This is a genomic window from Herbaspirillum aquaticum (genome assembly GCF_002213425.1).
Taxonomy (GTDB): domain Bacteria; phylum Pseudomonadota; class Gammaproteobacteria; order Burkholderiales; family Burkholderiaceae_D; genus Herbaspirillum; species Herbaspirillum aquaticum.
This window is the reverse complement of record NZ_NJGV01000006.1, coordinates 225,581-283,251: the sequence shown is the minus strand read 5'-3', so window position 1 is coordinate 283,251 and position 57,671 is coordinate 225,581. Positions and strand designations below refer to the sequence as shown.

The 57,671-nt window shown below is 63.9% G+C and carries 49 protein-coding genes (2 of these 49 running past the window's edge); 12 read left to right on the top strand and 37 right to left on the bottom strand.

Translation table 11 applies throughout. From position 1 onward, the window contains the following. Window positions 1-164, top strand: partial view of a DUF1415 domain-containing protein gene (locus CEJ45_RS08810; protein WP_088754774.1) — the 3' portion only. Its footprint begins 436 nt before the window's first position; 164 of the gene's 600 nt are visible here — the last part of the coding sequence; the start codon falls outside the window, past its left edge; its stop codon occupies window positions 162-164. A gap of 335 nt (window positions 165-499) precedes the next feature. After that, window positions 500-850 carry a hypothetical protein gene (locus CEJ45_RS08805; RefSeq protein ID WP_088754773.1) on the top strand — a complete coding sequence of 117 codons (351 nt, stop codon included), beginning with the start codon at window positions 500-502 and terminating at the stop codon, window positions 848-850. Window positions 851-1,030: 180 nt separating this feature from the next. Here the strand turns inward: CEJ45_RS08805 and cysM are convergent, their stop codons facing one another. Then, complete coding sequence (cysM, locus tag CEJ45_RS08800; RefSeq protein WP_088754772.1) at window positions 1,031-1,933, bottom strand: cysteine synthase CysM; 903 nt, start codon at window positions 1,931-1,933, stop codon at window positions 1,031-1,033. A gap of 253 nt (window positions 1,934-2,186) precedes the next feature. Between cysM and CEJ45_RS08795 the strand changes: the two genes are divergently transcribed. Beyond that, window positions 2,187-3,839, top strand: a complete 1,653-nt coding sequence (locus tag CEJ45_RS08795) for an isovaleryl-CoA dehydrogenase (protein WP_088754771.1) — start codon at window positions 2,187-2,189, stop codon at window positions 3,837-3,839. 23 nt (window positions 3,840-3,862) lie between these two features. Here the strand turns inward: CEJ45_RS08795 and CEJ45_RS08790 are convergent, their stop codons facing one another. Further along, entirely contained in the window at window positions 3,863-5,719 is a 1,857-nt protein-coding gene (locus CEJ45_RS08790) for a hypothetical protein (protein ID WP_088754770.1), read from the bottom strand. A gap of 108 nt (window positions 5,720-5,827) precedes the next feature. After that, window positions 5,828-6,412, bottom strand: a complete 585-nt coding sequence (locus CEJ45_RS08785) for a carboxymuconolactone decarboxylase family protein (RefSeq protein ID WP_088754769.1) — start codon at window positions 6,410-6,412, stop codon at window positions 5,828-5,830. Window positions 6,413-6,557: 145 nt separating this feature from the next. Between CEJ45_RS08785 and CEJ45_RS08780 the strand changes: the two genes are divergently transcribed. After that, window positions 6,558-6,932 carry a hypothetical protein gene (locus tag CEJ45_RS08780; protein ID WP_229296979.1) on the top strand — a complete coding sequence of 125 codons (375 nt, stop codon included), beginning with the start codon at window positions 6,558-6,560 and terminating at the stop codon, window positions 6,930-6,932. Here CEJ45_RS08780 and CEJ45_RS08775 read toward each other — a convergent pair. After that, entirely contained in the window at window positions 6,926-7,750 is an 825-nt protein-coding gene (locus tag CEJ45_RS08775; protein ID WP_088754768.1) for an AraC family transcriptional regulator, read from the bottom strand. The genes CEJ45_RS08780 and CEJ45_RS08775 overlap by 7 nt on opposite strands. A gap of 87 nt (window positions 7,751-7,837) precedes the next feature. Between CEJ45_RS08775 and CEJ45_RS08770 the strand changes: the two genes are divergently transcribed. Beyond that, complete coding sequence (locus tag CEJ45_RS08770; protein ID WP_088754767.1) at window positions 7,838-9,079, top strand: MFS transporter; 1,242 nt, start codon at window positions 7,838-7,840, stop codon at window positions 9,077-9,079. Window positions 9,080-9,192: 113 nt separating this feature from the next. On the opposite strand, the gene CEJ45_RS08765 is transcribed toward CEJ45_RS08770, so the two are convergent. The 11 genes from CEJ45_RS08765 to CEJ45_RS08715 form a co-directional block, all read right to left on the bottom strand. Further along, complete coding sequence (locus CEJ45_RS08765) at window positions 9,193-9,927, bottom strand: PEP-CTERM sorting domain-containing protein (RefSeq protein ID WP_088754766.1); 735 nt, start codon at window positions 9,925-9,927, stop codon at window positions 9,193-9,195. Between the two features lie 125 nt (window positions 9,928-10,052). Beyond that, entirely contained in the window at window positions 10,053-11,873 is a 1,821-nt protein-coding gene (locus tag CEJ45_RS08760; protein WP_088754765.1) for a methyl-accepting chemotaxis protein, read from the bottom strand. 534 nt (window positions 11,874-12,407) lie between these two features. Continuing rightward, window positions 12,408-14,381, bottom strand: coding sequence for an AMP-binding protein (locus tag CEJ45_RS08755; protein ID WP_088754764.1), 1,974 nt, complete (start codon window positions 14,379-14,381; stop codon window positions 12,408-12,410). 15 nt (window positions 14,382-14,396) lie between these two features. Beyond that, complete coding sequence (locus CEJ45_RS08750) at window positions 14,397-15,680, bottom strand: MSMEG_0569 family flavin-dependent oxidoreductase (protein ID WP_088754763.1); 1,284 nt, start codon at window positions 15,678-15,680, stop codon at window positions 14,397-14,399. 49 nt (window positions 15,681-15,729) lie between these two features. Further along, window positions 15,730-16,017: an MSMEG_0570 family nitrogen starvation response protein gene (locus CEJ45_RS08745; protein WP_088754762.1), complete on the bottom strand. Its 288-nt coding sequence runs from the start codon at window positions 16,015-16,017 to the stop codon at window positions 15,730-15,732. Further along, window positions 16,010-17,206, bottom strand: a complete 1,197-nt coding sequence (locus CEJ45_RS08740) for an MSMEG_0565 family glycosyltransferase (protein WP_206601740.1) — start codon at window positions 17,204-17,206, stop codon at window positions 16,010-16,012. The genes CEJ45_RS08745 and CEJ45_RS08740 overlap by 8 nt, the downstream gene beginning before the upstream one ends. Next, window positions 17,207-18,208 (bottom strand): sll0787 family AIR synthase-like protein, encoded by a 1,002-nt coding sequence (locus tag CEJ45_RS08735; RefSeq protein WP_088754761.1) that lies wholly within the window; start codon window positions 18,206-18,208, stop codon window positions 17,207-17,209. Continuing rightward, window positions 18,205-18,768, bottom strand: a complete 564-nt coding sequence (locus CEJ45_RS08730; protein ID WP_088754760.1) for an MSMEG_0567/Sll0786 family nitrogen starvation N-acetyltransferase — start codon at window positions 18,766-18,768, stop codon at window positions 18,205-18,207. The genes CEJ45_RS08735 and CEJ45_RS08730 overlap by 4 nt, the downstream gene beginning before the upstream one ends. Window position 18,769: 1 nt before the next feature. Continuing rightward, on the bottom strand, window positions 18,770-19,852 hold the full coding sequence (locus tag CEJ45_RS08725) for an MSMEG_0568 family radical SAM protein (protein ID WP_088754759.1): 1,083 nt from the start codon (window positions 19,850-19,852) through the stop codon (window positions 18,770-18,772). Continuing rightward, window positions 19,809-20,891, bottom strand: coding sequence for a Nit6803 family nitrilase (locus CEJ45_RS08720; RefSeq protein WP_088754758.1), 1,083 nt, complete (start codon window positions 20,889-20,891; stop codon window positions 19,809-19,811). The genes CEJ45_RS08725 and CEJ45_RS08720 overlap by 44 nt, the downstream gene beginning before the upstream one ends. A 16-nt stretch (window positions 20,892-20,907) precedes the next feature. Further along, window positions 20,908-21,390 carry an MSMEG_0572/Sll0783 family nitrogen starvation response protein gene (locus CEJ45_RS08715; protein ID WP_088754757.1) on the bottom strand — a complete coding sequence of 161 codons (483 nt, stop codon included), beginning with the start codon at window positions 21,388-21,390 and terminating at the stop codon, window positions 20,908-20,910. A 443-nt stretch (window positions 21,391-21,833) separates the two neighbouring features. On the opposite strand from CEJ45_RS08715, the gene CEJ45_RS08710 reads away from it, so the two are divergent. Together CEJ45_RS08710 and CEJ45_RS08705 are read left to right on the top strand one after the other, a co-directional pair. Further along, a complete protein-coding gene (locus CEJ45_RS08710; protein ID WP_241517311.1) occupies window positions 21,834-23,228 on the top strand; it encodes an aminotransferase-like domain-containing protein in 1,395 nt (464 codons plus the stop codon). A gap of 200 nt (window positions 23,229-23,428) precedes the next feature. Continuing rightward, entirely contained in the window at window positions 23,429-24,649 is a 1,221-nt protein-coding gene (locus CEJ45_RS08705; RefSeq protein ID WP_088754755.1) for a cyclic di-GMP phosphodiesterase, read from the top strand. 40 nt (window positions 24,650-24,689) lie between these two features. Here CEJ45_RS08705 and glpK read toward each other — a convergent pair whose 3' ends face one another. From glpK to glpD, 8 genes are all read right to left on the bottom strand, one after another. After that, window positions 24,690-26,171, bottom strand: a complete 1,482-nt coding sequence (gene glpK / locus CEJ45_RS08700; protein WP_088754754.1) for a glycerol kinase GlpK — start codon at window positions 26,169-26,171, stop codon at window positions 24,690-24,692. Window positions 26,172-26,382: 211 nt separating this feature from the next. Then, a complete protein-coding gene (locus CEJ45_RS08695; protein WP_088754753.1) occupies window positions 26,383-28,131 on the bottom strand; it encodes an ABC transporter substrate-binding protein in 1,749 nt (582 codons plus the stop codon). Window positions 28,132-28,248: 117 nt separating this feature from the next. Then, on the bottom strand, window positions 28,249-28,533 hold the full coding sequence (locus tag CEJ45_RS08690; protein ID WP_088754797.1) for a DUF2160 domain-containing protein: 285 nt from the start codon (window positions 28,531-28,533) through the stop codon (window positions 28,249-28,251). 2 nt (window positions 28,534-28,535) lie between these two features. Further along, window positions 28,536-29,354, bottom strand: coding sequence for a carbohydrate ABC transporter permease (locus tag CEJ45_RS08685; RefSeq protein WP_088754752.1), 819 nt, complete (start codon window positions 29,352-29,354; stop codon window positions 28,536-28,538). Further along, window positions 29,347-30,237, bottom strand: a complete 891-nt coding sequence (locus tag CEJ45_RS08680; protein ID WP_039790028.1) for a carbohydrate ABC transporter permease — start codon at window positions 30,235-30,237, stop codon at window positions 29,347-29,349. Before CEJ45_RS08680 ends, CEJ45_RS08685 begins: the two co-directional genes overlap by 8 nt. 3 nt (window positions 30,238-30,240) lie before the next feature. Further along, window positions 30,241-31,329, bottom strand: a complete 1,089-nt coding sequence (locus CEJ45_RS08675) for an ABC transporter ATP-binding protein (RefSeq protein WP_088754751.1) — start codon at window positions 31,327-31,329, stop codon at window positions 30,241-30,243. Between the two features lies 1 nt (window position 31,330). After that, the gene (locus tag CEJ45_RS08670; protein ID WP_088754750.1) at window positions 31,331-32,431 is read right to left on the bottom strand and encodes an ABC transporter ATP-binding protein; all 1,101 of its coding nucleotides are present in this window, start codon (window positions 32,429-32,431) and stop codon (window positions 31,331-31,333) included. 50 nt (window positions 32,432-32,481) lie between these two features. Then, window positions 32,482-34,014: a glycerol-3-phosphate dehydrogenase gene (gene glpD / locus CEJ45_RS08665; RefSeq protein WP_088754749.1), complete on the bottom strand. Its 1,533-nt coding sequence runs from the start codon at window positions 34,012-34,014 to the stop codon at window positions 32,482-32,484. Between the two features lie 400 nt (window positions 34,015-34,414). Between glpD and CEJ45_RS08660 the strand changes: the two genes are divergently transcribed. Together CEJ45_RS08660 and adhP are read left to right on the top strand one after the other, a co-directional pair. Continuing rightward, the gene (locus tag CEJ45_RS08660) at window positions 34,415-35,173 is read left to right on the top strand and encodes a DeoR/GlpR family DNA-binding transcription regulator (protein WP_034331224.1); all 759 of its coding nucleotides are present in this window, start codon (window positions 34,415-34,417) and stop codon (window positions 35,171-35,173) included. 216 nt (window positions 35,174-35,389) lie between these two features. Further along, on the top strand, window positions 35,390-36,415 hold the full coding sequence (gene adhP, locus CEJ45_RS08655; RefSeq protein ID WP_088754748.1) for an alcohol dehydrogenase AdhP: 1,026 nt from the start codon (window positions 35,390-35,392) through the stop codon (window positions 36,413-36,415). Between the two features lie 87 nt (window positions 36,416-36,502). On the opposite strand, the gene CEJ45_RS08650 is transcribed toward adhP, so the two are convergent. From CEJ45_RS08650 to CEJ45_RS08640, 3 genes are all read right to left on the bottom strand, one after another. Then, window positions 36,503-36,751, bottom strand: a complete 249-nt coding sequence (locus tag CEJ45_RS08650) for a HigA family addiction module antitoxin (RefSeq protein WP_338152857.1) — start codon at window positions 36,749-36,751, stop codon at window positions 36,503-36,505. A gap of 72 nt (window positions 36,752-36,823) precedes the next feature. Continuing rightward, window positions 36,824-37,105: a type II toxin-antitoxin system RelE/ParE family toxin gene (locus tag CEJ45_RS08645; RefSeq protein ID WP_187697646.1), complete on the bottom strand. Its 282-nt coding sequence runs from the start codon at window positions 37,103-37,105 to the stop codon at window positions 36,824-36,826. A 93-nt stretch (window positions 37,106-37,198) separates the two neighbouring features. After that, window positions 37,199-38,704, bottom strand: coding sequence for a DASS family sodium-coupled anion symporter (locus tag CEJ45_RS08640; RefSeq protein ID WP_088754745.1), 1,506 nt, complete (start codon window positions 38,702-38,704; stop codon window positions 37,199-37,201). A 29-nt stretch (window positions 38,705-38,733) separates the two neighbouring features. On the opposite strand from CEJ45_RS08640, the gene CEJ45_RS24520 reads away from it, so the two are divergent. Continuing rightward, a complete protein-coding gene (locus tag CEJ45_RS24520) occupies window positions 38,734-39,054 on the top strand; it encodes a hypothetical protein (RefSeq protein WP_141106981.1) in 321 nt (106 codons plus the stop codon). After that, window positions 39,051-41,201, top strand: coding sequence for a TonB-dependent siderophore receptor (locus CEJ45_RS08635; protein ID WP_088754744.1), 2,151 nt, complete (start codon window positions 39,051-39,053; stop codon window positions 41,199-41,201). Before CEJ45_RS24520 ends, CEJ45_RS08635 begins: the two co-directional genes overlap by 4 nt. Window positions 41,202-41,233: 32 nt before the next feature. Here CEJ45_RS08635 and CEJ45_RS08630 read toward each other — a convergent pair whose 3' ends face one another. The 11 genes from CEJ45_RS08630 to CEJ45_RS08580 all read right to left on the bottom strand — a co-directional run bounded on the left by CEJ45_RS08630 (window position 41,234) and on the right by CEJ45_RS08580 (window position 56,663). Further along, a complete protein-coding gene (locus tag CEJ45_RS08630; RefSeq protein WP_206601739.1) occupies window positions 41,234-43,528 on the bottom strand; it encodes a heavy metal translocating P-type ATPase in 2,295 nt (764 codons plus the stop codon). 449 nt (window positions 43,529-43,977) lie between these two features. Further along, window positions 43,978-44,445 (bottom strand): DUF2846 domain-containing protein, encoded by a 468-nt coding sequence (locus CEJ45_RS08625; protein ID WP_088754743.1) that lies wholly within the window; start codon window positions 44,443-44,445, stop codon window positions 43,978-43,980. A gap of 247 nt (window positions 44,446-44,692) precedes the next feature. Then, window positions 44,693-45,907 (bottom strand): aminotransferase-like domain-containing protein, encoded by a 1,215-nt coding sequence (locus CEJ45_RS08620; protein ID WP_088754742.1) that lies wholly within the window; start codon window positions 45,905-45,907, stop codon window positions 44,693-44,695. A 13-nt stretch (window positions 45,908-45,920) separates the two neighbouring features. Further along, window positions 45,921-46,958, bottom strand: a complete 1,038-nt coding sequence (locus CEJ45_RS08615; RefSeq protein WP_370516360.1) for an ABC transporter substrate-binding protein — start codon at window positions 46,956-46,958, stop codon at window positions 45,921-45,923. A gap of 153 nt (window positions 46,959-47,111) precedes the next feature. Continuing rightward, window positions 47,112-48,626 (bottom strand): L-piperidine-6-carboxylate dehydrogenase, encoded by a 1,515-nt coding sequence (amaB, locus tag CEJ45_RS08610; RefSeq protein ID WP_088754741.1) that lies wholly within the window; start codon window positions 48,624-48,626, stop codon window positions 47,112-47,114. Between the two features lie 359 nt (window positions 48,627-48,985). After that, window positions 48,986-49,870: a transcriptional regulator GcvA gene (gene gcvA / locus CEJ45_RS08605; RefSeq protein ID WP_088754740.1), complete on the bottom strand. Its 885-nt coding sequence runs from the start codon at window positions 49,868-49,870 to the stop codon at window positions 48,986-48,988. A 101-nt stretch (window positions 49,871-49,971) separates the two neighbouring features. Further along, window positions 49,972-51,378, bottom strand: coding sequence for an FAD-binding oxidoreductase (locus CEJ45_RS08600; RefSeq protein ID WP_088754739.1), 1,407 nt, complete (start codon window positions 51,376-51,378; stop codon window positions 49,972-49,974). Then, window positions 51,368-52,441, bottom strand: a complete 1,074-nt coding sequence (locus CEJ45_RS08595; protein WP_088754738.1) for a DUF1338 domain-containing protein — start codon at window positions 52,439-52,441, stop codon at window positions 51,368-51,370. Before CEJ45_RS08595 ends, CEJ45_RS08600 begins: the two co-directional genes overlap by 11 nt. Before the next feature lie 443 nt (window positions 52,442-52,884). Next, a complete protein-coding gene (locus tag CEJ45_RS08590; RefSeq protein ID WP_241517309.1) occupies window positions 52,885-53,823 on the bottom strand; it encodes a LysR family transcriptional regulator in 939 nt (312 codons plus the stop codon). Between the two features lie 531 nt (window positions 53,824-54,354). Then, entirely contained in the window at window positions 54,355-55,077 is a 723-nt protein-coding gene (locus CEJ45_RS08585; RefSeq protein WP_088754737.1) for an alpha/beta fold hydrolase, read from the bottom strand. Window positions 55,078-55,334: 257 nt separating this feature from the next. Further along, on the bottom strand, window positions 55,335-56,663 hold the full coding sequence (locus tag CEJ45_RS08580) for an aspartate aminotransferase family protein (RefSeq protein ID WP_088754736.1): 1,329 nt from the start codon (window positions 56,661-56,663) through the stop codon (window positions 55,335-55,337). 224 nt (window positions 56,664-56,887) lie between these two features. On the opposite strand from CEJ45_RS08580, the gene CEJ45_RS08575 reads away from it, so the two are divergent. Next, window positions 56,888-57,671, top strand: the 5' portion of a protein-coding gene (locus CEJ45_RS08575) for a phosphotransferase enzyme family protein (protein WP_158214910.1). Its footprint extends 218 nt past the window's final position; only the first 784 of its 1,002 coding nucleotides appear in the window; it begins with the start codon at window positions 56,888-56,890; its stop codon lies off the right edge, out of view.

Below are 57,671 nucleotides of genomic sequence, written 5' to 3'. Positions count from 1 at the left end.
CTTTTCCCATCCTCCATCTGTTGCGAGAAAGCAGCATCGACCGGGCCGTGGCGGCCTACCCCGATGCGGCCGCCATCTTTGAGAAAAACATGGCTACCTTGCGCAAATTGGGGCTAAGTGGGTGGAATATGCTCCCATTTGTCGTATCAAAAGAACAACGCTAGCAAATGGGCAAAAAATCCTGTTAATATCTGTTACAAATTCGAAAATGAGTTTCTGCAACTATTGTGGAATAGAATTTTCTGACTGCATGAAAAATGTGCAATTATTTCTATATAGACATAGAATTATTGTTGTGCTGCTTCAGGCGCACTTGGTCAGAGAACAGAGAAATAGATACGTGTTGTTTTGAAGCCGTTCTTTGATAGGGCTTTCGATATCTTGCAGAAAAAGGCAACCCCTTCTCGGATAACGTCAGTCGCGTTTTGCAGTTTTACAAACAATTAATGCATAGGCGCAAAGCCTTCCACAAACATCTGCATAATGGAACGTCCCGATCATGAATACCCACGATACTGCTGAATCCAACTCGATCACCGATCACGTCAACTACGATCCCAACCATCTGCTCGATGCGCTGATCGAAAAGCTGCACCTGAAGAACGATGCCGCGCTCTCGCGTGCGCTGGAAGTGGCACCGCCGGTGATCAGCAAGATCCGTCACCGCCGCCTGCCGGTGGGCGCATCGCTGCTCATCCGCATGCACGAGGTGAGCGAACTGTCGATCCGCGAACTGCGCGAACTGATGGGCGACCGCCGCGAGAAATTCCGTATCAGCGACAAGCAGTTCAAGCCGAAGCCAGGTGCAGCACCGGGCGCACCGGCACCGACTGGCGGCACGCCCGAGTAAGCGGGTGCTCTCACGCAGCACCGCTGTCATGGTGGTGTTGCGGATACCGGGGTTTACTTAGTTTCTGCTCAGCAAAAAATAAGTTTTCCTCGCGTCTGACCATACAAAAAACGGAGCCTCTGGCTCCGTTTTTCATTGCGGCTTGCACTCACGTCTGGCGCGACTGCAATCTTGCCCGGCTCACGCCGGAAACACACCGGTGGACAGATAGCGATCCCCGCGATCGCAGACGATGAAGACGATGGTCGCATTCTCCAGCTGATGCGACAGGCGCACCGCCACTTCGCACGCGCCGGCGGCCGAGATGCCGCAGAACAGGCCTTCGGTCACGGCCAGCTTGCGGGCCATGTTTTCGGCATCGGCCTGGCTGACCGACTCCACCTGGTCCACGCGCGAGCGGTCGAAGATCTTCGGCAGGTAGGCTTCGGGCCACTTGCGGATACCGGGGATGGAGGAGCCCTCTTCCGGCTGCGCACCCACGATCTGCACCTGGGCGTTCTGCTCCTTGAGGTACTGCGACACGCCCATGATGGTGCCGGTCGTGCCCATGGCACTGACGAAGTGGGTGATGCTGCCCTTGGTATCGCGCCAGATCTCGGGACCGGTGGTCTCGTAGTGTGCCAGCGGATTGTCGGGATTGGCGAACTGGTCGAGGATCAGGCCTTCACCGTTTTTCTGCATCTGCTCGGCCAGGTCGCGGGCGTATTCCATGCCGCCGCTCTTGGGCGTCAGCACGATCTTCGCCCCATAGGCGGCCATGCTCTGGCGACGTTCTTCGGAAAGATTTTCCGGCATCAGCAAGACCATCTTGTAACCGCGCATGGCCGCCACCATCGCCAGGGCGATGCCGGTGTTGCCGCTGGTGGCTTCGATGAGGGTGTCGCCCGGCTTGATCTGGCCGCGCGCCTCGGCACGGGTGATCATGGAGTAGGCAGCGCGGTCCTTGACGGAGCCTGCGGGATTGTTGCCCTCCAGCTTGCCGAGGATGAGGTTGTTGCGGCGCTTGGCTTCTTCGCCGCCGATGCGCGGCAACTGGATCAGCGGGGTGTTGCCGATGGTGGATTCGATGGTCGGATAAGACATCTGCTTGGATTCCTTGCGCAGCCGTGCAGGGACACGGGGCGATCTTTGGTCGAAAGGGGCATTCTAATATGACTCCAGCGCATGTGCCGGTGGCGCGCCCTAACAAGATGCTTATAAGGATATAGCCAAATCATTTAAAGCATTGTTGCCCTGTCCGCCCACCGGCGATGCCCTACACTGTATCGGGCACGTCCCATCACAACTCCAACAGGGCGTACTCATCGGCAAGCGGCTGCGCAACCATGGAGACGACATGCACACCCACGACATCCTCAACCAGGTCCCCGACCTGTGCGATTACAACCTCTACCACAGCGACCTCGCCCTCACCGAGGCAGTGCACCGCGAAGGCGCGCACTGGCACGATGGCACGCTCGCCTGCCAGGGCGAAGTGCTGGGCCGCGCCGAGATGGGCGAACTGGCCGCACTGGCCAACACCCACACACCGGTGCTGCACACGCATGACCGTACCGGCCATCGCATCGACGTGGTGGAGTTCCATCCGGCCTGGCATACGCTGCTGGAGCAGCTGCGCCGCGCCGGCCTGCATGCGCTGCCGTGGATGCAGCCCGGCGACGGCGCACACGCGGCACGGGCCGCGGGCTACTTCCTGCATGCCCAGGTCGAGGCCGGCTCGCTCTGTCCTACCACCATGACCTTCGCCGCCATCCCGGTGTTGCAGCAGGAGCCGGCATTGTTCGCGCAATTGCAGGGCCGCCTGTTCTCGCGCGAGCACGACGGGCGCGACCTGCCGATGACGCAGAAGCGCTCCATCCTGATCGGCATGGGCATGACCGAAAAACAGGGCGGCTCGGACGTGCGCAGCAATGCCTCCATCGCCATGGCGGTCGATCCGCTCGATAGCGGGCGCGGCAAGGCCTACCTGCTCTCCGGCCACAAGTGGTTCTTCTCGGCGCCGATGTGCGATGCGCACCTGATGCTGGCCCGTACCGAGAATGGCCTGTCCTGTTTCTTCGTGCCGCGCTGGCTGCCCGATGGCACACGCAATCCGGTACTGATCCAGCGCCTCAAGGACAAGCTCGGCAATCGCTCCAACAGCAGCAGCGAGGTGGAGTTCGAAGAAGCCATGGGCATCATGGTCGGCGAAGACGGACGCGGCATTCCCACCATCATCGAGATGGCCAACCACACGCGCCTGGATTGCGTCATCGGCAGCGCCGCGTTGATGCGCCAGGCGCTGGTGCTGGCCATCCACCATGCGCGCCACCGCAGCGCCTTCGGCCGCCGGCTGGCCGAGCAGCCGATCATGCGCGCGGTGGTGGCCGACCTGGCGCTGGAAAGCGAGGCCGCCACCATGCTCATGCTGCGCCTGGCACATGCCTTCGATGCCCCCGATGATCCACTGCAGCGCGCCTGGAAGCGCATCGTCACACCCGCTGCCAAATTCTGGATCTGCAAGCGTGCACTGGCCTTCACCGGCGAATGCATGGAAGTCTGGGGCGGCAACGGCTATGTGGAAAGCGCACCGATGGCGCGCCTGTATCGCGAAGCGCCGGTCAATTCGATCTGGGAAGGATCCGGCAACGTGATGTGCCTCGATGTGCTGCGCGCGATTAGCCGCGAGGCCGAGGGCTTTGCGCGGCTGTTGATGGAACTCGACGATGCCGCCAGCGCCCATCCGGCACTGGCGCGACAGGTGCGCACGCTCAAGCAGTCGCTGGCCGCACCGGAAGAAGAACGTGAAGCCTGCGCACGCCGGCTGGTGCAGCAACTGGTACTGGCCTTGCAAAGCATGCTGATGCTACGTCACGCCCCGAAGGAATCGGCCGAGGCCTTCCTCGCCAGCCGCAGCGACGGCGATGGCGCGCGCGTCTACGGCGCCCTGGATGGCACCACCTTGGGCGTGCAGCAGGCCATCCTGGAGCGCGCCTGGCCGGTGGCGTGAAGTCAGGTCAGCGGGGCAGCGACTCAGCCGGGCAGCGAGGGCATCAGCGGACTGCGCCCGGCCCAGGCCACGAAGAGCTTGCCACGGCGCGTGCGCACGCGCCGCTTCTTCATGGCCGAATACACCAGCTCGGCCAGCGTGCGCTGCTCGGCCGGGCTCATGGTCAGCGACATGCGATACATGCGCAACAGCATCAGGGCATTGTTCATGAAGGCGGTATCGGCCGCATCGCTGCGCGCCAGCGCAGCCATCTGCGCGGCCAGTGTCAGCGTCTGCGTGCCCTCGGCGGCGGCATGCGCCGGCTGGCGCAGCAGGTAAGGGTCCTGCAGCGCGATGCGTTCAAGCACCATGCGATAGGACGCCTCCACCGCGCTGGCATCGCCCACGGACTCGCCGATGTTCACCCCGGCCAGGCCGGCCAGCAATTTCTCCAGCGCGCTGAAACTGACGGCGTGGCCACTGAGTTGACCATCGCGCCAGCCGCCTCCGGCAGGATCCAGCAGCCAGGCCAGGAAACCGTGGTCGAGCCGCGTCAGGCTGGCCGCACGGCTGGCCAGCAGGCGCCGTGCAATCGTGGCTTCTTCGCTGCTCATGCGGGCCGCATGGGATAACACCTCATCGACGGCGTCCACGCTGCCTGCACTGGTGGCAGCAGCGCCCTGGCCTGCCCCCAACAGACCCGCATTCCCGGCACGGGCACGACGATAGGCCGCCAGGTCGCGCGCCAGCGCATCGACTTCTTCCAGCGCCATCTCGTGGGCCTGCGCGTAATCGTAAGCTTCGGCCAGCAGGCGCCGGTCGCCATAGGCAAGGAAGTCGCGCGCGCTGGTGCCGGCTGCCGCACGGCGCACCGGTGCCGGCTCATCTTCCCGCCGTGACACGCCAAAGACCCGCTGCAACAACATCAGGTAGGCGCCGTCCTGGGCCGCCTGCGCGCTGTTGTTGACCTGGAGCAGATCGGCCAGGCGCGGTGCAGCGGCGATCAGTTCGGCCAGCGACGGTCCCAGGCGCGGCAGTGCCAATCCCCGGATCACGCCACCGGCCAGCGCCAGCGGGCCCAGCGGCAGCACCAGGGTTTCCAGCATGCGCGCCAGGTCCATCTGTTGCTGCGGCGGCAGCGCGCTGGGGGAAGACGGCGACTGCAACTGGTAGAGATCCAGGTATTGCTGCAGCAATTGGGCGTAGTTGTCCGGATAGGCGGTCTGCTCCAATGCAGACAAGCTGGCATAGAACACCAGCGCGGCCGTGATGACCGGTTTCCAGTCACCACTCTCGAGGGCGCGCTGGAACACTGGCGCCCAGAACTTCTGGTCCAGTTCGGTGCGCTGGTTGGCCGCAGCGTAGCGCTCGTTGACGGTGTAGGAGCCGCTCTCGTCATACACGATGGCCGAGAGCTCGGCGCGCGACTTGTATGCAAACGGATTGTCCGCACGTCCATACAAGGACTCGGTCGCCTGGCGTGCCTGGCGCAGCCGCTGGGGATCGTTCGAGGGCGGCACTTCAGCGTCGGCTGCGGCGATGGCGTCGCTGCCACGGCGCGCGGCCACCAGGCGGGCTTCGATGGCGAAGAGCGTGGCACGCGTGACCGGACCGGCCGCATCAGCCACCGACCGGGCGAGCGCTTGCACCGTGGCCGCCTGCGCAGCTTCGGTGGAATCCACTGCGGCTGTGGTGACCTTGTCGACGGCCGTGGCCAGCGCGGCCATCAGCTTGCCCTGCGCCGACAGCGACAGCGTCACGCCCTCGTCCGGCACGGCCGGTGCCAAGGGCGCAGGCGTGCTCGCCGCTGCGGGCGCGGCGTCATTGCGCGGCGGGTTTTGCTGCGCCAGTTGCGCGAGGGCGTCGCGCGCGGTGATGACCAGATCGGTTTCCATTGCCATGTTCACTCTCCTGGTTCGGAGCTCTCATGACTTGGTAACGGTGGAAGATCGACAATCTTTACACTTGAAAACCAGCAACAGCCAGGCGGGACGCGGCGTCTCGGTCGATCAGCCGGCGCGGGCGGGCGGCTCCGCGAAGGGCAGGCTGTCCTCCCCCTGCCCTTCGGCACGCATGCCGAAGGTATTGAGGGTCATGGCCACCAGCGCGTAATAGCCCAGCAAGCCGACCAGGTTGACCACGACCTGCAAGCCGAACATCTCGCAGGCCTGCGCATAGGTGGCATCGCTGACCCGCTTGTCGCGGTAAAGCTCGCTGGCGAAGCGCCAGATCACGGCCTCATCGTCGGCCACGAACTGCGGTGACTGGCCCAGCCGGATCTGCTCGGCCAAGGCCGGATCGATGCCGGCCTCGATAGCGATGGGCAGATGGATGAACCATTCCGCCTGCGATTGCCAGCAGGCGGCGGTGGTAAGAATGGCCAGCTCCGAGAGGCGCAGCGGCAGGCCGGTGTCATAGCGGCAGAAGGCCCCCAGGCGCTGGGCCAGTTCGCCCAGCGGCGGGCTGTGGATCCAGGCCACGAAAGGTCCGTTGAGATTCTTGCGCGGGCCGGCCAGGATGGCATCGAGCATCGCGGTCTGGTCAGGGCGCATGGCCTCGCGGCTGATGGCGGGCAGGCGGTGGGGAGAAGACATGCAGGCTCCATGGAAGGCGAACGAAGCCGCCAGTGTGCCCGGAATTGGCCGCCTCTGCCGGCCTGCTCAAGGTGGCGGTTCAGGATTTCTCCGATGCCTGCGCCAGCGGCATTGCTCTACAGTGGAAACCAGACAGGAGAATCCCATGGTCAAGACACATGCCGTCATCGCCCTGCTGGCTTCGCTGCTGGCACTGCAGGCCACGCGCAGCGAGCGGGCCGTGGCCGCCAATGCCGGCGCATTGGACATTTCAGTGGTGGTGGCCGAGAAGTGCCGCGTCGACTTCTCCGAGGGCAGTGCCGACTTCTTCCAGGTCTGCTCGGTCGGCGAAGGAGTGGCCAATGAGCGCGCCCGGCAGTTCCTGGGCGCTGCCACGGCGCTTGCCCCGGAGGAGGATCCCTACTTCCTCGACCGCGATGCGCAGCGTCCCGGGGGCGCGGCCGGCATGGCCGCAGGACAGCCGGTACCGGTGGTCCCGGACAAGCGGCGCGGGCCCAAGGTGGTGACCATCCATTATTGAGCCGCCAACGTGATGCGGCGCTTGTCCTGGCGCGGGTGGTAGTGGTTGGGCGAACTGCGCAAGGCCTTGCGGAACATGTTGGAAAACGCGCTCTGGCTGCGATAGCCCAGCGCCTGCGCCACCACGCCCACGGCGTCGCCGCGCGCCAGCCGCACCAGTGCTTCGCTCAGGTGCACCTGCTGCACCCAGTGGCGAAACTGCAAACCCGTTTCCTTCGGGAAGAGCCGGATCACCGTGCGCACGCTGGCCCCGCCCATGCCCGCCCAGTCGGCGAGGGAAAACTGCCGCCCCGGGTCCTCCAGGATGGCTTCGCAGATGGCCTGCAGGCGGCGGTCGCGCGGCCACGGGATGGCCACCGGAATGGCGGGCGCACGGGCCAGTTCCGACAGGATCAGTTCGGCCACATGGCCGGCGCGGCTGCGGGGCGCGTACTCGCGCGGCTCGGCCAGCAGCGCCAGGATCAGTTCCCGTAACAGCACCGACACTTCCAGCAGGCGGCATTGCGCGCCCAGTTCGCGGCCCTGGGCCTCATCGATGTAGAGCGTGCGCATGCTCACGCGCGTGAGCATGAGGATCTCGTGCTCCACCTGGGGCGGCACCCACAGCGCCCGCAGCGGCGGCACCAGCCACACGCCCTGCGGGGTGCGCACCTGCATCACGCCCTCCACCGCATAGAGCAACTGGCCGCGCCGATGCGAGTGCGCCGTGAGCAGGTCACGCGCCGAGAGCTCGCGGGCAAACGCCACCACGCTGCTGGGCAGGTGCTGGAACGCATCCACTTCAGCGCTGGGACAAACGGAGGTCAGGTGGGCACGCATGGCATTTATTCGACAACAAGTGTCATCATCATGAATAGGTGCCAATGATACGCTTCGAGTCTTCCTCGTGCTTGCCTTCTCCACACCATGACCAGTGCCACCGACTCCAATGCGGCCGTGCCTTCCGGCGCGACTGCCTCCACCGATTCTCCTGCGGCCATCGCCGCCCAGCCGCTGGTGATGAGCATCATCCTGGCCTGCGGCGGTGCGCACCTGATCAATGACATGATCCAGGCGCTGCTGCCCTCGATCTATCCCATGCTCAAGACCGGCTATGGCCTCACCTTTACCCAGGTCGGGCTGATCACGCTGACCTTCCAGGTCACGGCCTCCCTGCTGCAACCCTGGATCGGCATGTATACCGATCGCCATCCCCAGCCCTGGCTGCTGCCCACCGGCGCCGTGGCGACCCTGGTCGGCATCGTGCTGCTGGCGCTGGCGGGCAGCTTCCACGCCTTCCTGCTGGCGGCCGCCCTGATCGGCATCGGTTCCTCCACCTTCCACCCGGAAGCCTCGCGCATCGCCCGTATGGCCTCGGGGGGACGCTTCGGCCTGGCGCAATCGACCTTCCAGGTCGGCGGCAATGCCGGTTCGGCTTTCGGCCCCTTGCTGGCGGCAGCCATCGTGGTGCCCTATGGCCAGGGCAACGTGGCCTGGTTCGTGCTGCTGTCGGTGCTGGCCATCGTGGTGCTGTCGCGGGTGTCGGCCTGGTATCGCGGGCATCTCGCGGCCAACAAGGGCAAAGGCAAGCCGCGCGCGGCCCACGCGCTGCCGGCGGCCACCGTGCGCCGCGCGCTGGTGGTGCTGGCGCTGCTGGTGTTTTCCAAATATTTCTACATGGCCAGCTTCACCAGTTACTTCACCTTCTACCTGATCGAGCGCTTCCAGATGTCGGTGGCTTCCTCCCAGCTGTATCTGTTCCTGTTCCTGGGGGCGGTGGCGGTGGGCACCTTCGTGGGCGGCCCGATTGGCGACCGCATCGGCCGCAAGCTGGTGATCTGGATCTCGATCCTGGGCGCCGCCCCGTTCGCCCTGATGCTGCCGCACGCCAACCTGTTCTGGACGGCCGTGCTGTCGGTGGTGATCGGGCTGGTGATTTCCTCGGCCTTTGCGGCCATCGTGGTCTACGCCCAGGAGCTGGTGCCGGGCAAGGTGGGCATGATTGCGGGGGTGTTCTTCGGCCTCATGTTCGGCTTCGGCGGGATCGGTGCGGCGCTGCTGGGTCACCTGGCCGACCTGTACGGCATCGCCTGGGTCTACAGCCTGTGCGCCTTCCTGCCGCTGGCAGGGGTGCTGACGGTACTGCTGCCGGATGTGCGCGAGCGCTGAGATCGTCGCAGCATTCACGCAAAGACTGTTGGACATGACAAAAAAACGCGCTGGCCCGCAAGCCAGCGCGTTTTTCTTCATACGTGCGCCCAGTGGCGCGGCGCAAACCCGGATCAGGCGGCAGCTGCCGGTACGGATGCAGCAAACTGGCTGCGACGGCGCCAAGCCAGCCATCCCACCATGGCAAGACCGGCCAGCAGCATGGCATAGGTCGACGGTTCCGGCACCGGTGCGACGCTGCGCAGCGAGGCGTTGGAGGTGAACAGGGTGGCGTTGGAAAACGCCGGCACCTGCCCGCCATTGTTGTTCCAGTTGATCGCAAAGCTGCCCGACTTGGTCTGGCCGGCGTTGAGCACCAGGTTGTCGAAGAGGAAGGAACCGGTAGCATTGCCCGCGTGAATGCCCAGCACCAGATCCATCTGCAGGCTCTTGCTGGAGGTGATGCTCCAGGTACCGGATTTGCTGCCATTGGCCACACTGAAGGTCAGGGTCAGGTTGGAACCCAGGACCTGGCTGGCAGAGCCCGACAGGGCGCCGTTGGAGCCGATCTTGCCCAGCAGATTCCAGGTTCCGCCGCCAAACGAACTGCTGAACAGCGAACTGTCGCCATATTGGCCCGACTGCGCGTTGCCGCTGGTCAGCACGAAATTGTTGGCTGTCTTGCCAGCCAGAATCACGTCATTGACGCTGGCGGTACCCAGCCCAGGGCTGCTGGAACCACCGGAACCACCGGAATTACCCGAGTTGCCGGAATTACCGGAGTTGCCGCCACCCTTGTTGTTACCACCAGGCGCTGCGACCGCGATTGAACTGGCTACCAGAAGGATGGCTGCAATCAGGGCTTTCATGACGTTCCTCTTTGTTGTCGAATTGATATCTTTACGGATTTGATTTTAATCAAATGACAACAAAAAGTTTAGTCTTTTTTACAACTAGTTGTTTTTTAAACCACAAATCCTTACCGGTGTGAAATTCATTGCCGCGCCGCATCCCGCAAGCGGAACAAGGCCACCACCTCCGCCAGCCGCGCCGCCTGCTCCTGCAGTTGCTGGGCACCGGCGGCGGCCTCTTCCACAAGTGCCGCGTTCTGCTGCGTTGCCTGGTCCATGTGGGCCACGGCGTCGTTGGTCTGCTGGATGCCCTGGCTCTGCTCGCGGCTGGCCGAGGTGATCTCGGCCACCACGTCGCTGACCTTGCGCACGCTTTCCACAACGCTGCGGATGGTGCTGCCGGCTTCACTGACGGTCTGCTCACCGGCGCGCACCTGCTCCACCGAATCGCTGATCAAGACCTTGATTTCCTTGGCAGCCGTGGCCGAACGCTGGGCCAGCGAGCGCACTTCGGAGGCCACCACCGCAAAGCCGCGTCCCTGCTCACCCGCACGGGCCGCTTCCACTGCCGCATTCAGGGCCAGGATGTTGGTCTGGAAGGCGATGCCGTCGATCACGCTGATGATGTCCACGATCTTCTGCGAAGAGGCATTGATGGCGCTCATGGTCTGGACCACCTGCTCCACCATGGCGCCACCCCGGCCGGCGATCTCGGAGGCCGACTGCGAGAGTTCGTTGGCTTGGTGGGCGTTGTCGGCGTTGTGGCGCACGCTGGAGGTCAGTTCCTCCATGGCCGCGGCCGTCTGCTCCAGCGAGCTGGCCTGCGATTCGGTGCGCTGCGAGAGGTCCATGTTGCCGCTGGCGATGTCGCGGGTGGCGGCGTGGATGGTGTGGCTGGCCTCGCGGATGTCTAGCATGACGTGCTCGACCTTGTCGACGAAGCGATTGAACGCGGCACTGATGCGGCCCAGCTCATCGGTGCTGCCATGGGTATCGAGGCGGCGCGTCAGGTCGCCGTCGCCATCGGCGATTTCTTCCAGCGCACGCTGCACCACCGACAACCGGCGCAGCACCCGCGAGATCAGCGCACCCAGCACCAGGGCAGCGAGGATGGTCACCACCACCGCCATGACGCCCGAGCTGGCCAGCATGGCCGTCAGCGAGGCCAGCGCATCGGCGCGGTCCACCGCCACCACCAGCAGCCAGTCGGTACCGCCCACGCGGGCCGCAAACAGCATCTGCTTGCGGCCGTCCAGCGCCAGTTCCTGATGGCTGTTGGCGGCCATGGCGGCCGACAGCGATTGCGGCGTGATGGCCGCATCCAGGTCCGACAAAGGTTTGAGGCGCAGCTTGTCATTGGGGTGGGCGATGATCTTCCCGCCCAGGTCGACCAGGAAGGCATAGCTGTTGGGAGTGGGCTTGATGGCCACCACATCGGCCACCACGCTGTCGAGCAGTACATCGGCCGCCGCCACGGCAGTGACCTGGCCGTCCTTGGTGATGGCCTCGGCAAAGGTCACCAGCAGCTTGCCGGTACTGGCGCTGGTGTAGGGGGCGGTCAGCACCGGCCCCTTGCTGGAGGAAGCGAGCTGGTACCAGGGACGCTTGGTCGGATCGTAGTCCGGCGCGCGGTTGCGCTGCTGCGAGAACACGGCGTGCTTGTCGGCGTAGCCGATGTAGGCCAGGTCGAAGCCGCCGGCGGTCTCGGCCGCCTTCACGAAGGGCAGCGGTTCGGCGGCGTCAGCGGCCTGCTTGATGGAGGAGACCACCAGTTTCCTGGCATCGGCCCATTCAGCAATGGCCGATGCCTGGCTCTGCGCCAGCTGGGCCATCTGGCCGTCCAGCACGCTCATGGTGCGCGAGCGTGCGGTGATGAAGTTGGTCAGGACGATGGCCAGCATGGCCAGTACGACGATGCCGGCACAGAGGGCAATGAGTCGGGTACGCAGGGAAGAAGATGTCATGGTGTGTTGACCTGGAAAAGCTGTGGATGATCAAGCAAGCGCCCTCGCCGGCACGCAGCCTGGCTGCGGTCGGACCTGAGGGCAGAATGGAATGTTGTTATGACCCCGGTTTGGCCGGAGTGCGGGGAATGGGTCGGTCCTTCATCACGAGCCTGGCCGCAGCCAGGGCTCGTCCCGTTCTGATGCGACCGGACGCCATGCTCGGATCGTTCCCCCGTTGTAGTCACGCAATCCGATTGCTTGCAAGCGTAACAGCGGGCGGCATGGGAACTTCAACAATTCGCGCGGTTCCCGGCAAAGCGGGATGAAGTGATGCGCGCATGCCACGTTGCCATGTGGCAAGTGGCCTCCCGGCGGGTCGCCAGGACTGCGCTGCGATTTTTTGCCGATTTAAGTCTGGCTTAATTTTCGGCGCCTACAGTGGCCACATCGGGATCTCCTCTTTCCCCTTGTCCGCTGCGACGACATCCAGCGGATCTTTCAGCCCGTCCACTCCCCCGGACGGGCTTTTTTTCGTGCGCTGCCGCCGACTGCTCATGCCGGTTCCGGCAGGTCCAGGCGGGCGGCGGCAGCCAATGCCTGCTGCAGTTCCTGCAATTCCGGCGCAGCAACGTCGCCGCTGGCCTCGCGGGCGACCAGTTCGCGTAGGTCCCGGCGCAAGACCTTGCCCGAGCGCGTGCGCGGCAAGGCTTGCGCCAGCACGATGCGGCGCGGCCTGGCCCAGGCGCCGATGGCCGCCACCACGGCGTCTCCCAGCCGATGTTCCAGCAGGCTGCGCTGGTAGCCTGTATCAGGACGCGGCACCACCACGGCCACCGGTACCTGTCCGCGCAGGGGATGCGGTATGCCGAAGACGGCGACCTCGGCCACGGCATCATCGGCCAGCAGGATCTCTTCCACTTCACGCGTTCCCAGCCGCTTGCCCGCCACGTTGATGACATCGTCGGCGCGCCCGAGCACCCGCAGATGGCCCTGTACATCGGCCACGGCGAGATCGAAGGTGGCATAGCGCCACTGCCCGGACGGCGATGACAGCTCGGCCTGTTCCGGCAACTGGCTCCAGTAGGTGCGCACAAACTGTTCATCGCGCTGCCACAGCGTGGTCAAGCAGCCTGGCGGCAAGACACCGGCAGCCATGAGCAAGCCCTTGCTGCCCGGCGCGCAGCTCGCACCGCTGTGCTCATCGCGCAATTCAAGACGATAGCCGGCTGTGGCCAAGCCGGGCGAGCCGCGCTGGCGGCGCAAGGGGGTGTGGCCATCGAGGTCGGTCAAGGGCAGGCCGATGACCGGGGACCCGGTTTCGGTCTGCCAGTAGTGATCGATGACGGGCTTGCCCAGGGCGTCTTCCAGCCAGGCCGCCGTGGGTTCGTCCAGCGGTTCGCCAGCCAGGAACAGGCATCGCAGCGCTGACAGGTCGGCCATGCGGAAGGCCCGGCGCCCGCCGCGCTTGAGCAGGCGCATGGCGGTGGCCGAGGACAGCATCAGGTTCACCCGGTATTTTTCCGCCAGGCGCCACCAGGCGCTGGCATCGGGGCGCATCGGCGAGCCTTCGTAAAGCACCGTGCACATCCCCGTCAGCAGGGGTGCATAGACGCCATAGCTGTGCCCCACCACCCAGCCCAGGTCGGAGGTGGTGAACATGGTCTGCCCCGGCTGGCCCTGGAACAGCAGGGCCATCGACGTCGCCAGGGCGACTGCATGGCCACCGGTATCACGCTGTACGCCCTTGGGCTGGCCGGTGGTGCCGGAGGTGTAGAGCAGGTAGCTGGGCTCGCCGGACTCCAGCCACACGCAGGGCACGTCGGCGTCGAAGTACTGCGTGCGCAAGGCGTGATAATCATGATCACGCTGCGGCACGGCAGTCCAGGGCAGCAGGCCGCGATCGACCACCAGCACCGGGCAGCTGCAGCCGGCGATGTCCATGGCCTGGTCGACCCAGGTCTTGTAGCGGACCGCTACGCCGTTCTGGAAACCGGCATCGGCACACACCACCAGCGCCGGCGCCGCATCGGCAATGCGCGCGGCCAGGCTGGCCGGCGCGAAGCCGCCGAAGACCACCGAATGCACCGCCCCGATGCGGGCACAGGCCAGCATGGCAATGGCTGCCTCGGCCATCATGGGCAAATAGACCAGCACCCGGTCGCCGCGCTGCACCCCGCGAGCAAGCAGGATGGCGGCCATGATGCTGACCTCCCGGTGCAGTTGCCGATAGCTCAGTACGCGCTCCTGCCCCGTCTCCTGCGACACGCACACCAGGGCCGACTGCTCGCCCCGTTCTGGCAGATGGCGGTCGACGGCGTTGTAGCACAGGTTGGTCAGCCCGCCTGCAAACCAGCGGGCAAACGGCGCACGGCCATCATCGAGGACCTGGTCGAAAGCGCGCTGCCAGTGGATGCGGCTGGCCTGCATGCGCCAGAAGGCGTGCGGGTCCTGGCGCGAGAAGTCCATGAGCCGGCCATAGGCGGAGGAGCCGGCCTCCACCGGCAAGGGCTGCGGTGCGGGATGCATGGGCGCCTCCGGCAATCAGGCGGCTTGCGACAGCACCGGCTGCCCGGCCTGCGCGCGCAGCGCCGTGATGTGGTCGAACAGGTAGCGCGCGTCGCGATCGATGCCCGAGAAGCGGCCCGAGCCCCAGGTGTATTGCCACGGCAAGCCGAGGAAATACAGGCCCGGTGCCGCCGTCACGCCACGCTCATGTCCGGGATAGCCACGGCCATCGAAGATGGGCTCGGAGATCCAGCTGAAATCGGTACGGAATCCGATGCACCACACCACCGCCGAGACGCCCCGTGCGCGCAGGTCGAGGGTGCGCACTTCCTCTGCGGGAGGCTGCCAGACCGGCACATAGCGGGCCTCCGTCGGCGCCTCGATCTGTTGCGCGGCGATGAACTTGTCGATGCTGTCCTTGATGCTTTCGGAGACCGCATCGGCTTCATCGAGATAGCCCTTGAGACCGGCCCCGAACCGCACGACCTCGCCGTCGAGGCTGTCGAACTTGCCGTAGAGCTGCATGCCTTCCAGGGCGAATTTGCGCAGGTCGATATCGCGCCCGCCATCACGGCCGGTGACGTAGTGGTTGGTCTTCTCGCGCACGCCCGTGCCCAGCGGATGCTGGTCCACCGGCAGGTCGTAGTACTTCATCTTGTCCAGCCACTCCACCACATCCTTGCCGCGATAGGTGCGCGCCACGCGCGGCGCCTCGCCCACGCCCAAGTGCACGCGGCGTCCGGCCAGGTGCAGGTCTTCGGCGATCTGGCAGCCGGACTGGCCGGTACCGACCACCAGCACCTCGCCCTCAGGCAGCGACTCCGGATTGACATACTGGCTGGAATGGATCTGCACGATATCGGCCGGCAGGCGCTCGGCCGCACGCGGCACCACCGGGATATGGTAGCCACCCACGGCCACCACCACCTGGTCGGCCGTATAGTCGCCATCGCTGGCGGTGATGTGCCAGCCCTCACCTGTGCGCCAGAGTTTCTGGACGCTCACGCCTTCGCGCACCGGGGGCTGGAAGCTGGCCACGAAGCCATCGAGGTAGGCCACGATCTCATCCTTCTTCATGAAACCGTAGGGATCGTCACCGCGATAGGGATAGCCGGGCAGGTTGCATTGCCAGTTGGGTGTGACCAGGCAGAACGTGTCCCAGCGCTCGTTGCGCCAGGCATGGCCGACCTCGTGCTTTTCCAGCACCAGGTGATCGATGGCGGCCTGTTTCAGGTACCAGCTGATGGACAGGCCGGCCTGTCCGCCGCCGATGATGATGACGCTGTGGTGGCGCGCTGCGCCGGAAGATGGGGTAGCCATGATGTTCCTCTTGCGATGTCGTGTTGATGGAGAGTCAGGAAGATGCCGCTCAGGGCGTAAAGGATTCGACCCGCACCACCGGATCGGGACTGGCCTCGAAGCGGGCAGCCAGCTCCTCGATGCGGCGCAGCTGGTCCAGGGCGGATGAACAGGCGAAACCGTATTTCTCGCGCACCCGCTCGCTGCCGATGTTGAGCGCGGTCGCGCTGCGCTGGACGAACTCGGCCAGCGGGTAGCTGCGGCCGGCCTCCAGGTGTTCCTTCACCACCAGCGAGGGCGAATAGCAATCGGTGACGGTGTCGTCCGGCCAGCGGACGCGAAAGTGCATTTCAGGCATGGTGTTCCTCTTGGAAAGACGCTGCCAACGGGGGGCAGCTGATGAAATCTGCATACAGGCCGGCATGCCGCCGTGCCGAGCGCTGCCATGCGAAGCGCGCACATACTTCCCGGCCCGCCGCGATCAAACTTGGCCGCGCAGCCGGGTCCAGCGCATGGGCGATGCCGGCGGCCACCGAGGCCGGGTCGGTCGGATCGACCCAGGCGCAGCAGTCGCCGTCGAGATACTCGGTAAAGGGCGCGATGCGCGAGACCACCACCGGCACGCCGCTGGCCATGGCCTCCAGTACCACCAGGCCGAAACCCTCCCTGAGCGAGGGAAACACCAGCACATCGGCACAGCGGAACAGGGACGGCATGTCGGCGTCGGCCACCTGGCCGAGGATGCGCACGGCGTCGGCCGGCAAGGCGGCGGCCTCAAGCTCGGCCTGGAAGGCTTGCTGGTAGTGCGCGTGATCGAGCACGCTGGCGCCACCGGCAATGACCAGTTGCGCCTGCGGATAGACGCGGCGCAGACGCACGAAAGCCTGCAGGATGCCCAGCGTGTTCTTGCGGGGTTCGACGCCGCCGACGGCCAGCAACAGCGGGGCGCCGGTCAGGCCAAGGGCATGCCGCAAAGCCTGATCGCGGGGTCCTGGCTCGGCGGTATAGCGCAGCGTGTCGACCCCGTTGGACACCAGCGCGGAGCGCACGCCATGTTCGCGCAGCAGGATGTCCTGCCAGGTCCGGCTCACGCACAGCACCAGGTCGGCCTCACGGTAGCCGCGTTCCTGCCAGGCGTGCAGGCGCGCATCGTCGAACTGGTCGAGATGATGCACGGTGCGGACATAGCCGCCGATCACGCCACGCTCGGCCAGGGTGGCCAGTGCGTTGGCGCTGATGGAATCCTGCGCATGGCAGATGTCAAAGCGCCCCATGTCGCGCTGCGCGAAGCAGCGCAGGTAATCGTCGATGCGCTGGCGCACCATGCCAGCCACATCACCGCACTGCGCGGGTCCCGGCACCGGCTGGAAATGGCAGGCCGCAGGCCGGAACAAACCCTTGCCGCGGGCATCGGGGGCAAACAGGGTGACGTCCTGCCCCATGGCCTGCAGGCTCTCGGCCAGTTGCAAGGCGTGTACCACACCGCCGCGCGGATTGACGGAGTGGGTCAGCATGGCGATGCGCAGGGGTGTGCGTAGTGCGTCCATTTACGACTCCCGGCGCGGACCGCAACCGATCAACGCTTCCTCGGCCAGGTTCCAGAACGGCAGCCGCTGCCCCTGCATGCACAGGTCGAGCTGGCGGCTGTCATCGATGCGGCCGATGGCGGCAGCGGCAATGTCGCGCGCGGCGAAGCGGGACAGTACTTCCTGCAGGTCCTCCCCGGCCACGCTGAGCAAAAAACCATAGCTGGGGAAGGCGCCCAGCCAGCGCAGGAAATCGGCCTCCGGCGGACGCGGCACGGCATCCAGGTCGATCACCGCCCCCTTGCCGGAACACTCCAGCAGCATCAGGGCGGTCCCGATCACGCCGGCCATGCTGATGTCCTTGGCCGCCCGCACCAGGCCTGCCTCGGCCAGCCCGGGCAGCACCTCGAGATCAGCGCGCAAGCGTTCGGCGGGCGCACCGGTGCTGGCATTCCAGTAGGCATAGGGTTCCTGGAAGCGTCCGCGCAAATCGATGGCCGCCACCAGGTGCTCGCCACTGCGCGCATCGAAACTGGTGAGCAGCCGCTTGGCCCGGCCCATGATGGCAACCGACAACTGCTCGCGGTCATTGCGGCCATTGCTGTGTCCGCCCACCAGCGGTACGCCGTAGACGCGGGCGCCCTCGGCCAGGCCCTCGAGGATGGGACGTGCAGCCTCGTCGCCACGGCTCCACAGCGCATCGACCACCGCCAGGGGACGGCCGCCCATGGCATAGATGTCGCTGACGTTGACCATCACGCCGCAGTAGCCGGCAAACCAGGGCTGCTGCTCCACGAACTCATTGATGAATCCTTCGATGGCAAACAGCAGGTAGCCGTCGCCATCGGGAATGGCGGCACAATCATCGCCCACGGCCAGGGTATGGCCCTGGTGCCGGATCGCCGCCGCCATCGGCAAGGCCTGCATCACAGCGTCGATATCGCGCTTGTGGGCGATGCCGCGCGAGCTGCGCAAGGCCTCGACGATCTGCGCCAGCGCGGCGCTGCCGTGGCGCGCATTCATGGCTTTTGCTCCTGGCGGCCACCCACGATGAAACCGACGTCGCCATCGCTGATGGGCGGATAGAAGGACAGGTCGGCCTGCATCTGGTGATGCGGCAGCCCATGCACTTCGATCTCGGCCAGGGTATGCCAGTGCAGGCGCCGGAACAGCGGTGCATTCTGGCTCTGCACCTGGGCCAGGAAGGTGTGGCAGCCATGCGCATGGGCGGTGGAGACGGCCAGCTTGATGAGGCCGCTGCCGACCGAGCCGATGCGGCGCGCATGCTGCGCCACGGCCAGCCGGGAACCGTGCCACACGCCTGGCGAAGATTCATGGATACGCACCGTTCCTATGATTTCCCGCCAACCATCGGCGCGCTCAAGAACGGCCACGATGGGCATGGCGATGCTGTCGATGGCATCGGTGTCGTCCTCCCGGAAGACACCCTGCTCGGTGCAGAACACGTCCCGGCGCAGGCGGCGCGCTGCTTCGCGCTCCCCTTTGTCCAGCGCCAGCTTGATGCGCACGCCTTGCGCCAGGATTTCAGGCGCGAGGGAAATTTTTTCGGCCACGTCGCTCATGTCATTTCCTTTCGAACGAAGACAGCGAGGAACACGCACCGCACTTGCCGCAGCCGGCCTTGGCGTCGCCCGAGCGCATGCCCGCGCTCTCCAGCATGTCAGCCAGGGGCGCGAGCAGGCGACGCATCGATGCGGCATCGGGAGAAGGGTGATCTTCCAGCGGCGTGCCCGAGATCGGGACGAAGGGCACCACGAAGGGATACACGCCCAGTGCGATGAGCTGCTCGCTCATCCTGAGGATGGCCTCGTCGCTGTCACCCAGGCCGGCCAGGATGTAGGTGCTGACCTGCCCGCGTCCGAACACCTCGACGGCAGCGGCGAATGCCTCCATGTAACGCTCCACCGGCACCGTGGCCTTGCCGGGCATGATGCGCTTGCGCACTTCCGGCGTGACCGCTTCCAGGTGCATGCCCAGGGTATCGATGCCGGCATCGGCCATGCGGCGGAACCAGGCGTTGTCGTCCGGCGGCTCGCACTGGCCCTGGATCGGCAGGTTCACCGCCGACTTCACGCCGAAGGCACTCTCGCAGAGCAGCTGCGCACCGCGATCGGTGGCATTGGGCGTACCGGTGGTCATGACCATGTGCTTGACGCCATCGAGCAGCACTGCCGCACGCGCCACCTCGCCCAGCTGCTCGGGCGTCTTGCGCAGGATGGTACGGCCGGCCGCCAGCGACTGGCCGATGGCGCAGAACTGGCAGGACTTGCGGCGGCTCTCGTAACGGATGCAGCTCTGCAGGATGGTGGTGGCCAGCACATCGGCGCCATGCAGCGTGGCGATCTTGCCGTAGGGGATGCCATCAAAGGTCTGCATCTTGTAGAAGCGCGGCTGGTGCGGGAAGGACACCACGCCCACTTCCACGCCATCGCGCAGGATGCGCGAAGCGCCATCGGCGCCGGGCTGCGTGGCCACATACGGCGAGGACCAGGCCCCGGCCGTATGCACCGGGATCATCACGGTATGCCCGTCGACGGTCACCGCCTTGTGATCCGACGGCCCTGCCCCGCCCCGGCGGCTCTGTGCGCCGGCTGCGGGATCGTCAAGACGCAGCCCCAAGGACTGCAGTTCCGAGATCAATTCCATGGGGGCCTTGCGGCTCGGACGCTGGGGGTGCAACTGGATGACGGCTGTCTGCATGATGGGACCTCGTGGAGGAGTGGATGACAGGTGCGGGCTGTTCGGCCGGGAACAGCGAAGACATGGGCGAAGTGCGGCGATCATCGATCACCAGGTGCAGCAGTTCCGGGCGCGCATAATGGCCCACCGAATCCATCATGCGCTTGCGCTTGGTGACCAGTTCCATGTCCAGGTCGGCCACCAGGATGCCTTCGCCGCTGCGCAGGGGTTCGGCCAGCAGCTTGCCTTCGGGCGAGACGATGGCGGTACAGCAACCACCGCGCAGGGCCTTCTGCGCCTTGGGGTCGGGCTCGATGGCGGCGATCTGCTCATCGGTGAGCCAGCCGGTCGCATTGATGACGAAGCAGCCCGATTCCAGTGCGTGATGGCGGATGGTCACCTCCATCTGGTCGGCGAAGATCTGGCCCACCATGGAACCGGGAAACTGTGCGCAGTGGATTTCCTCGTGTTGCGCCATGAGGCTGTAGCGCGCCAGCGGGTTGTAGTGTTCCCAGCAGGCCAGCGCCCCCAGGCGGCCCACGGCGGTGGGCACCACCTTCAGGCCGCTGGCATCGCCTTGGCCCCAGATCATGCGTTCGTGATAGGTCGGCGTGATCTTGCGGCGCTTCAATACCAGGGTGCCATCGGCATCAAAGACCAGTTGCGTGTTGTAGAGCGTGCCGTGATCGCGTTCGTTGACGCCCAGCACCACCACCGTGCCATGCGCGCGTGCGGCTTCGGATACCGCCTGGGTCACGGGACCGGGCACCGTCACGGCCCGCTCGTAGAGCAGCAGGTGTTCCGGGCCCGAGGCGAAGGGCGGCCTCACGAACGAGAAGTACGGATAGTAGGGAACGAAGGTTTCCGGAAACACGACCAGTTGCGCGCCTTGCGCAGCGGCCTCGGCAATGGCCTGGCAGACCTTGGCCACGGTGCCGTGTTCGCTGTCGAGGTCGGGCGCGATCTGTACCGCCGCCGCCCGTACCGTTCTCTTGTGATTGCTCATGGGGCCGCCCTTCCGCTTACAGGGTCCAGGTGTCGAGGATGAAGGCGTTGTCGCGACGATGCAGCAGCACCAGGTCCAGCACGTCCAGCGGATTGATGGGGCGGATGCCCGGGATCAGCGAGGGCTCGCCGTGACCGTACAGGGCCTGCAGGGCGAAGCGGCAGGCGTAGACCTTGCCGCCCTCTTCCATGAACTTGACGATCTGCTTGTTGAAGTTCTGGTGACCGGGGAAAGCCTCATCGCCCAGGGTCGGGAAACCGCGCTGCACGCCCAGCGTCACACCGGGACCGTAGAGCAGGATGGAGGTCTCGAAACCCTTGCGCTTCAGGCGCGTGGCCTGCAGCAGGTTGACGAAACCGATCGAGCCTTCGAAGGCCACCGTATGGAACGTCACCAGCGCTTTTTCTCCCGGCTGGGCTTTGACGTCTTCGAATACCTTCTCTTCATAATCCACCAGGAAATCGCCGGGGGTGTGGGCTGCTTTGGTGACTGCGGGCATGGTGATACTCCTCTCGATTGCTGTTGGTCTGCACTTGGGGAAGTGGTCCGGCGACCTCGCCGCGACGCTGGCATTGAATGCATCAGGCGTGCCACCAGCACCCCGTCAATGGGCAAATTGACTGCATAAAAATCCCGTCAATCGCAGCATTCCGATGCCACCCCCAGCTGCTGTGCGGCTTGCCGAATCGTCACCGGCGAACGGTTTTTTGCGGGCCATGAAGCAATCCATTCAATCCCTCCATACAATCCGCAAACACCGCGCAAACCCGCTTGCACCCTGGCGCAGCGCCGTGTCTTGAGTTGGTGCGCCGGCACTGCGCGGGATGACGCAAGACGGTGCAATCGCAGCTCCTTTGCAGCCCGATTGGATGGAATGCAAATTGCATTCAATGAGGCTTTTCGATGCAGTCAATGTTGAACGCCGGAAACGAGGAAGCCGCCATGCCCAAGAACAGCACCCTGTGGGTCCCGAAATTGAAGAAGGGCAGCGGACCGCTCTACCTGGCCATCGCCAATGCGATCGCCGAGGATGTCGCCACCGGCCACCTGCAGCCCGAGCAGCGCCTGCCGCCGCAACGCAAGCTGGCCGAGTTGCTGGACCTGGACTTCACCACGGTGGCCCGCGCGTATACGGAAGCGCATCGGCGCGGCCTGGTGGATTCGGTGGTGGGACGCGGCACCTTCGTCTGCGGCAAACGCCGTCCGCGCATCCCGCGCGTGACCGAAGGCCGGCCCAATGTGGACATGTCGATGAACATGCCGCCCGAGCCGGAGTCGCCGGAGCTGATGGAATTGATGCAGTCGGGATGGAGCAAGGTCAACGGCCGCCTGCGCGACCTGATGCGCTACCAGGATTTCGGCGGATCGCCGGAGGATCGCGAAGCCGGTGCGCTCTGGCTGCGCCGACGCGCGCTGCTGGTGGAACCGGAACGGGTACTGGTGACGCCGGGCGCGCAATGTGCGCTGCTGGCCATCCTCACCATGGTGGTCGGGCCGGGCGGCGTGCTCTGCTGCGAGGACGTCACCTATCCCGGCCTGCGGGCACTGGCCGGGCATCTCAACATCAAGCTGGTCGGCTTGCCGATGGACAATGAAGGCATCGATGCCGTGGCCTTCGCGGGCGCCTGCGCGCAATACGCGCCCAAGGCGCTGTATTGCAATCCCACGCTGCTGAACCCGACCACCTGCACGACCTCGGTGTCACGGCGCCAGGCGCTGGTGGAGATCGCCCGCCACTACGAGGTCGCCATCATCGAGGACGATGCCTACGGTTTCCTGCCGCGCAATGCGCCACCGGCCATCGCCAGCCTGGGCAGCGAACTGACCTACTACGTCACGGGCCTGGCCAAGACCGTGGGCGCGGGCTTGCGCATCGCCTACATGGTGGCGCCGGACGTGGCCTCGGCCGCACGCCTGACGGCCGCCCTGCGCGCGACCACGGTCATGGCCTCGCCGGTCACCTCGACCCTGGCCACGCACTGGATCCGCGACGGCGTGGCCGACCTGGCGCTGGCCAACATCCGCAAGGAGTCGATGGCCCGCCAGAAGATCGCCGCCCGCATCCTGCCCGAGCACAGCTATGCCTCCGAAGCGGAGGCCTTCCACCTGTGGCTCAAGCTGCCCGGCGGCTGGCAGGCCAGCAGCTTTTCCGCCCAGATGCGCAGCAATGGCGTGGCCGTGGTGGGGGTGGATGCTTTCTCGGTGACGGCCGCCCCGGTGCAGGCCGTGCGGGTGTGCATCGGCGGCATCGCCAGCCGCAGTGACATCCAGCATGCCCTGGGCCTCATCCGCAGCACCCTGGCCGACCAGCCGCTGATGAAACCGGCCGTGGTCTGAAACCGGGCCAGGTACGCCGGCAGCCCGCAACGGCGCGGCATTGGCACGATTGCAACAAATCAGAAACGTTCACATATGGTCATGCATATGAGATCATTAACGACAAGCAATCCTGTCCGCGTACCCTCGGCGCTCCATCGCCTGCGGCCAAGAGCGCCACGCCAACCCGTTCCCCGGTGCGCCGGAAAGATGTACGAGAAATGTTGAAAAAAATTAAAACGGAGGATCTGGTCCTCGGGATGTATTTCTGCGGCTTCGAAGCGGCCTGGCTGGACCACCCGTTCTGGAAGAACAAGTTCCTGCTCAAGAATGAAGCCGACCTGAAGCAGGCGCATGCCAGCGGCATCGCCCACTGCTGGATCGATCCGGAACGCGGGCTGGATGTGGCCGAGACGAACGGGCAAGGGGCAGCCCCTGAAGACAGCGCACCCGTGCCCGCCGAGCCTGCCCCCGAACTGCCGCCGGGTCCGGACATCGACACCACCCTGCTGGAAGCCGAAGCCCTGCGCGAGAACGCCAAGAAGGCGACCAAGGCCATGTTCAGCGAAGCCCGGCTGGGCAAGGCGCTGGACATGGAGCGCTGCGTGACGGTGGTGGAGGAAATTGCCGGGGCCGTCCTGCAAAGCCCCAATGGCACGCTCAGCGTGCTGCGCCTGAAACTGGCCGATGAATATACCTACCTGCACTCGGTGGCGGTCTGCGCCCTGATGGTCGCCCTGGGGCGCACCCTGGGCCTGGACGAGAAGGCCTGCCGCGAAGCCGGCCTGGGTGGTTTCCTGCACGATGTGGGCAAGGCCTTCCTGCCGCACGACCTGCTCAACAAGCCCGGCAAGCTCACCGACGATGAATTCACCCTGATCAAGAAGCATCCCGAACTGGGCTACAAATACCTGAGCCTGGACCCCAACGTGCCCGATTACGCGCGCGATGTCTGCCTGCACCATCACGAGAAGATGGACGGCCACGGCTACCCGGAACTGCTGCGCAGCGGCCAGATCAGCCTGTATGCGCGCATGGCGGCGATTTGCGACGTGTATGACGCGCTCACCTCGGACCGTCCCTACAAGCGCGCCTGGGACCCTGCCGAAGCAATTTCCAGCATGGCCTCCTGGACCGGCCACTTCGACCGCGCCATGTTCCTGGCCTTCGTCAAGACCCTGGGCATCTACCCGGTCGGCTCCATCGTCAAGCTGGAATCGGGCCGCTCCGGTTTCGTGATCCGCCAGAATGCGCAGGACCTGACGCGCCCGGTGTTGAAGGTGTTCCGCTACAACGACGACATGGAAATGAGCGACACCGAGATCCTCGACCTGATGGCCACGCCCGAAGCCGATACCATCGTCGCCCGGGGCGGCGAGGAATGGGCGCGCCTGAGCCATCTCGACACCATGCAGATGCTCAGCACCGGCACGCCAAACTGATGCATCCCGGCGGCGCAGCGCTGCGCCGCCGCTTTCTCGATCAAGCCGCGCTGACCTGGCGGATGGCCGCCTCCCAGGCATGAATGCGTTCCTGCGCCTGCTCGCGCGTGAAGTGCGGCTCGAAGGTGCGCTCCATGCGCCACTGTGCAGACAGCTCCGACAAGTCACGATAGACACCCGTGGCCACCCCGGCCAGATAGGCCGCACCCAGCGCCGTGGTTTCGGTCACTTGCGGACGGATCACCGGAATGCCCAGCAGGTCGGCCTGGAACTGCAGCAGCAGGTTGTTGGCCGCGGCCCCGCCATCGACACGCAATTCAGTGATGGGCGAGACCGCATCCTTGACCATTGCATTGAGCAAGGCGGTGCTCTGGAAGGCAATCGATTCCAGCGCCGCGCGGGCGATGTGGGCCACCGTGCTGCCCCGACTCAACCCGACGATGGCGCCCTTGGCACCGGGATTCCAGTACGGCGCACCCAGCCCCGTGAAGGACGGCACGAACACCACCCCGCCCGAATCTTCCACCGTGCAGGCCAGTCCCTCGACGTCGGTGGAGGTCTTGATGGCCTTCAAGCCATCACGCAGCCACTGCACCACGGCACCGCCGATGAAGACGCTGCCTTCGAGCGCATATTGTTTGCGTTCATCGACCTGGCAGGCAGCGGTACTGATGAGGCCGTTGTGCGATGTCGCGCACTGGTCACCGGTATGCAGCAGCATGAAGCAACCGGTACCGTAAGTATTCTTGGCCATGCCAGGACGCACGCAGGCCTGGCCGAACAGGGCCGATTGCTGGTCGCCGGCGATGCCGCCGATCTTGACCGCCGCACCCAGGTGCTGGGCATCGATCTCGCCATAGAGGTAGGCCGAAGCATGCACCTGCGGCAGCATCGCGGCGGGAATATCGAGCCACTGCAGCAGTTCTTCATCCCAGGCACCGGTGTGGATGTTCCACAGCATGGTGCGCGAGGCATTGGAGACATCGCTCACGTGCAGGCGGCCCCCGGTCAGGTTCCAGACCAGCCAGGAATCGACGGTGCCGAACAGCAGTTCGCCCCGTTCGGCACGCGCACGCAGGCCGTCGACGTTGTCCAGGATCCAGCGCAGCTTGGTCCCGGAAAAATAAGGATCGAGCACCAGCCCGGTCTTCTTCTGGATGGCCTCGCCGAGTCCTCGTTCACGCAGCGCCGCGCACACCACTTCGGCGCGGCGATCCTGCCAGACCACGGCGTTGTAGACCGGCTTGCCGGTGGCGCGCTCCCACACCACGGTGGTCTCGCGCTGGTTGGTGATGCCCAGGGCCGTCAGTTCTTCGGCCTTGATGCCGCTTTGTGCCAGTACCTTCTGCGCCGTCTGCAACTGGCTCTGCCACAGGTCCATGGGGTCGTGCTCGACCCAGCCCGGCTGCGGGAATATCTGCGGGAATTCCTGCTGGGCCGTGGCGACGATGGCGCCGCTCTGGTCGAAGATGATGCTGCGCGAGCTGGAGGTACCCTGGTCGAGGGCGAGCAGATAGGCCATGATGATTCCTTGCAGACGACTGAAATACTAAGGTTTGAAAATGGAATAACACATTCCTGCGGGCCGCAACCGCAATCTACATGCGGTCCATCACGGAAGAGACTAAGGTTCAACGTAAAACCAAGTCAACACGCACCCGATCAATGTGAAGACGCCACCCCGACACCGGCCGGGATGGCGTCATCTCACGCGTGATGGCGATCAGGCTGCATCAGCGAACGCGGCCATCCTTCCAGGCTTGCAGCAGCTTGTCGTAGGCGATGGTTTCGCCCTTCGGCTTTTCGTTGGCCAGCTTGGCCCACGGTGCGCCCTTGTCGGACAGCCAGGTGGCCGGATCCTTCTTCGGGTTCAGCTTGGGCGCGCACTGCTTCATGCCGGCGCGCTGCAGGCGGGCCATGATACCGTCCATTTCCTCGGCCAGGTTGTCCATGGCGCCTTGCGGGGTCTTCTCGCCGGAGATCGCCGAGGAGATGTTCTTCCACCAGATCTGCGCCATCTTCGGATAGTCGGGCACGTTGGTACCGGTCGGGGTCCACGCCACCCGGGCCGGGCTGCGATAGAACTCGATCAGGCCACCGTACTTGGCGGCGTTCTTGGTGAAGTAGTCGGAACGGATGTCGGAGTCACGAATGAAGGTCACGCCGACGATGGACTTCTTCAGCGAGACGGTCTTGGAGGTGGTGAACTGCGCGTACAGCCAGGCCGCAGCCATCTGGTCCGGCGGGGTGCTCTTCAGGAAGGTCCACGAACCCACGTCCTGGTAGCCGTTCTGCATGCCGTCCCTCCAGTACGGGCCGTGCGGGCCGGGGGCCATGCGCCACTTGGGCGAACCGTCGGCGTTGACCACCGGCAGGCCCTGCTTGGTCATGCTGGCGGTGAAGGCGCTGTACCAGAAGATCTGCTGCGCGATGTGGCCTTGGGCAGGCACCGGGCCGGCTTCGGAGAAGGTCATGCCCAGCGCTTCGGGCGGGGCGTACTTCTTCATCCAGTCCAGGTACTTGGTCAGGGCGTAGACCGCCGCCGGCGAGTTGGTGGCACCGCCGCGCGAGACCGATGCGCCCACCGGGGTGCACTTGTCGTCGGCCACGCGGATACCCCATTCATCGACCGGCAAGCCATTGGGCAGGCCCTTGTCGGCAGCACCGGCCATGGACAGCCAGGCATCGGTGAAGCGCCAGCCCAGCGACGGGTCCTTCTTGCCGTAGTCCATGTGGCCGAAGACCTTCTTGCCGTCCAGTTCCTTGACGTCATTGGTGAAGAAGGCGGCGATGTCTTCGTAGGCCGACCAGTTCTGCGGCACGCCCAGCTCATAGCCGTACTTGGCCTTGAACTTGTCCTGCAGGTCCTTGCGCGCGAACCAGTCGGCGCGGAACCAGTACAGGTTGGCGAACTGCTGGTCGGGCAGCTGGTAGAGCTTGCCGTCCGGGGCGGTGGTGAAGCTGGTACCGATGAAGTCCTTCAGGTCCAGGCCGGGGTTGGTGTATTCCTTGCCGGGGCCGGCCATGTAGTCGCTCAGCACCACGGTCTGGCCGTTGCGGTAGTGGGTACCGATCAGGTCGGAGTCGTTGACCCAGCCGTCATAGATGGACTTGCCCGATTGCAGGGAGGTCTGCATCTTCTCGACCACGTCGCCTTCCTGGATCACGTCGTGGATGACCTTGATGCCGGTGATTTCCTCGAAGGCCTTGGCCAGGGTCTTGGATTCATAGGCGTGTGTGTCCAGGGTCTCGGAGACCACGTGGATTTCCTTGACGCCCTTGGCCTTGAGCTTGGCGGCCGCGTCGATGAACCATTGCATCTCGGTGACCTGCTGTGGACGCGACAGCGTGCTGGGCTGGAATTCCGCATCCACCCACTTCTCGGCGGCCTTGATGTCGGCCCAGGCATTGCCCGCGATACCGGCCATGGCCATGGCGGCGGCCAGCACGGTCAGTTTGATTTTCCGCATGTTCTGCATCATGTCTCCTCGTCACCTTCCCCTGGGTTGGCGTGCCGGGTAGGGAAGGAGAATCCCCGGACGTCCATTGTGATTACCGTTCTGATTACAGATCTCTTGCCTGCTGCCTGAAAACTCTTCTCACCCCTTGCGCATGATCAGCGCCAGCATCACGAAACCGATTGCGGCGGCATACCACTGGTCCAGGTCGGTGAGTCCGACCCAGGCCAGGTTGATGTAAGCAGCCGTGAGCAGCCCGATGAACAGGCGGTCACCGCGCGTGGTGCGCATGGGCAGGAAGCCCTTGCGCTCGATGGTCGGCGAGCGGATTTCCCACACCGTCATGCCGATCAGCATCAGCACCACGCAGGCGAAAAAGATCGCCACCGGTGGCGTCCACGACATCCACGACAAAGCATTTCCCATGATCACACTCTCCCCATTGCGAAGCCCTTGGCGATGTGGTTGCGCACGAACCAGATCACCAGGGCTCCCGGAACAATCGTCAGCACGCCGGCCGCGGCCAGGATGCCCCAGTCCATGCCCGCTGCCGACGCGGTACGCGTCATGATGGCGCTGATCGGCTTGGCGTTGACCGAGGTCAGCGTGCGGGCCAGCAGCAGCTCCACCCAGCTGAACATGAAGCAGAAGAAGGCCGTCACGCCCACGCCCGACTTGATCAGCGGCAGGAAGATGCGCAGGAAGAAGCGCGGGAAGGAGAAGCCATCGATATAGGCCGTCTCATCGATCTCGCGCGGCACGCCCGACATGAAACCTTCCAGGATCCACACTGCCAGCGGCACGTTGAAGAGCATGTGCGCCAGCGCCACCGCGATGTGCGTGTCCGACAGCCCGATGGTGGAATAGAGCTGGAAGAATGGCAGCAGGAACACCGCCGGCGGCGTCATGCGGTTGGTCAGCAGCCAGAAGAACATGTGCTTGTCGCCCAGGAAGCGATAGCGCGAGAAGGCATAAGCGGCCGGCAGGGCTACCAGCAGCGACATGACCGTGTTCATGGCCACGTAGATGATGGAGTTGATGTAGCCCGAATACCACGAGGGATCGGTGAAGATCGTCTTGTAGTTGTTCAGCGTGGGCGCATTGGGCCAGAGCGTGAAGACCGACAGCGTCTCCTCGTTGGTCTTCAACGACGTGTTCAGCAGCCAGTACAGCGGCACCAGCGTGAAGGCAATGTAGACCAGCATCACCAGGGTACGGGTGAAGGTCTTGTCCTGGGTCTTATTCATGTTGGCCACCCGAAGCATTGGCGTTGTTGCCGGCGCTCTGCATCCAGTTGTAGAGCACGAAGGACAACAGCAGGATGATGAGGAAGTAGATCAGCGAGAAGGCAGCGGCCGGACCGAGGTCGAACTGGCCCACGGCTTTCTGCGTGAGGTACTGGCTCAGGAAGGTGGTCGAATTGCCGGGACCGCCACCGGTGAGCACGAAGGGTTCGGTGTAGATCATGAAGCTGTCCATGAAGCGCAGCAGCACCGCGATCACCAGCACACCGCGCATCTTGGGCAGCTGGATGAAACGGAACACCGCCCAGCGGCTGGCGCCGTCGATCTGCGCCGCCTGGTAATACGCATCCGGAATCGAACGCAGACCGGCGAAGGCCAGCAGCGCCACCAGCGGCGTCCAGTGCCACACGTCCATGAGCAGCACGGTCAGCCAGGCGTCCAGCGGATTGGATGCGTAGTTGTAGTCGACGCCCAGCAGGTTCAGCACGTGGCCGCCCAGCCCGATGTCGCCACGGCCGAAAATCTGCCAGATGGTGCCGACCACGTTCCATGGAATGAGCAGCGGCATGGCCAGGATCACCAGCGTGGCCGAGGATTTCCAGCCCTTGTGCGGCATGGCCAGCGCCAGGCCGATGCCCAGCGGCAGCTGGACCAGCAGCACGCAGAAGGAGAAGATCAGCTGGCGCAGCAGGGCCGCATGCAGCTCGCTGTCGCGCATGACATCGCGGAACCAGTCCAGGCCCACGAAGACTTTCTGTTCGGGGCTGATGATGTCCTGCACCGAATAGTTGACCACCGTCATCAGCGGAATGATGGCCGAGAAGGCCACCGTCAGGAAGACCGGGAGGATGAAGAACCAGGCCTTGTTGTTGTAGGGCTTGTTCATGGCTTAGCGTCCAATTCTCTCGTCGTTGCTGAAGAAGATCGTCTCGGGCTTGGCCAGTCGCAGCCAGTGTGCACCGGTGGCGATCTTCAATTCGGGCGCCACGCGCGCCTTCACGCTCATGCCCTCGAACTGCGCGGTCACCAGCTGGCTGGTGCCCAGGTGCTGGACCTGGGTGATCTCGGCGCTGACGGCACCGGCCGTACCGGGTGCAGCCAGCTCGACGAATTCGGGGCGGATGCCCAGCTTGAGGTCACCGCTGCTGTTCTTCAGGGCCTGCAGCTGCGCGGCCTCGACCTGCACGCGCTGCTGGCCCAGCACGACCGCATCGCCTTCCACGCGCACCGGGCAGAAGTTCATGCCGGGGCTGCCGATGAAGTAACCGACGAAGGTGTGATCGGGCCGCAGGAACAGGGCCTCAGGTTTACCCTGCTGCACCACCTTGCCCTCGGTCATGACCACCACTTCATCGGCGAAGGTCAGTGCCTCGACCTGGTCGTGGGTGACGTAGATCAGGGTCAGCTTCAACTGGTGATGGATTTCCTTGAGCTTCTGGCGCAGCTCCCACTTCATGTGCGGATCGATCACCGTCAGCGGTTCATCGAAGAGGATCGCCGCCACGTCCTTGCGCACCAGGCCACGGCCCAGCGAAATCTTTTGCTTGGCATCGGCCGACAGACCGGCGGCGCGCTGCTTGAGGTCGCGGGTCAGGTCGAGCATCTCGGCGATCTCGCGCACGCGGGCCTGCACTTCGCGCTCGGCGATCTTGCGGTTGCGCAGCGGGAAAGCGAGGTTGTCGAACACGCTCATGGTGTCGTAGAGCACCGGGAACTGGAACACCTGCGCGATATTGCGATCGCGGGTGGCCATGCGGGTCATGTCGCGGCCATCGAAGAGCACCTGCCCTTCGGAGGGCTGCAGCAGGCCGGAAATGATGTTCAACAGCGTGGACTTGCCACAGCCCGAGGGCCCCAGCAGCGCATAGGCGCCACCGTCTTCCCACACCATGTTCATGGGTTGCAGGGCATAGTCCTTGAGGCTGGCCGGGTTGCTACCGTAGGCGTGGCCCAGGTTCTTGAATTCGATGCGGGCCATGTCAGCGAGTCTCCAGCGGGGCGCTCAGCAGGCGACCCTGTGTATCGAAGAGGAAGGCCTTGGCGGCGGCGATGCTCACTTGCACCGTGCTGCCGATGGCCACTTCATGCACGCCCGACAGCTGCGCCACCAGGGGCACATCGCCATGGCGCAGGTGCAGGTAGGTTTCGGAACCGGACAGTTCGGCCAGGGTCACGCTGCAGCCCAGGCTCACGCCGGGTGCTGTCAGCGCTTCCAGGCGCACGTCGTTGCAGCGGATGCCCAGCTTGCAGGGTTGGCCTTCGGCCAGGGACAAGCTGCGTCCGGCGATCTCCAGCACGCTGCCATCGTTCATGCGGATGGCGGCCACGCCCTGGCCGGTGGAGATGGCCGTGGCGTCCAGCAGGTTCATCGGCGGATCATTGAAGATCGCCGCCACGCGGGTGGAGGCCGGACTGTTGAACAGCTCCAGGGTCGGTGCGAACTGCAGCAGGCGGCCTTCGTGCATCACGGCGGTGTGGCCGCCCAGCAGCAGCGCTTCCTGCGGCTCGGTGGTGGCGTAGACCACGGTGGTGTCGCCGGTAGCGAAGAGCGAAATCAGTTCGCTGCGCAATTCCTCGCGCAGCTTGTAGTCGAGGTTGACCAGCGGTTCATCGAGCAGCACCAGCGGGGCGCGCTTGATGAGCGCCCGTGCCAGCGCGCAGCGCTGCTGCTGGCCACCGGAGAGCTCCAGCGGCAGACGCTGCAGCAGGTGGGTGATGTGCAGCTTGTCGGCGATTTCCTTGACGCGCTTGCTGATCTCCTGCTCGGGCTGCTTCTGCAGGCGCAGCGGCGCGGCGATGTTCTCGAACACCGTCAGGCCAGGATAGTTGATGAATTGCTGGTACACCATCGCCAGGTTGCGCTCGCGCACACCCACGCCGGTGACGTCCTGGCCATCGACCAGCACGCGCCCTGCGGTGGGCTTGTCGAGCCCTGCGATGATGCGCATCAGGGACGTCTTGCCGGCCTGGGTCGGGCCCAGCAGGACGTTGATGCCGCCTTTGGCGAGATGGAGGTCAAGCGGGTACAGGTGCGTTTCGGCACCGACCGTCTTGGCCACTTGTTTCAATTCCAGGGTCACGCTGTCTCCTCGCTACATTTTTTGATTGATCTGGTGTGCGGTGACCTGGCTCAGTGGGGCGTGGCACCCGGCAAATCCGCCAGCCACGCCTCCAGCCGCCCTCTGTGCTGCGGCCCACAATGCAGGCCCAGCTTGCTGCGCCGCCACAGGATGTCATCCGCACCGCGCGCCCACTCGTGTTGCACCAGGTAGCGCGCCTCGGCCTCGTAGAGGCCCGGTGTCAGTTCTTCGCCCAGCGCTGCCAGGCTGTCGGCCTGGCCGATGATCTGGTCCACGCGCGAACCATAGCTGCGCGCATAGCGATGGGCAAGCGCGGCCGGCAACCAGGGATAGCGTGCCTGCAATTTGCGCAGGTAGGCCTCAAAGTCGTAGCGCGCCACCATCTTGCCGGGCTGTTCCAGGTCGCCGCCAGGCAGCGGCGCACCGGCCGTCCACGGCTGGCTCGATGCACCCAGGTGCGGGGCCAGCATGGACAGCGCTTCTTCGGCCAGCTTGCGATAGGTCGTGATCTTGCCGCCCCAGACGTTGAGCATCGGCGCACCCGCATCGTCGCATTCGAGCAGGTAGTCGCGCGTGATGGCCGAGGCGTTTTCGGCGCTGTCGTCCAGCAGCGGACGCACGCCGGAATAGGTCCAGACCACGTCTTCCTTGCCGATCTGGCGCTTGAAGTAACGGTTGGCCATCTCGCAGAGATACTCGATCTCTTCGGCATCGATCTCGACCTTGCCGGCATCGCCGTGGTATTCGAGGTCGGTGGTACCGATGAGGGTGAACTCTTCCTGATAGGGGATGGCGAAGATGATGCGCTTGTCCGGGTTCTGGAAGATGTAGGCGTAGGGGTGGTCGAACAGGCGCTTGACCACGATGTGGCTGCCCTTGATCAGGCGCAGGCTGCGCCCGGTCTTGGCTTGCGGCACCGACTGCGCAAAGCGCGCGGCCCAGGGACCGGCGGCGTTGACGATGGCACGGGCGCGCACTTCTTCCTGTTGCACGCCGCTGGCGTACTGGTGCTCCAGCACCGCATGCCAGGTGTCGCCTTCGCGGCGGGCACTGATGCACTTGGTGCGGGTGAGGATGCGGGCGCCGCGTTCCTGGGCGTCCATGGCGTTCAAGACCACCAGGCGCGCATCGTCGACCCAGCCATCGGAGTAGACGAAACCCTTGCGATAGTTGCCCTTCAACGGCTGCCCGCCCGGGTGGCGAGCGAGGTTGGCGCCTTCGGAGGCGGGCAGGATCTCGCGCTTGGCGAGGTAGTCGTACATGAACAGGCCGGCGCGGATCATCCAGGCCGGGCGCTGGTTGGCGTCGTGCGGCATGACGAAGCGCAGCGGCCAGATGATGTGCGGTGCCGAGCGCAGGAGGACTTCGCGTTCCTGCAGGGCCTTGCGCACCAGCTTGAATTCGTAATATTCGAGGTAGCGCAAGCCGCCGTGGATGAGCTTGGTGCTGGCCGAGGAGGTATGTTGGGCCAGGTCATGCTGCTCGCACAGCAGCACCCGCAGGCCGCGCCCGGCCGCATCGCGCGCGATGCCCGCGCCGTTGATGCCGCCGCCTACCACCAAGAGATCATATTCGAGCGTCATTCGCCGCTTCTCCGTATTGGATCCGTATGGGTTCCGGGTTCAAACTGTATTGATGCCGTAGTGAAACTGTATTGGCTGCGGCAGCGACACCGTATTGCTGCCGGGCTGCCACTGTATTGCTGCCGTGTTTCCGCTGTATTACTGCCGTGTTGGTGCCGTGTTGGTGCCGTGTTGCTTGTGTGCGGTAACCGTATTGCCGTCTCAGCGGTTCCGCTGTGTTTGCGTGCAACAGCTGCCGTGCAACCCCGCACTTTCCCGGGAGTTGCCAATGCACCGTAAGATAAGCGACATCCCGAAAGTAAATCAACAATTATTTGTTGTTTTATGTTCGTTTATGTTTTTTAATGTTCATATTCAATCAAAATTGTTTCCCAAAAATCAACGGATTTCGATCACCTCCATGCTCAATCCCAGGCAACAGACGCTGCTGGAATGCGTTCGCAAGCACGGCACCATTTCGGTGGAAGAGCTGGCGCAGCAACTGAACGTGACCACCCAGACCGTGCGCCGCGACGTCAAGGCGATGGTCGATGCCAGTTTGCTGGCGCGTTATCACGGCGGGGTCGGGCTGCTGTCCTCGACCGAGAACATTGCCTATCCCGAGCGCCAGGTCATGCATGCCGACGCCAAGCGCCGCATCGGCCGCACGGTGGCCGCGCGGGTGCCGGATGGCTGTTCGCTGATCCTGAACCTGGGCACCACCACTGAAGAGGTGGCGCGCGCCCTGCAGCAGCACAAGAACCTGCACGTGGTGACCAACAACCTGAACGTGGCCAATTCGCTGGCCAGCAATCCGGCGCTGGAGGTCATCATTGCCGGCGGCGTGGTGCGCGCGCGGGATCGCGGCATCGTGGGCGAGGCCACCATCGATTTCATCCGGCAGTTCAAGGTGGACATCGGCATCATCGGCATTTCCAGCATCGAGATGGATGGGGTCTTGCGGGACTTTGATGCCCGTGAAGTCAAGGTCGCCCAGACCATCATCGAGCAGTCGCGCCAGGTCTGGCTGGTGGCCGATGCCAGCAAGTTCGGACGGCAGGCGCTGGTGAAGATGGCGCACCTGTCGCAGATCGACGTGCTCTTCACCGATGCCCCGCCCCCGCCGGAACTGGCGACCCTGCTGGCGGAAACCGATGTGGAAGTGGTGATCGCAAAGTAAGCCTGTCAGGCAGGCATGCTGCACAGGCATGCGCAACTGCACTCACCTTGTTTTTCAACGATGGGCGACATGGATCAATCCATGCGCAATCATCGATTGTCGTCATGCGGCACGCGGAGGATATTGACGCTTGCAGGCAGGAACAACAGACGGCCATTGCAGCACAAGGCCGCCGCCCTGCCCTGGCATCCCGTTGATCCCCCCTGAGGAGTGCATATGACGCAAATGATGAAAGCGGCCGTCGTCCGCGAATTCGGCAAGCCCCTGTCGATTGAACAAGTGCCCGTCCCCACGCCGGGTCCGGGCCAGATCCTGGTCAAGTTCGAAGCCAGCGGCGTCTGCCATACCGACCTGCACGCGGCCCATGGCGACTGGCCCGTCAAACCCACACCGCCTTTCATTCCCGGCCACGAAGGCACTGGCTACGTTGCCGCGCTGGGCGCGGGTGTCAAGCACGTCAAGGAAGGCGACCGCGTTGGCGTGCCCTGGCTGCATACGGCCTGTGGCTGCTGCTCGCCCTGCCGCACCGGCTGGGAAACCCTGTGCGCCGAGCAGCAGAACACCGGCTATTCCGTCAACGGCAGCTTTGCCGAATATGGCCTGGCCGATCCCAATTTCGTCGGCCACCTGCCTGCCGGACTGGACTTCGGCCCGGCCGCCCCCGTGCTGTGCGCGGGCGTGACCGTCTACAAGGGCTTGAAGGAAACCGAGGTGCGCCCCGGTGAGTGGGTGGTGATCTCCGGCATCGGCGGCCTGGGCCACATGGCCGTGCAATACGCCAAGGCCATGGGCATGCACGTAGTCGCTGCAGACATCCACGAAGACAAGCTGGCGCTGGCCAAAAAACTGGGCGCGGACCTGACCGTCGATGGCCGCGACCACAATGCAGTAGCCGAAGTCCAGCGCCTCATCGGTGGTGCGCATGGTGCGCTGGTGACGGCGGTCTCGCCCAAGGCGATGGAACAGGCGTTCGGTTTCCTGCGTGCCCGCGGCACCATGGCGCTGGTTGGATTGCCCCCGGGCGACATCAGCCTGCCGGTGTTCAATACGGTGTTGAAGCGCATCACCGTGCGCGGCTCCATCGTCGGTACGCGCCAGGACCTGGAAGAGTCGCTGGTCTTTGCGGCAGAGGGCAAGGTGGCGGCGCACTTTACCTGGGACAAGCTGGACAATATCAATGCCATCTTTGCGCGCATGGAAGAGGGCAAGATTGATGGGCGGATTGTGCTGGACTTGAAGTAAGCAGTCCCGGCGTACGCAGAACTTTGACGCAATAAAAAAATGACGGCTTCTCCGGAAGCCGTCATTGTCGTTGAAGCCGCTGCCTCCTCAAACCGGGCTCGGCTCCTTGGGTTGCCATTGCTTGATACCAGCCAGCACATCACGCATCTTTTCACGCGCGATTTCGGTGTCATATGCGACTTGCGCGCGCAGCCAGTATCCGTCGGAGAGTCCGAAGAAGCGTGCGAGCCGCAAATCGGTATCGGCTGTTACGGCACGCTTGCCATTGACGATCTCGCTGATGCGCAATTGCGATACGCCGATTTCCTTGGCCAAACGGTATTGGGTGATGCCCATCGGCTTCAGGAATTCTTCATTGAGCAGTTCGCCCGGCGTTACCGGAGCAAGACGTCGAGCCATCGCAACCTCCTAGCTGTGATAATCAACGATCTCGATGTCGAATGCGGCACCGTCCCTCCAGACGAAACAAAGACGCCACTGATCGTTGATTCTGATGCTGTATTGGCCGCGCCGCCTACCTTTGAGCAATTCAAGGCGATTTTGCGGCGGGATTCTCAAATCCTCCAGCCGAACGGCAATTTCCAACTGCCGCAACTTGCGCAAAGCTACACGCTCAATGTTGACAAACCGCGCTATGCGCTTGCCTTCGTGCAACGCCTCAGTGTCGGCGCATTTGAATGATTCGATCATGGGAATAGTAACGACATACGTTAGTAACGTCAAACGTTATTATCGGTATTATTTGAACTACTCCCTTTGCCCTCGGTCCGGCCAGCCAGCATCCTACCAGTATCCCAACACCTTCCACCACACCATCCCCACCGTCGCAAACACCAGCAATTCCACCACCGCCATCACGAAGCCCACGCCCCACCATTTGCCCATGGAGACGTAGCCGCTGCCGAAGATGATGGGCGAAGTGCCGGTAGCGTAATGGGTCAGCGTCATCATCACGCCCGAGCCTGCGGTCATCATCAGCATGAAGGGGACCACATACTGCGGCGGCAGCAATTGCGCGCCCACCGTGAGGAAGGCCAGCATCATCGCGCTGATGTGCGCGGTGGTACTGGCAAAGAAGTAATGCGACAGCACGAACACCAGCAACAGCACGCCGGCCACGGCCATCCAGCCCATGCCGCTGGCGACGATGGCAGCCTTCATGCCTTCCGAGAACCAGGCCACCACACCGGTCTTGTTCAACTGCTCGGCCAGCATCACCAGCGCCCCGAACCAGACCAGCGTATCCCACGCACTTTTTTCGGAGAGCACATCATCCCAGTCAATCGTGCCGGTGATGATGAGCACGAACAACCCAACGAACGCCACCACCGTGGGATCGAGCGTGAAGGCCGCGCCCAGCAGCATGGCCGGGACGTTGGCCCACAACAGCAGCAACAGCGCGAAGGTCCCCAGCATCACCTTCTCGCTGGCCCCGAGCTTGCCCATCTTGTCCAGTTCGCTGCGGGCGTAGTCCACCGCATTGGGCGTGGACTTCAGCTCCGGCGGCGAGAGCAGGTAGATCACCATCGGCATGATCAGCAGGCACACCAGGCCGGGCAGCAGCATGCACAGCGCCCAGGTGGTCCATGAGAGCTGCAGCGCATGGCCGGTGGCCTTGGCCACATAGTTGACCACCAGCGGATTGGGCGCGGTGGCGGTGAGGAACATGGCCGAGGTGATCGGATTGGCGTGATAGTTGACCAGCGCCAGGTAGGTGCCGACCTTGTTCTGCGTGCCCTTGGCCGGATCGGAATCGAAGGCGTTGGCAATGGACTTCATGATGGGATGCACGATGCCGCCGCCACGCGCCGTATTGCTGGGCGTGAACGGGGCCAGCACCAGTTCGCAGATGGCCAGCCCATAGCCGATGCCCACCGTGCGCTTGCCCAGCAGCGCGATGAACATCAGCCCGACACGGCGGCCGAGTCCGGTCTTTTTCAAGCCGCGCGAGATCAGGATGGCCACCACGATGAGCCAGATCAGCGGATTGGAAAAACTGGCCAGCGCATCGGCAATGGCGCCCTTGGAGGAAGTCGAGGTGACCTGCGACAGCGAGACGATGACGATGGCCATCATCGCCATCACGCCAATGGGCATGACCTTGAGGATGATGGCCACGATGGTGGTAAGGAAGATCGCCACCAGCGCCCAGGCCTTGGGCTCCAGCCCCGCCGGGCAGGGTGTGAGCAGCAGCAGGACCAGGACCGCCGTGGCGATCAGGGCCGGACCCAGCTTGAACGGGACGGCATCGTTGAAATACTTGAAGGTGGCTTTGAGTTGATCGAACATCGCATCATCCTGGGACAGAAACTGGAAGCATGAAAGCAAGATGGCCGCACAGCCTGTTGCCGTGCGGCCATCCTTGCGCCAAGTATAGTCAGCCGGATGAGGGCGCTGTTGCGCTCATTGCCGATGTTTTGATCTGGGCCAGCATTGGCCGAACTTTAAGCTCCCTGGCCTCAAGCCGACGACGCCTCGCCTCGGTACGGCAAGCATTTACCCCTAATGATGAACTTGCAAAACAACGACGCGGGAAGACACTTCTTCACAACAAACTTACAATTTTCCAACAATTGTTAACGATTATCATTTATATTCACCAGCCCGACTTATTTGCCAGGCTGTTTGAATACCAATGATGATGCACCGAGGATTTGCGACTCCCCTTCCCTCCCGCCACACCACCAGCGCCGCGTGGCTGCTGACCAGCCTGCTGGCGATGGCGCCGCTGGCATGGGCCGACGATACGGCCACGGCCGCAGGCAGCAATGCAGCGGCCTTGCCCGAGATCAGCGTCTCCGCTGGCCGCGACAAGGCCGGCACCAGCTACAACGCCACCAGCACCAGCGGCGCCACGCGCACCGATACGCCGTTGATGGAACTGCCGCAGTCGGTCCGCGTGATGACGCCCCAGCAGATCGAGGACCTGGGTGCGGTGCGGCTGGCCGATACGGTCGATTACGTCAGTGGCATCAGCCGCCTCAATGACTTCGGCGGTACCTGGGACAACTTCGCCATTCGCGGTTTCAGCAGTACCGACATGGGTTTCCTGGTCAATGGTTTCCCCGGTTCGCGCGGCTACAATCCACGCCGCGATACGGCCACCATCGAACGCATCGAATTCCTCAAGGGCCCGGCCGCCGCGCTCTACGGCAGCAGCGAGCCGGGTGGCACCATCAACATCGTCACCAAGAAACCGCAATTCACGCGCAAGAACAGCGCCGAACTCAGTGCCGGCACCGGCGGGCTGCGCCGTGCCACGGTCGACAGCACCGGCCCCCTGGGCCAGAACCTGGCCTATCGCCTGATCGCCATGACCGAGGAAGGCGACAGCCGTTCCAGCTTGCTCCACAACCGCCGCTCGCTGGTAGCCCCCTCGCTGGCCTGGGTAATCGACAAGGACACTCTGCTGAACTACGAGGCCGAATTCCTGCAGGCCAGCACACCGCTGGACCGCGGCCTCATCAACGTGCGCGGCGTGCTGGGTACGCTGCCGCGTGACCGCGTCCTGAACGAACCCTCCGACGGCAACATGGCCATGCGCAGCAACACGCACCAGCTGACGCTGGAGCGCACGCTGTCGGAACAGTGGCGCGCCAAGCTCGGTGCCAGCTACAAGGAAAGCAGCTTCGACGGCTACTACACCGAGGCGGCACTCTCCAATCCGCTGGCCGCCGACAATCGCACGCTCAACCGCACCCGTACCTGGCGCCAGCTGCCTTCGCGCGACACCTCCTTCCAGGCGGAGCTGCAGGGCAACTTCAACACCGGTGCCATCGGTCACACCCTGTTGATCGGTGCCGAAGCGTCGACACTGTGGATGAATACGGAAATCCTGCGCTCGGCCAATACGCCCATCGACATCTACAACCCGGTCTACGGCAGCCCGCTGCTGCCGCTGACCAATCGCACCAGCAGTTCGGATGAACATCAGCGGGTCAAGGCAGTGTTCGTGCAGGATCAACTGAGCCTGTCGCCGCAATGGAAAGTGCTGGCCGGCCTGCGCTGGGACCAATACAACCAGAGCATCCAGAATCGTGTAGGTGGCGTCACCAACACCTCGCAGCAACAGAGCGCGGTCTCGCCGCGCGCCGGCATCACCTACCTGCCCACAGCCTGGAGTTCCGTGTATGTAACGGCAGGCAAATCCTTCCGCGCCAACAGTGGCGTGGACGCCAGCGGCCGCGCCTTCGATCCGCAGCACTCCACGGCCTATGAAGCCGGCCTCAAGCTGCAGACCCAGGATGAACGCCTGGGCGCCAACTTCGCCGTCTACGACATCACCAAGACCAATGTCCTCACCGCCAGCGACGTCCCGGGCTTCCAGGTGGCGGCAGGCGAAGCCAAGAGCACCGGCTTCGAGGCCGATGCCTATGGCCAGATCGATGCGCACTGGCGCGTCTCGGCCAACTTCGCCTGGGACAACGCGCGCGTGACCAAGGACAAGACCCTGGCCGCAGGCACGCGCCTGGCCAACATTCCGGCCTACAGCGCAGGCCTTTTGGTCATGCGTGAAGATGCGACGGCCAATGGCGCGCGCTATGGACTGGGTGGCGGCGTGAACTACGTCGGCAACCGCTCGGGCAATACCGCCGACACCTATTCGCTGCCGGCGTATGCAACGGTCAAGCTCCTGAGCTACTGGCAGGTGAGCAAGAATGTGCGGCTGTCGCTGGACGTCCACAACCTCTTCAACCGCAACTACTATCCGGGTTCGTGGAACAACCTCTACGTGATGCCGGGCGCGGAACGTACTGTCGTGGCGCGCATGAAGATCGACCTGTAATCCGCAAACCGTATCCCCGGCAAGCGACGCTTTCAGGAGGAGAGCCCATGAAAAAGCTCTTCCTCCTGGGCGATATGCAAGCGCAAGATGGCCTCCAAGGCGTACAGCGCATGCCGCAGCTCCTGTGCAGTGGCCGCTGCCAGCGGCGGATCAGCGGGACTTGCGCCCAGTTGTGCGGCAATGCGTTCGAGGGTGCGGCTCAGGCGATGGATTTCGCGATGGGTGCTGCTCATCGCGGCCATCGGATCACGGCCGCCTATCAACGTCGCCAGGCGCGGATAGAGGCGCGCATCGTCTTCGGTTTCATGGGGCAGCAGGCGCGTCTTGAGCAATCCGTTCAAGGACTGCAATGCCTCGCGCAAGGCGCTGACGGTGAGTACCTCGCTGTGCTCGGCCAGCCACAGCAGGCGATCCAATATCGGCAACAGCGCGGCATGCTCTTGCTGCAAGCGCTCCCGATCGGCCGCTGGCAAGCGGCTGCGCAGGACTTCCTTCTGCAAGGTCAGCACACGCAGTGCGTTGAGGATGACGGCCACGTCGATGCACTCCTGCAAGACCGCACCCGCCACCGGGGGCAGATAGCCGCATGCGGCCACCAGCATCGCCACGACCGATAATCCCATCCCAGCGATCACGCTCTGCAAGGCAATGCGGCGGGTCTGCTGCGCCAGCTGCACGGCCAACACCAGGCGATCCAGACGATCCACCAGCAACACCACCTGCGCCGACTCGGCCGCCGCAGCAGCCCCGCGCGCACCCATGGCCACGCCGATATCGGCGGCAGCCAGGGCCGGAGCATCATTGACACCATCACCGACCATCATCGTGACACCCTGCCGGCGTGCCGCTGTAATGGCGGCCAGCTTGGAAGCCGGGCTCTGCTCGGCCAGGATCTCGTCCACGCCCAGCGCACGACCGATGGTGGTGGCCACATCATGACGATCACCGGTCAACATGACGATGCGTTGCGCACCGAGCGTGCGCAGCAAGCGCAGCGCACGCGGCGCTTCCAGCCGCACTTCATCGGCCAGCAACAACACCCCGGCAAGGCGGCCCTCGATGGCGACATATACCCCCGCCACCGCGTCATAGCCGATCCGCTCGCTGAACGGTACGGCCCAGGCCGGCAGCGCCGCACCCTGCAGCACATGGTCACGACTGCCCACACGCAGCGCGCGCCCTTGCACGCGTCCGCTCAGTCCGGCACCCGGCGACTCGCTCACCTGCTCGGGCAGCGCCAGGTCGATTCCGCGTTCGAGCGCCGCACTCACCACGGCCTGTGCGATGGCATGGACCGACATCTGTTCCAGCAACGCCGCCAGTCTCAACAACTCATCCGCGCCGATGCCGGGCGCAGGATGCAGGGCGACCAGATGCGCCTTGCCGCTGGTCAAGGTACCGGTCTTGTCGACGAAGAGGGTATGCAGCTGCGCCAGCTTTTCCAGCGCACCGCCGTGCTTGATGAGGACGCCCTGCTGGGCGCAACGCGACATGGCGCACACCAGCGCCACCGGCACCGCCAGGATCAGGGGACAAGGCGTGGCCACCACGGCGACCGCCAGCGCCCGCTGCGGGTCGCCGCTGATGAGCCAGGCCAGCCCGGCCAAGGCGAGCGCCAGCGGCACGAACAGCAAGGCATAGCGATCTGCCAGCCGCACTGCCGGCGCACGGGACTGGCGGGCGGCACTGACCAGCCGCACGATATTGCCCAAGGTCCCCTGCTCTGCCGTACTGGTGGCCAGCAGGTCGAAGGCCTCGCCGGCATTGATGCTGCCGCTGCAGAGCGCAGCCCCCGAGGCCAGGTTCACCGGTAGTGACTCGCCCGTCAGGGTGGCCTGGTCGAGCAGCGCTGCCGACAGTGCGATGCCATCGACCGGCACCGTCTGGCCAGGACGCACCAGCAGGCGGTCGCCGGGCCGGATCGCCGCCACCGCGACCTCCACGATACGGCCGTCTTCATGGCGATGCGCGTGTTGCGGCACCTTCTCCAGCAGCGCCGACATCTCCTGCTGGGCACGGCGCTCGGCGTGGCTTTCCAGGGCACGGCCGGTGACGAACATGAGGGCGATCACGGCTGCGGTCAGTTCCTCCTGCAAGACCAGCGCCCCGGCCAGGGTGAGCAAGGCCATCAGGTCCAGCCCCCACTGGCGTTGCCACAGGGACAGCGCCGTTTCACTGAAGACGAAGAGCAGTACCAGCGCTGCGCTGGCTTGCCAGACGCGCATGGCGATCAAGGGCAGGTGCCAGGCATGCAGCAGCGCGCCGGTGGCCAATGCCAGGGCGCAGAAGACGACCAGGGGAAGATGGAAACGATGGCGCCAGTTCATGGATCTGGGCCGCAGCATCACGGCAGTGGGCGTGCAGGATCGCAAGCGCGATGATGAGGCCGGAAGGCGCCTCGCAGTGGCCTATCTCTCACAAGGATGACTTGCATCAAGTCCAGGCCTGTCAAGCTGTCCGGCGTGGCAACATGGCGCGAGCCGGGGCTACTGATCTGCCAAGAAGGCAACCTGCGCGCCGATCACTTCCATCTATTCCACGTGGAGTGACGCTCGGGATACGCCGCGAATGGCGGCATCGATGGCAGGGGCAATCCCCTGCAGGCGCTGGACAATTTCGGTCCATGGCCACCTGGCGGAAGAATTCCACAAGTCCGGCGACAGCAAGGGTTGCTTCAACCGGCAGCGATAGGGTCGGCATGGAGGCAGCGCCGGCAAAAAAGACAACGCCCCGATGCACAACGGTTCAACGGGGCGTTATCCTCAAGAATCAAGAATCAGTCTGAGAGTGTGAGCTCCTTCAACAGCGGCAAAGCAACGTCCTCTTTGACGGGGACGAAGGAAACACCCACCACCAGTCCCGTTCCTGAAAAGCCGTTGAAGCCGGTATTGAGCTGCACGAAGTAGCGTTTTCCTGCTTCGGCATTGAGCTTGATCCGGTGGGGAGGCAGAGGCCAGTTGAAGCTGGTTTCGGTTTCCACCAGCACCGGTCCCGGCTTGACGGTGCGGACCAGGTAACCGCCACGTTTGAGCTGTCCGATGTCGGTTCCGTTGACCAGCATGGTCGGATAGTGACCAGTCCGGCCTGCCGACCACTGATCGAACGGCTTGCCGTTCTCGGTGCGGAGAATGTACAACTGTGCTGTCTCCCCTTCAATTTCCTTGTAACCGGAAAACTTCGGCCCCATTGCAATGGCACAGCCCTGCAAGAACAACGCGATCGTGATGATCCAGATTTTTTTCATGCCTCATCCTTTTGATTGTTGTGGTTTGTCGATGGCATCTCATGCTGGCAGACCCCTTGCCATTCAATCTCGCAATACGAGAATGTTGAGATAGGGCAATTTTACAATGCGCCGACAAGCCGGCACCAGATCAATCGTCGTACTGATAAGGTCCCCGCGCTCGTTCGCGTCACCTTCATCGCCCGCACCAAAGAAAACGCCCCGATCCGCACAGCGCATCGGGGCGTTTCCATTGCATGGAGAAAAGTCATGCAAGCATGTGCATCCATTCCTGGTGTGCATGCTTCAGGCGAGCCACGCCATCGATGATCTCCTCCGGCTGGGCATTGGCGAAAGACAGTCGCCAATGGCCCGGATCGGATTGCGTCGCATAGAAGGCGCTGCCCGGCACGTACATGACGTTATGGCGCACCGCGCTCTGCAACAGCGCCGTGGCGTCGGTGCCATCCTTCCAGCTGGCCCAGATGAACATGCCGCCTTCCGGCGCGATCAGCGCGAGACGATCGCCGAAGGCCTCGCGCAAGGACGACAGCATGATCGCGCAGCGCTCGCGGTAGGTGGCGATGATGTGCGGCAGATGCGCCTCCAGATGCCCGGCCTGCAGATACTGCGCCGCCACCATCTGCATCCACGGCGCGGTGCACAGGTCGCCGGTCTGCTTGGCGATGACGGCACGGCGCAGGATTTCCGACGGGCCGCACATCCAGCCGATGCGCAAACCCGGCGCCACGATCTTGGAGAGACTGGACAGGTAGACCAGCCAGTCGCGCGCCCCCTCGATCTCCTGCGCCACCTGCAGCAGCGGCGGTTCGGCCTGCCCCGAAAAACGCAGCTGGCCGTAGGGATCATCTTCGATCACGATGAACTGGTAACGCACCGCCAGCCTGAGCAAATGACGGCGGCGCGCCAGCGGCAAGGTGGCACCGGTCGGATTGGCAAAGCTGGGCACCAGGTACAGCAGCTTGGGCCGGGCGCCCGCCAGCAGCATGGCTTCCAGGGCATCGGTATCCATGCCCCGGGCGTCCCCGGGAATTTCCAGCAGTTCGGCATGCGCCAGGCGCAGGGCCTGGATCGCCGCCGGATAGCAGGGCCGCTCGATGACCACGCCATCGCCCGGTTCCAGCAGGATGCGCAACAGCAGTTCGAAGCCCTGCTGTGAACCCGTGGTGACGATCAGGTCGCCCGGATCACCGCCACCGATGCGCACACGCGTGACTTCCCTGAGCACTTGCGCCAGCTGCGCGGCGCCTTCGGTCGCCCCGTATTGCAGGCAGGCCGCCGCTGCGCCGTCGAGCAGGGTGGCGGCGCTCTTGGCCAGCCCTTGCGTATCGAACAACGCAGGGGCCGGATAGCCGCCGGCAAAGGAGATCATGCCGGGTTGCTGCGTGTACTTGAACAGCTCGCGGATGGGCGACCCCTGGGGCGACTGGAAGGCCGGATTGAAACGATAGGCTGCGGTCATGATCGATACAGGCTTATTGCTCGATCATGCGGTTCCAGCGGTTGTTCCACTCGGAGCGCTTTTCGTTGACGGTGTCCCAGTCGACGGTGTTGAGGTTCTTGGTCAGCACTTCGCTCTTGCCCAGCTTGGCTTGCGCGGCGTCCGACAGCGGTACGTTGCGGTTGACCGGAATCGAATTGGCCAGCGCCATGCTCTTGGCCTGCACCGCCGGGGTCAGCAGGTATTCCAGCAGCTTCTGCGCCAGTTCCGGTTCGCTGTTGCCCTTGATCGGGCAAGCGCCGGTCATGAGCAGCACGCCGCCTTCCTTGGGGGTGGCGAATTCAGCGGGGATGCCCTTGTCCTTCAGGTTGGCGATGCCGGTCACGGTCAGCGGGAAGATGGCCGCTTCATTGGTCTGCACCATCTCCGAAATCTTGGCCGAGCTGGAGAGATATTCGACCACGTTGGGGCCGACGGTGCTGCCCCACTTCTTGAAGCCGGGGTCGACGTTCTTGTCGGTACCGCCCACCAGGCGGTTGAACATCATGAAGCCATAGAGGCCAAAGGTACTGGCCGAGATCGACTGGAACACCACCTTCTGCTTGTACTTGGGATCAGCGAAATCCATCCACGAGGTCGGTGCCGGCCAGCCCTTCTCGGCGAACAGCTTCTTGTTGTAGCCGATGCCAAGCACGCCCATCTCGATGGCCACGGCCTGGTCGTTGGCCAGGCGCGCGAAGGGATAGACATCCTTGAGCACGGCAGCGTCCTTGACCTTTTCGCACAGGCTCATGTTGATGGCGCGATACATGATGCCGTCATCGAGGAAGGCCACGTGCATTTGCGGCTTGTCGCGCTGGGCCTGCATCTTGGCGATGATGTCGGAGGAGGTGCCGGGCACCACCACCACCTTGACGTTGTTGGCCTTCTCGAAGTCGGGGAAGATCGAGGCGGTGTAGTTCTTCTCCATCGTGCCGCCGTTCATGCCGACGTAAATGGTCTTGGTCTGCGCCTGCGCGCCAGTAGCGATCAGGGTCGCAGCGATTGCACAGGTCACTGCCAGGGTCTTCATCTTCATTACTGCACTCCTTGCCGGTTTGCCGTTGTGGATCCCGCTTGCGCGGGCGTGGGTCGTGGGATGCCATGCCGGATCCCTATGGTGGAGCGGGATCCGGCAACGGTGCTGCTTTTTACTTGGGGTATTGCGGTTGGACGTGGCCGTCGCTCAGTCGATATCGAACTTCACGCCCTGCGCCAGCGGCAGGGTCTTGCTGTAGTTGATGGTGTTGGTCGCGCGGCGCATGTAGTTCTTCCAGGCGTCCGAACCGGATTCGCGGCCCCCGCCGGTTTCCTTTTCGCCGCCGAAGGCACCGCCGATCTCGGCGCCGCTGGTGCCGATGTTGACGTTGGCCAGGCCACAGTCGCTGCCCACTGCCGAGACGAACAGTTCGGCCTCGCGCATGTCATTGGTGAAGATGGCCGAAGACAAGCCTTGCGGCACGGCGTTGTTCATGGCGATGGCCTCGCCCAGTTCGTCGTACTTGACGATGTAGAGGATGGGCGCGAAGGTCTCGTGGTGCATGATCGCGGTCTGGCCGGGCATGGTCACGACCGCCGGACGCACATACCAGGATTGCTGGCCCATCACGTCCACGCGTTCGCCACCGGTGACTTCGCCGCCCTGCGCACGGGCTTGCGACAGCGCAGCCTGCATGGCATCGAAAGCGGCCTGGTCGATCAGCGGGCCAACCAGGGTATCGCCCTGCAGCGGATCACCGACCTTCACGCTGGCATAGATGCGCTTGATCTGCGCCACCACCTGGTCGTGGATGCTGCTATGGACGAACAGGCGGCGCAGGCTGGTGCAGCGCTGGCCGGCGGTACCCACGGCCGAGAAGGTGATGGCGCGCAGCGCCAGGTTCAGGTCGGCCGAGGGGGCCACGATCATGGCATTGTTGCCGCCCAGTTCCAGGAGGCTGCGGCCCAGGCGTTCTGCCACCACGGTGGCGACCTTGCGGCCCATGCGCACGCTGCCGGTGGCGCTCACCAGCGGCACGGCGGCCGAACGCGAGAGGGTCTCGCCCAGGTCGGCACCGCCAATCAACAGGCCGCACAGTTGTGACGGCACCAGGTTCGGACGCTGTGCCGAGAAACGTGCCACGGCCTTGGCGAACAGGGCTTGCACGGCCAGTGCGGTGACCGGCGTCTTTTCGGAAGGCTTCCACACCACGGCATTGCCGCATACCAGCGCCAGCGCGGCGTTCCAGGCCCACACGGCGACCGGGAAGTTGAAGGCGGTGATCACGCCGACCACGCCCAGCGGATGCCAGGTTTCCATCATGCGGTGGCCGGGACGTTCGGAGGCGATGGTCAGGCCATGCAGCTGGCGCGACAGGCCCACGGCGAAGTCGCAGATATCGATCATTTCCTGCACCTCGCCCAAACCTTCGGAGAGGATCTTGCCGGCTTCCTGGGTGACCAGGGCACCGAGTTCGTCGCGATGCTCGCGCAGCACTTCGCCCAGCACGCGCACCAGTTCGCCGCGTACCGGCGCCGGCACTTCGCGCCAGGCCAGGAAGGCCTGTTGCGCGCCGGCGATGGCCGCTTCAGCGTCAGCCGGCGTCTGCGCCTTGAGTTGCGCGATGACCTCGCCATCGCGCGGCGAACGGATCACCAGATCGTTGCCGGCGTAGGCCGAGAAGTCGGCACCCAGGGTGGAGAAGATGCGTGGAGAAGACATGGGGTTCCCTTGAAAAGTGGAGTGGGATGGGTCTGGAACGATGGAGTATAAGGACAGCCGCCCTACTTGTTAAAACCAAAAAATTTCACCACATCATGAGTTTTTGGAATGCACTGCCCTGGCGCGCGAGAATGCGCGAGGATGCGCGAGGATGGTGCAGCGCATCACTTCATATCGGCCGCAAGCCCCCGCGCCACGGCGCTTCCCGCCGCAGTGCCGGGGCCGCCCCGGCGGCTGCCTGCAAGGCAGGCATGGCACGCAGCGGGCTGCATGCGCGCACGACGCAAAACCGCGTGGCCATGAGTTTTTGTCAGCATGGGAAATCGCCGCACCGAATCGATGCAGCGCGATGGAAGACCTCAGCCGCCCTGCGCTTCGCCCAGGATCCACTCGCGGAACTTGAGGATGGCGGCCTTGCCGGCGTTCTTTTCGGGATAGACCAGGTAATAGGATTGCGGGCTCTTGACCGCCAGCGGGAACGGCACGTGCAACTGCCCCAGGCTGATCTCGGTCTCGACCATGAACTTGGGCATGAGCGCCACGCCCATGCCGGCAACAGCGGCCTGGATGACCATGGCCAGCTGCTCGAAACGCGGGCCCGACAAGGCATTGGGGCAATCCACGCCGACATGGCGGAACCAGTCCTGCCAGGCCTGCGGACGCGTGGTGTGCTGGAGCAGCGTGACGTTGGCCAAATCCCCTACCGAGCCCAGGCCCTCGGCCAGTGCCTTGCTGCACACCGGCACCACTTCCTCGCCCATCAAGCGCACCATCACGGTATCGGGCCAGTCGGGTTCGCCGAAGTGGATGGCGGCATCGACCTGGCGCGTATTGAAATCGAAGGGCAGCACTTCGGTGCTCAGGTTCAGCAGCACATCGGGATAGGCGGCAGCGAACTTGGCCAGGCGCGGGATCAGCCACTTCACGCCGAAGGTCGGCAGGATCGCCAGGTTGAGCACACTGGCCAGGCTGTTGTAGGTCATGACCTGGAAGGTCGCCATCTCGATCTGCTTCAAGATGGTGGAGACCTGGGCGGCATAGTCGCGGCCGGCTTCGGTGAGGATCAGGCGGCGGTTGATGCGCTCGAACAGCTTGACGTTGAGGTACTCCTCCAGGATCGCCACCTGGCGGCTCACCGCGCCCTGCGTCATGTGCAATTCATTGGCCGCCTTGGTGAACGACATGTGCCGCGCCGACGTATCGAAGGCAATCAGGCAGGACGTTGACGGGATGAAACGGCGCATGGGACGAAGACCGCTGGCTGAGGGCGGGGCAGGAGGTGAAGGAGCCCGCACTATAGCAAATGGCGTGCCCTCCCCTCCAGAGCGTCCCGGCACGTTGCCCGTCATGTGAAGCGCGTATTGCCCAGCAGGCAGTGCGGATCGAACACGGCTTGCACGCGGCCGGCCAGCGCGCGTTGCTCGGGTTGCGTGTAGCGCTGGTAGTAATGCTGGTTGAAGGGACCGATGCCGTGCTCGGCACTGAAACTGCCTTGGTAAGGTTTTGCAACCAAGTCATAGAGCGCCGTGCGCAGGGCCTCGATGCGCTCCGGCGGGAACTGCGGCTGCTGCGCTGGCGGGATGGCCAGGTTGAAGTGCACGCCCCCATCGCCCCAGTGGCCGAAGTCGAACACTTCGGCACCGGCGAAGTCCCGTTCCACCAGGGCCAGTGCCTCGGCGCGGAAGGCCGGCATGCGCGAGCGCGAGACGGAGATGTCGAAGGCGACGATCTTGCCTTCCTGCTTGACGCTGTCGCTGATGGCATGGCGCAGGCGCCACAGCGTCTCGGGCTTGTCGACCACGGCATCGACGATGGCGTCGTCGAAGTGGCGTTCCAGCCAGGCCATGAAGAGCTTGTCGAGATCGAAGTGCTCGCTGGCTGCCGACGACGAACTCAGCTCCACCAGCAAGGCATAGTCCGGTAATGGATCAAAGGGTGCGCTCACCTGCGGCAGGTGGCGCAAGACGGACGCCAGCGCATTGCGCGAGATGCCTTCGAAGGCCGTGAGGAAGTCGGCGAACTGCGCCTGGGCATCCTGCAGCAAGCGCAAACCCGCTTCCAGCGAGGACGGCACGATCAAGGCGGTGGCGCGCTGGCGCGGCAATGGATGCGCGCGCAGCACTGCTTGCGTGACGATGCCGTAGCTGCCGGCCGTGCCGATGAAGAGCTGTTTCCAGTCCGGGCCGGTATTGTTCTTGTGCAGGCGGTTGCCCATCTTCAGCAATTCACCGGGCGGCTGCATGAGCAGTGCTTGCAGGCCCAGCGTGTTGTGGCGCACATCGCCATAGCGGATCAGGCGCGCGCCACCGGTGTTGGCGGCCAGCATGCCGCCCACCGAGGGATCGGCCCCCAGGTCGATGGGGAAGCACAGCCCGTGCGGGGCCAGCGCCTGGTTCAGGTCCGACAGGCGGGTGCCGGCCCAGGCCTGGATCACGCCATCGACCGGATCGATATCGATCACGCCCTTGATGCGCTCCATGCTGAGGATAAGTTGCAAACCCGAACTATCTGGCGAAGCCGCACCGACCAGGCCGGTGTTGGCGCCCTGCGGGATCAGCCGGAGTTTTTCGGCGGCGCACAGGCGCATGAGCTCGGCGGCTTCGGCCACATTGGCCGGACGCGCCACGCACAGCGCCTGTCCGGCCCCATAGCGCGGGCCGTGCTCATAGGGCTGACGCTCGGGCGCAGAGGTGATCAGGCCGGCGTTGCCCAGCAGGTCCTGCAGGCGCGCCAGCGCGGCGTCAACAGACACTGGCCGCCTCGTCGCTGGCCGCACCGGGGGCCACCGCCTCGGTCATCTTGAAGATGCCTTGCGCATTGCCGCTGTCGAACGTCAGGTCCAGCTTGCGCTGGCCGGCCTCGTCGGCGAAATAGTCACGCGAGATGAATTCGTAGAAGGAACCCGGCAGGGTGACGGCAACGGGCTGGCCATCCTCACCCTGCAGCTGGTAATCGACCTTGACCGCACGGAAGGCGGTCTGGCGCACGCGGCCATTGCGCGAGACTTCCACCTGGTCCTTGATGGGACGGCCCAGCTGGCGCTGGCGTTCGGCGGTGGCGACCACGTCGGAGACACGGTCGGTCGCGTGATTGAAGGCATTGCCTTCGGTGGAGATCCAGGCCATCTCGGCGGATTCGGCCTTGAGCGTTTCGTATTGCGCCAGGGTCGGCAGGTCGTGATGGCGGGCGAAGCACTTGAGCATCGCGGGCAGCAGGCGCTTGGCCTCGTCCATGCCCAGCTTGCCTTGTGCGGAGAGCTTGGCCAGCAGGGCCAGCACCTCATCGGAGAGCGGATTGCGCGAGGTGGCCAGCACGGCGTCCACGGTCTGCTGGAACTGGGGCGAGAACTGTTCCGGATGCAGTTCGCTCACGAAGAACTGGGCGATCTGTTCGGCGTCGTCGATGTGGGTATAGACGCGGCCGGTCATCTTGATGCGCGCCAGCGGGTAGGTACCGGTCTGCTGGTAGCCCAGCGGCAGCAGCACGCTGGTGAAGAGCGTCTCGCCATCGGGGAAGCTGCGCTCGCGGCCCAGGCGCACGGTACGCACGGCGCCGTGGTCGAAGCAGATCTTCACGCCCTCGCGCTCGGCATCGGCCACGTAGTCACGGCCGGTGGCGACCTGTTGCAGCAGGCCTTCGAAGAGCAGCATGTTCAGGGCCTGCGCCAGTTCCAGGCGCGACACCTCGGCGGCGGCCGGACGCAGGGTCGAGGCAGGGACTTCCAGGCGCGCGAACTGGCGCTGCACCAGGGCCTCGTCGCCGTAGTGGGAAAGCAGGAGTTGATGGAGATTGCTGTGCTGCGCGGAGATCGTCATTTGCGTGCCTTTGACCGGGTGACTATGAGATAGCCTCATGGTAAGGGCAGCGCGGGGTCCGGATAAAACGATAAATTCTGGGGCTTCAATGCCTTTTTCTCATGCAAGGCCGGAGCCAGCCCGCCAAGAAGCGCAGATGCCAATGTCGATCACGATGCCGAGCAGATGCCTGACCTGTCCATTGACGGCCGTCCCTGAAAGGGGAGTCGGGTGCATCCTGCGATTGTCGGCATCGCCCCCTCCCCTTTGCAGTGCTGCGTCACCGAACACCCCCTCCGCAGTGACACAACGCCGGCGCGAGCTGGTTGCCCGCAGTGCCCCCCGACACATTACCGGCAGGGAACGGCAGGAATCACTGTATTACAAGCAAGGCCATTTGATTAGCCGTCGTTTGGCGAACGATCTCGTTAATCAAATTGAACAATGCACAAGCCGCAAAATCCTTACTGAGCAGAAACATCCTCATGCTGCTGCGGATGCCGGCGCGCGAAATAGTCCCGGATCTGGGCGATGCAGGCCAGGATCTTGGCGGGCACGGGGTCGCGGTGGCGGGTGGTGATGAAGGCGCAATAGCCCTCCAGCGACCAGTCCGGCAAGACTTCCACCAGGCGTCCGGACTTAAGATCATCTTGCACCTTACTGCGCAGGAAGCGGCCCAGGCCATGTCCCTGCACGGCCAGCTGCCGCAATGAGCGCGCATGGTTGGCCGTGATGCGCGGCGTCAGCCGCAGCTGCGCGCACTGCCCGGCGCGGTTGCGCAGGGTCAGCTCTACAGATGCACCCGGCCCGTGCGGGCTGAAGAAGAGCAACTGGTGATGGAGCATGTCCTCGGGTCGGCGGATCGGCGGGTGGGCCTGGAGATAAGACGGCGCCGCGCACAGTACAGCCTCCATCCGGGCCAGCGGGATATCTCCCGGACCGGGTGCGCGGCCTACGCGCAGGGCCAGGTCGACGCTCTTGTCCATGAGGTCGACGTTGTGATCGCAGACATCGATGCTGATGCGCAACTGTGGATGATTGCGAATGAAATCATCCAGGGCTGGCACCAGGTATTCGGGTGCCATGAAGCTGGAAGCGGCAATGCGCAGCTCTCCCACCAGTTCGGTATGCAGGCTCTCGGTGACATCGCGGGCCTCGTTGGCCAGCGCGACGATGCGCGCGCAATGGGCATAGAAGCCCTGCCCGGCTTCGGTCAGGCTGAGCTTGCGGGTGGTCCGGTGCAGCAGGGTGGTGCCGAGGATGCTTTCGAGCGCGCTGATGTGCTGGCTCACCGACGAGGAGGTCAGCCCGAGTTCGCGAGCCGCCTTGGAGAAGGCGCCCAGCTCGACGACGCGGGAGAAGATCACCATGCGGGGCAGGTAATCCATGGCATTGTTTTTCATCTTTGCGCTGGAGTGGTCGAAGGGGCAGGCTCGACTATAGCGCGGGATGTTGTCTGGTGAGCAGATGAGATGAAGCGGAGATTGGGGCTTGTTTCCTGTTTGGCAGGAAGCGATGGGGAGCGGGTGAGATAGTCACTTGCGTTACCAGAAACCATTGCATCAACGGGCGTGAGATGCGTTGTGTCCGGTAAAGTCGCTGCCTCCGCGTCGAATGATTCCAAGTAGGGCCACCTCCATCACTCCGCTTTCCCACCCGCTGTGGTAACCAGGATTGTGGTCGGAACATGGGGCAACTCCGGACGCAAATTCACCGGCGAAGCGGGTCTGCCCTTGGCGGCATTCCAACCGAAATATGCGGGGATCAAGGTACGGCTCAAGGAAATTTCCATCGACACGATTGCAGGCTAGCTGATTCCTGACTACAGCCAAGGAGTAACGCAATCCATCGCCGGCATCCAAGGGAGCTTCATTTCCGTTGCATTCGATAAAGCCCGCATTCCCGGAACGGCCCACCCACCGCTTCAAGAGCCGTTATAACTCCGTCACCAGCCGATGCAGCGTCTCCGCCGTCTCAGTCGGCCGGGAGAGAAATGGCGAATGCCCGCTATCGATTTCCTTTACCCGGCTGCAGCCGGCACGGGCGGCCATGACCCGCTGCAGCACCGGATCCAGTACGCGATCCTTGGTGCAGACGACGTAACTCTTGGGCAGCTTTCCATAGCGTTCTTCGGTCAGTTGCACCGGACTGATGATGGGTGCAACAGCCTGGGTGCGGAACTGGGGCGCGGCCCACGCGGCAATGGCATGGGGCGCATCGTGCATGAACCTGGTCACCCGCTTGTCGGCTTGCGTATCGACGACCTGATGATGGTCCTGCATGCCCAGGATGACCGCCTCCTTGTCGAGCACGACGTCCGACAATGAATCGATCGATTCACCGTCGCTCGGAACATAGCCACCCAAGTAGATGATGCGCGCCACGTCCTGCGCATTTTTCTCCGCTGCAGCGGCCACGGCAATGCCGCCCAGGCTATGGCCGACCAGCGTCACGCGTTTGCCTATGGACACGATGGCCTTGCGGATGGCGTCGGCGTATCTTTCCAGGGTCACCTCGCCAAAGGGCGTAGTGTCTTCGCCACTTCCCGGCATGTCTATCGCATGCACCTCATGCCCGCGCATGGTCAATCCGGCACTGACGGCGGACCAGATCCACTTGCCTTGCCAAGCGCCATGAACCAGTAAAAAGTTGGCCAATCGATTCTCCTTGTCGTGCGCTGGCGGAGGCAATCGCCTGCTCAGTCAGATGGATGGGTGTACCCCACGGTGCGTTCCATGCTAGTCCCTGATCTGCGCAAAGACAATCCAGACAACAACCATACATCGGTGATGCGACGGCGGTGAGTGGTCGACTACCGGGTTAGTGCTTAACGGGCTACAAATTACCGACACAGTTGAGCCCCCTCGGTCAAGGGACGGGTCACATACACGCCTCGCCCGGAGCAACTATCGATTCAGCGAATCCGAAGAATTTCGTCGATTGCGGTGACTAGTGTGTCGCAGTTCTCGGAGGAGAATTGAAGTGGCGGTCGGATCTTCAAAATATTACCTTGGGGGCCGCAGGTGCTTATCAAGACACGTCTCCTTCTCAGCTCATTGACGACATCGAGCGCCATTTCGGTATCGCCATTTTTGGTACCAGGCTGCACAAACTCAACGGCGGCGTAGAGGCCAATTGCGCGGATGTCACCAATGGATTGATGCTGTGCTTTCAACTGCTCCAGCCCACGCTTAAGATGCGCCCCCGTTTCCTTGGCGTTGCTAATCAGGCCCTCCGATTCAATTACGTCCAGAACAGCTGATGCAGCTGCGCAGCAAACGGTGTTTCCACCGAAGGTATTGAAATATCCCGAACGGTCGGTGAAAGCCTGCATGATGTCTGCAGTTGTCACGGTGGCAGCGATTGGCATGCCATTGCCCATGGGCTTTCCCATCACGACGATGTCGGGGAGAATTCTGTGGCGTTCAAAGCCCCACATGCCTTCCCCAGTTCTACCGAACCCTGGCTGCACTTCGTCGGCAACGAAGACACCCCCGGCCCTTTTTACAGTTGCAACGACGTCCTGGAGGAAGCCTGGCGGGTCGACAAACAGGCCATCACTGGAGCATACGGTATCGAGAATGAGCCCTGCGAACTTGATGCCGTGGCGCTCCATGTCAGCTATGGCCGCAGCCACGTCCTGTGCGAATTTGATGCCAACAGGCGCATCCTGCCGATATCCGTCTGGTGCATCGACCAGACGCACATTGATGCCAATAGGAACACCCGGGCCGAATGCCGGCGTGATCTCGGCCACGGCAGTCGAGTGGCCGTGATAGGCGAAGCGCGTCACGATGAAGCCGCTGCCGCCCGTGTAGAGGCGAGCTAGGCGCATGGCGAGGTCGACGCTTTCTGTACCGCTGCTCGTGAAGAGTACCTTTGAGAGTCCGCGCGGGAAGGTGCCGAGCAGTCGTTCCGCATAGGACGTGACCACATCGGAGAGATATCGCGTGTGTGTGTTGAGGGTGGCCGCCTGCTTGGACACTGCTTCGACCACATGGGGATGGCAATGGCCTACCGAGGGGACGTTATTGTAAGCGTCGAGGTATTCGAGACCATCCCGATCACGCAACCACACGCCGGAGGCGCTGACGAAATGCACGGGGTCGCGATAGAACAAAGGGACGCCATCACCAAAGGTATTGCGCCTGCGCTCGATCAGGGCGCGCGTCGCGGGGGCGGTGGTGTTGACAGATTGCGGGCTGAAAGAGTTCAAGGCCAGCATGCCATCGGAGTCAGTCATGGTCTCTCCAGTACAAGTAATTCGACACGGGAATGGTGCTCGCGAAGATGCCAGTCTGTCTTGACCACCGACGACATTTCCTTGATAGAAGAAGACGCTCTGCCGGGGCGCCGTATGGGCTGCGTACAGCTTGATATCCACGGTCAACGATTTGTGTTGCGATGTCAAACGAACTCATGGCTGCTGGCGTGAAGATGTGGGCAACGCTATTCGGAGCCTCTTTCATGACCCTTGCAACTACTGAATCCCATCTTTCCTACATCGCGGCTCTTCAAGAAATGGCTCGCTCTGCGCTTCCGAGATATGGATTCTCATCCAATGTGCAGGTCGCACTGCTGAGCCATTCGGAGAATACGGTGTTCCGGCTCGACAATCCGAAGACCGGGTGGCGCGCGGTGATGCGCGTGCATCGCGCCAACTATCAGACCGCCAATGCGATCCAGTCGGAACTGGATTGGATGACGGCATTGAACGAAGCCGGCATCGCTACACCACAGCCACTGCGCACGCTGGATAGTGAGTCGTTGATCGAGGTGGAAACAGCCGCTGCCGGCAAGAGGATGATCGCCACATTCGCATGGGTGGACGGCGACTTTCCAGACGAGGGGAACCTGCCTCCGTCCCTGCAAAAATTGGGCGAATTGAGCGCGAGAATGCATCGGCAGTCACGCCAGTGGCAACGCCCCGGCTACTTCGAACGCCATACCTGGAGTCTCGACGATACCGTGGGCGAGAGCGGCCGCTGGGGCCGCTGGCGAGACGCTCCCTGGCTCGGCAGAGAACAGGTGAACGTGCTCGAGCGAGCGCGAGATTTGATGAGCTTGCGCCTGGAGTCGTTCGGGATGTCGCCGGATAAGTACGGGCTGATTCACGCTGACCTGCGTCTCGCGAATCTCCTGATCAAGGGGGATCGCACCACTATCATCGACTTCGATGACTGCGGCATCGGCTGGTTCTTGCATGATATGGCGACGGCGCTGAGCTTCATAGAACATCGCCCCGACCGCC

Coding starts and splice junctions, on each gene's coding strand:
- CEJ45_RS08735 (WP_088754761.1), bottom strand. CDS start 18,208: ATGAATGCGCGCCACGGCAGCGCCGCGCTGGCGCAGATCGTCGAGGCC.
- CEJ45_RS08685 (WP_088754752.1), bottom strand. CDS start 29,354: ATGAATAAGACCCAGGACAAGACCTTCACCCGTACCCTGGTGATGCTG.
- CEJ45_RS08635 (WP_088754744.1), top strand. CDS start 39,051: ATGATGATGCACCGAGGATTTGCGACTCCCCTTCCCTCCCGCCACACC.
- CEJ45_RS08720 (WP_088754758.1), bottom strand. CDS start 20,891: ATGAGCAATCACAAGAGAACGGTACGGGCGGCGGCGGTACAGATCGCG.
- CEJ45_RS08780 (WP_229296979.1), top strand. CDS start 6,558: ATGGTCAAGACACATGCCGTCATCGCCCTGCTGGCTTCGCTGCTGGCA.
- CEJ45_RS08580 (WP_088754736.1), bottom strand. CDS start 56,663: ATGACTGACTCCGATGGCATGCTGGCCTTGAACTCTTTCAGCCCGCAA.
- CEJ45_RS08740 (WP_206601740.1), bottom strand. CDS start 17,206: ATGGACGCACTACGCACACCCCTGCGCATCGCCATGCTGACCCACTCC.
- glpK (WP_088754754.1), bottom strand. CDS start 26,171: ATGGCCTATCTGCTCGCCCTCGACCAGGGTACCTCCAGCTCGCGCAGC.
- CEJ45_RS08770 (WP_088754767.1), top strand. CDS start 7,838: ATGACCAGTGCCACCGACTCCAATGCGGCCGTGCCTTCCGGCGCGACT.
- CEJ45_RS08630 (WP_206601739.1), bottom strand. CDS start 43,528: ATGAACTGGCGCCATCGTTTCCATCTTCCCCTGGTCGTCTTCTGCGCC.
- CEJ45_RS08790 (WP_088754770.1), bottom strand. CDS start 5,719: ATGGCAATGGAAACCGATCTGGTCATCACCGCGCGCGACGCCCTCGCG.
- CEJ45_RS08690 (WP_088754797.1), bottom strand. CDS start 28,533: ATGGGAAATGCTTTGTCGTGGATGTCGTGGACGCCACCGGTGGCGATC.
- cysM (WP_088754772.1), bottom strand. CDS start 1,933: ATGTCTTATCCGACCATCGAATCCACCATCGGCAACACCCCGCTGATC.
- CEJ45_RS08660 (WP_034331224.1), top strand. CDS start 34,415: ATGCTCAATCCCAGGCAACAGACGCTGCTGGAATGCGTTCGCAAGCAC.
- CEJ45_RS08650 (WP_338152857.1), bottom strand. CDS start 36,751: ATGGGCATCACCCAATACCGTTTGGCCAAGGAAATCGGCGTATCGCAA.
- CEJ45_RS08725 (WP_088754759.1), bottom strand. CDS start 19,852: ATGGAATTGATCTCGGAACTGCAGTCCTTGGGGCTGCGTCTTGACGAT.
- CEJ45_RS08775 (WP_088754768.1), bottom strand. CDS start 7,750: ATGCGTGCCCACCTGACCTCCGTTTGTCCCAGCGCTGAAGTGGATGCG.
- adhP (WP_088754748.1), top strand. CDS start 35,390: ATGACGCAAATGATGAAAGCGGCCGTCGTCCGCGAATTCGGCAAGCCC.
- CEJ45_RS08595 (WP_088754738.1), bottom strand. CDS start 52,441: ATGACGATCTCCGCGCAGCACAGCAATCTCCATCAACTCCTGCTTTCC.
- gcvA (WP_088754740.1), bottom strand. CDS start 49,870: ATGCGCCGTTTCATCCCGTCAACGTCCTGCCTGATTGCCTTCGATACG.
- CEJ45_RS08695 (WP_088754753.1), bottom strand. CDS start 28,131: ATGATGCAGAACATGCGGAAAATCAAACTGACCGTGCTGGCCGCCGCC.
- CEJ45_RS08745 (WP_088754762.1), bottom strand. CDS start 16,017: ATGCCTGAAATGCACTTTCGCGTCCGCTGGCCGGACGACACCGTCACC.
- CEJ45_RS08625 (WP_088754743.1), bottom strand. CDS start 44,445: ATGAAAAAAATCTGGATCATCACGATCGCGTTGTTCTTGCAGGGCTGT.
- CEJ45_RS08675 (WP_088754751.1), bottom strand. CDS start 31,329: ATGGCCCGCATCGAATTCAAGAACCTGGGCCACGCCTACGGTAGCAAC.
- CEJ45_RS08705 (WP_088754755.1), top strand. CDS start 23,429: ATGTTGAAAAAAATTAAAACGGAGGATCTGGTCCTCGGGATGTATTTC.
- CEJ45_RS08765 (WP_088754766.1), bottom strand. CDS start 9,927: ATGAAAGCCCTGATTGCAGCCATCCTTCTGGTAGCCAGTTCAATCGCG.
- amaB (WP_088754741.1), bottom strand. CDS start 48,626: ATGTCTTCTCCACGCATCTTCTCCACCCTGGGTGCCGACTTCTCGGCC.
- CEJ45_RS08710 (WP_241517311.1), top strand. CDS start 21,834: ATGCCCAAGAACAGCACCCTGTGGGTCCCGAAATTGAAGAAGGGCAGC.
- CEJ45_RS08755 (WP_088754764.1), bottom strand. CDS start 14,381: ATGCATCCCGCACCGCAGCCCTTGCCGGTGGAGGCCGGCTCCTCCGCC.
- CEJ45_RS08715 (WP_088754757.1), bottom strand. CDS start 21,390: ATGCCCGCAGTCACCAAAGCAGCCCACACCCCCGGCGATTTCCTGGTG.
- CEJ45_RS08645 (WP_187697646.1), bottom strand. CDS start 37,105: ATGATCGAATCATTCAAATGCGCCGACACTGAGGCGTTGCACGAAGGC.
- CEJ45_RS24520 (WP_141106981.1), top strand. CDS start 38,734: ATGAAAGCAAGATGGCCGCACAGCCTGTTGCCGTGCGGCCATCCTTGC.
- CEJ45_RS08785 (WP_088754769.1), bottom strand. CDS start 6,412: ATGTCTTCTCCCCACCGCCTGCCCGCCATCAGCCGCGAGGCCATGCGC.
- CEJ45_RS08615 (WP_370516360.1), bottom strand. CDS start 46,958: ATGAAGACCCTGGCAGTGACCTGTGCAATCGCTGCGACCCTGATCGCT.
- CEJ45_RS08620 (WP_088754742.1), bottom strand. CDS start 45,907: ATGACCGCAGCCTATCGTTTCAATCCGGCCTTCCAGTCGCCCCAGGGG.
- CEJ45_RS08805 (WP_088754773.1), top strand. CDS start 500: ATGAATACCCACGATACTGCTGAATCCAACTCGATCACCGATCACGTC.
- CEJ45_RS08680 (WP_039790028.1), bottom strand. CDS start 30,237: ATGAACAAGCCCTACAACAACAAGGCCTGGTTCTTCATCCTCCCGGTC.
- glpD (WP_088754749.1), bottom strand. CDS start 34,014: ATGACGCTCGAATATGATCTCTTGGTGGTAGGCGGCGGCATCAACGGC.
- CEJ45_RS08760 (WP_088754765.1), bottom strand. CDS start 11,873: ATGACATCTTCTTCCCTGCGTACCCGACTCATTGCCCTCTGTGCCGGC.
- CEJ45_RS08590 (WP_241517309.1), bottom strand. CDS start 53,823: ATGAAAAACAATGCCATGGATTACCTGCCCCGCATGGTGATCTTCTCC.
- CEJ45_RS08795 (WP_088754771.1), top strand. CDS start 2,187: ATGCACACCCACGACATCCTCAACCAGGTCCCCGACCTGTGCGATTAC.
- CEJ45_RS08730 (WP_088754760.1), bottom strand. CDS start 18,768: ATGAGCGACGTGGCCGAAAAAATTTCCCTCGCGCCTGAAATCCTGGCG.
- CEJ45_RS08750 (WP_088754763.1), bottom strand. CDS start 15,680: ATGGCTACCCCATCTTCCGGCGCAGCGCGCCACCACAGCGTCATCATC.
- CEJ45_RS08640 (WP_088754745.1), bottom strand. CDS start 38,704: ATGTTCGATCAACTCAAAGCCACCTTCAAGTATTTCAACGATGCCGTC.